The sequence below is a fragment of the Microbacterium sp. ER1 genome (assembly GCF_023383675.1).
In the GTDB taxonomy this organism is placed as follows: Bacteria; Actinomycetota; Actinomycetes; order Actinomycetales; family Microbacteriaceae; genus Microbacterium.
The window spans coordinates 1-52872 of sequence record NZ_QCXO01000120.1 but is presented as its reverse complement, the minus strand read 5'-3'; the positions used below and the strand labels follow the sequence as shown (position 1 = coordinate 52872).

Below are 52872 nucleotides of genomic sequence, written 5' to 3'. Positions count from 1 at the left end.
GGATCCATCAGGGCGCCCACGTCGGTCGCCCGAGACGACGAGGCCGCCGGAGGCCGGGATCGCGACGCGGAGTTCGCTCGGGCGACCGACGTGGGCGCCCTGATGGATCCGGACGGTGTCGCCCGGATAGCCCTGGGCGCGGAGATAGGCGCCGACCGAAGCGGCCGCGGACCCCGTCGCGGGATCTTCGGTGATGCGCCCCACGGGGAAGAGGTTGCGGGCCTGGATCTCGGCCGGATCCTCGGCGTGCAGCACCGTCACCGTGCCGTGCCAGCCCTGCGCGCGCATGAGAGTGGCGACCTCGGCGGGGGAGAAGCGGAACTGGTGGAAGAGCTCCCGGTCGGCGACGAAGACGATCGGATGCCAGTTGCCCGCGAACGCCTCACGGACCGGGAAGCGCGGGTCGACATCGGCCGGCTCCATCCCCAGCAGCGCGAGGAGGCGGTCACGCACGACGTGGTCGAGGTCGCGGACCTCCGGCTCGACACTCGTGAACGACACCGTGACCCGGCCGTCCGCGTCCGCGAAGGACTCCATCGACACGTCTCCGGCCGCGGTCGCGAACACGACCGTCCCCGGACCCTGCCGCTCGGCGAGGGCCACCGCGGTCGCGACGGTCGCATGCCCGCAGAACGGCACCTCCGCAGCCGGCGACCAGTAGCGCACGCGGAAACGGGAGCCGTCCGCCGCGGCGTCCTGCACGAACGCGGTCTCCGAGTAGCCGACCTCGGCCGCGATCCGCTGCATGTCCGCCTCGTCGAGCCCGTCCGCGTCGAAGACGACCCCGGCGGGGTTGCCGCCGTCCGGCGTCGCGGCGAAGGCGCTGTAGCGCAGGACCTCAGGAGCATCCGTCATTCCGGGAGCCTATCGGCCCGCACAGGTCAGGAGTTCACGCGGATGATCTCCTGCTGGTACGGCGCGATCACGTCGCCGGAGATCCGGAGGTCGAGGACGAGGAAGCGCCGGGTCGCCGGGTCCTCCTCGGACCACGCGGCGAGGCGATCCAGGTCGTCCAGCGTCCGCACCACGACGCCCTCCGCACCGACCGCCGCCCCGAACGCGGCGAAGTCGACCTCGGGGATGCGCATCGGACCCTCGGCCAGGCCCTTCAGCCCGTAGAGGTTGACCTCGGCGCCGTACGCGGCGTCATTCCAGACCACGGCCATGCCGCGTCCGCCCGCCGCCCGGACGGCCGATTCGAGGTCGGCGATCGCCATGAGCCCGCCGCCGTCGCCCGAGGTGAGCACGATGGTCGCGTCCCGACGGGCGAGGGCCGCACCCACCACGCTGGGCCAGCCCTGTCCGATCGACTGGAACGCGGTGCCGATCATCATCATCCGGTCGGGCGCGGCCACCGGCCAGTACATGTTCGCCCAGCCGATGAAGTGCCCGCCGTCCGACACCACGACGCGGTCTTCGGGGAGGAGCTCGGCGATCCGGCGCGCGGCGGAACGCGGGTCGAGGCGGCCGTCCGGCGCGAGCTCGTCTCCCGGCTCGTACGCGCGGGCCGCGGCGACATCGACCGTCTCCCGCCACGGGCGGGCGGGCACAACTGCGGAGTCCGCGCCCGACACGCCGCCGGAGTCGGGGGTGGCCCCGGCGAGTCCGACGGCATCTCCGAAGTTGTGCTCGGAGAAGTCGTGCCCGGAGGAGAGGCGGGTGACGAGGGCCTCGGCGGCGAGGCGGGCGTCGGCGCGGACGAAGCCACCGACGTGGGCGTGGGTCGCGGCCGGAGCGGTGTCGATCTGGTACACCCGGGTGCCCGGGGCGAACAGGTCGCCGAAGCGCATCGTGAACTGGTTCAGGCTCGCGCCGAAGACCACCGCGACGTCCGCGGTCCGCACGAGCTCCATCGCCCCCTCGGCGCCGAAGCCACCGGTGACCCCGAGGTCGTACCGGGCGTCCGGGAAGATGCCGCGGCCGAGGGCGGAGGAGGCGGTGAGGGCCCCGGTCTGCGCGGCGAGGGCGCCGAGAGCCTCGCCCGCGCCGGCCAGCCACGCCCCGCGCCCGGCGAGGAGGAACGGGCGCTCGGCGTCGCGTAGGGCGGCGGCGATCTCATCCAGCATGCTCTCGGCGAAGTCCCCGCGCGGGGCGAGCGGGGCGGGCAGCCGAGGAGCCGGGGCCGCCGGCACCGCCCCGGCCTCGAGGGCGGCGACGTCGTAGGGGATGGCGAGCACGACGGGCACGCGATAGGTGAGGGCGTGCTCGACGGCGATGACGGTGGTCGCGGCGGCATCCGTCCGCCCGACGGTGTAGGTGCGCGCGCCCACCGCCGAGGCCAGAGCGATCTGGTCCACGTCCCACGGCCGCGGCCCCGATGTGGGCTCGTCACCGACGACGAGGACGAGCGGCACGTGCGCCTGCACGGCCTCGGCCAGCGCCGTGATCGTGTTCGTGAAGCCGGCGCCGTAGGTGGAGGTGCCCGCGGCGATGCGGCCGGAGGCGCGGAAGTGCGCGTCGGCGGCGACGACCGCGCCCTGCTCGTGACGGACGGCGGTGAAGGTGGCGTCGGTCTGCGTCTCGAGGGCGTCGAGGAAGTAGGCGTTGCCGTTGCCCATGACGCCGAAGACGGCATCGACGTGCTGGGCGAGGGTGAGGGCGACGTGCGCGGAGACGGAGGGCATGGAGAAGCCTTTCGAGACAGGGACGGAGAAGGGGGATCCGTATGTGTCTCGCCCTCGCGGCGATGCGAGGTGCTTCGTGCCTCTTTTTCAGGCACCGGCGGGGCCGGACCTGCTCAGTCTAGCGGCGGCCCGGACGGAGCGGATGCGCGAGAATGGACCGATGACGGATGCATCGATCGAGCGCGAGACGCTCACGTGGGACGGCTTCGGCGCGGCGACGCGCGATCTGGCGCGGAACATCATCGCGACGGGCTTCGAGCCGGAGGTCGTGGTGGCGATCGCGCGCGGCGGCCTGCTCCCGGCCGGCGCCATCGCGTACGGGCTCGGCGTGAAGAACTGCGGCGCCATCAACGTCGAGTTCTACACCGGCATCGGCACCGTGCTGGACGCCCCCGAGGTGCTGCCGCCCGAACTCGACATGGCCTACCTCGACGGCCGCCGCGTGCTGCTCGTGGACGATGTCGCCGACTCCGGTCGCACACTGGCGCTCGCGGTGCAGCTGCTGCAGGAGAAGGGCGCCGACGTGCGCTCGGTCACGATCTACACGAAGCCCTCGACGATCATCCAGCCGGACTTCGCGTGGAAGGACACCGACCTCTGGATCGACTTCCCCTGGTCGTTCCGCGGCACCGTGCGTCAGGAGGACGAGGGACTGCCGCCCACGGCCTGATCAGGAGTCGTCCGCGGCACCGCGCCGCAGGGCCAGGAGGGTCTGGATCGTGTCGGCCTCCGCAGCGGTCTTGTCCGGACGGTAGCCCTTGACCCGGGCGAAGCGGAGGGCGAGGCCGCCGGGGTAGCGCGGGGACCGCTGCACGCCGTCGATCGCGATCTCGACCACGAGCTCCGGCCGGAGGAACACCGTCGACGCCGAGCGATGGGTCTCGTGCGCCCGGAACTCCTCTGTCTGCCACTGCAGCAGCGCATCCGTGAGGCCCTTGAACGTCTTGCCCACCATCACGAAGCCGCCGGGGTCGCCGAAGTCGCCATCCGGGTCCCGTGCTCCGAGGTGCAGGTTCGACAGCCATCCGCGCCGTCGCCCCGACCCCCACTCGGCGCCCAGCACGACGAGGTCGAACGTGAGGACCGGTTTCACCTTGACCCAGGACTTGCCGCGGCGACCGGCGGCATACGGCGCATCCACGGCCTTCACCAGCACGCCCTCATGACCGGCCGCCAGGGCTTCGCGGGACAGGCGCTCGGCCTCCTCCGCGCTGTCGGTCACGATGCCGGGCATGCGCCACTCGCCGGCGACCTCGGCCAGGACCCCCTGACGCACCGACAGCGGCTCGTCCAGCAGGTCGCGGCCGTCCACGTGCAGGACGTCGAAGAACCAGGGCCGCAGGGCGAGCTCGCGCGCGGCATCCGCACCGAACCGGGACATCGTCTCCTGGAACGGCCGGGGACCGCCGTCCTCGTCGAGCGCCAGGGTCTCGCCGTCGAGGATGACCTCCTGCGCGGGAAGGCCGCGGACGACCTCGACGATCTCGGGCAGGCGGTGGGTGACGTCGGCGAGGCTCCGCGTGTAGATGCCGACCTCGTCGCCGCGGCGGTGCACCTGGATGCGCGCGCCGTCGAGCTTGTACTCGACCGAGGCGCGTCCGGTGATCTCGAGGGCGGCCGTGGGCGTCGGCGCCGTGGCCGCGAGCATCGGGAGCACGGGGCGACCCACCCGGAGCCCGACCTCGTCGAGCGCTCCCTCGGCACCGGTGAGCGCGAGCAGCGCCGTCTCGCCGAGGTCGCCGGAGAGCATGGCGGCCCGTCGCACGGTCGCGGCCGGAGCCTCGGCGGCGCGGGCGATCGCGTCGAGCAGCACGCCGCCCAGCGCCCCGGTGCGGAGCTCCCCGAGCATGGCCCTGGTCAGGAAGTCCCATTCGGGAGCCGTCGCGCGGGCGGCAAGATCGTGCAGGAGCGCGCTGCGGACACCGGCTGATCCGGAGCCGGACGTGTGCGCGAGGGTGTCGAAGGCGTGGTCGACCTCCGCGATGGTCAGGGTCGAGGTCGCGCTGTGCTCGATCGCGAGAGCGGTCAGCCCCCGCCAGCCCACGCCGAGGCGACCCTGGCGGGGCGTGGCGAGGAGCAGCCCCACGAGAGGGGCGATGTCGTCGGCGTCGGCCCGGCGGAGCAGCGCGGCGATCGCCTCGATCTTGGCCAGGCGGGACGAGGTCGCGGCGACCTGGTCGGTGGTGGTGACGAGCTCCGAGAGCAGCATGCGGGCATCCTCCCACCGGGGTCGGACACCACACGAGACGGTTGACAGCGACGACCGGGCCGTGGCGTCAGCGCCCGCGGAACTCCGGTTTCCGCTTCTCCTGGAACGCGGCGAAGCCCTCGCGGTAGTCCTCGGTGTCGCACAGGGCGGCCTGCGCCGCGTTCTCGACGTCGATGGACTCCCACAGGGTGAGGCGTTCGTCGCGGATGCGGGCGACGAGCTCCTTGCTCGCCCGGAAGGCGGCCGTGGCGCCGTGGGCGGCCTTCCCCGCAGCGGCCGTCGCGGCGGCGAGCACCTCGTCGTCCGGGAAAACCTGGGAGAAGAGCCCCGAGCGCACGGCTTCCGTGCCGCTCATGAGCCGGCCCGTGTAGATGAGGTCGAGGGTCTTGTGCGGGCCGAGCCGGTCGAGGAACAGCGCGTGCCCGCCGGAGTCCAGGGTCGCGCCGAGCGCTGCGAACGGCGAGCCGATCTTCGCCGATTCCGCGACGTACACGACATCCGTCGCGATGAGCAGGCCGAGTCCCACGCCCAGACAGGCGCCGTGGGCGACGGCGAACGTCGGCGCGGGGAAGCGGGACATCCGCTGCAGCAGCGGTGTCACCCGCCCGCCGAGGTAGCCGAGCACGTCGTCGTCGCGCGGATCGACGGCGGAGATGTCCCGCCCGGCGCAGAACGCCCGCCCTTCACCGCGGAGCAGCAGTGCGCGCACCCCGGCGGCCTCGGCATCCCGGTACGCGGCGTCGAGCTCCGCGAGGGCGGCCTCGTCCAGGGCGTTGAGCTTCGCGGGGGCGTCGAGCACCACGGTGGCGACGTCGTCGGCGATGGCGAGATCGATCATCAGGACTCCTCAGACGTCGTAGTCCACGACCACGCGGTCGCTGGTGGGATGGGACTGGCAGGTGAGCACGTAGCCGCGCTCCAGCTCGTCGGGCTCCAGGGCGTAATTCTCGGTCATCGTGACGCTGCCCTCGATCACGCGCGCGCGGCAGGTGCCGCAGACGCCACCCGCGCACGCGAACGGCGCGTCCGGCCGCACCCGCAGTGCGGCGTTCAGCACCGACTCGCGCGCCGCGACCGGGCTCTCCACCGTCGAGGACACGCCGTCGAGGTTCACCTCGATCCGTACCGTCTTCTCGCCCGAGCGCACCGTGACCGGCCGGGCGGCCCGCACCGGCTCGTCGCCGGTCGTGAACAGCTCGAAGCGCACGTGCTCGCGGGGTACGCCCACGTCGGCCAGCACCTCCCGGCAGAGGTCGACGAGCGCGAGCGGTCCGCACAGGAACCACTCGTCCACGTCGGCCGGGTCGATCAGCGCGTCGAGGATCGTCCGCAGCTTGGGCTCGTCGATGCGGCCCGAGAGCACCGGCGCGGTTCGCTGCTCGCGGGACAGCACGTGGTGCAGCGTGAGCCTCGTCGGGTAGCGGTCCTTGAGGTCGGCGAGGTCTTCCAGGAACATCACGTCCAGCGTCGAGCGGTTCGTGTAGAGGAGCGTGAACCGCGAGGTCTGCGACCGGGAGAGCACGGTGTGCGCGAGAGCCATCAGCGGCGTGATCCCGGAGCCGGCCGCGATGCCGACGACGTGCTTCTCGTCCAGGTCGTCGAGGCCGGAGGTGAACGTGCCCTGGGGGCTCATGACGTCGATGCGGAAGCCCGGGTGCAGGCCGGTCTGGGCCCACGTGGAGAACGTCCCGCCCTCGTCGCGCTTCACGGCGACGCTCAGACGGGTCGGCATGCCGTCGGTGCGGTGCTCGGGCGCCCGGCACAGCGAGTAGGAACGCCGCACCTCCACGCCGTCCAGCATCGTCCGCAGCGCCACGTACTGCCCAGGGAGGTGGTCGTAGTCGTCGGCGAGCTCCGCGGGCACCGTGAAGGTCACCTCGACGGAGTCCTCGGTGAGCGGGCGGACGTCCTCGACCTCGAGCGTGTGGAACCGGGCACGGGTGCGCGCCCGGGCGGGGGAGGCGGGAGAGGGCGCCGGCGTCGTCGCCGGGGCCGGGGAGAACAGCGACATCAGTGCACCTTGAAGTGATCGAAGGGTTCCAGGCAGGCCCGGCACTCGTACAGCGCCTTGCACGAGGTCGAGCCGAAGCGGGAGACCTCCCGGGTGTCGAGCGAGCCGCAGCGGGGGCAGCGCACACTGAGGGCGAGCCGGATCGGACCGGCGGGTACGGCCGCGCGGCCGCTGGGCGGCGCGATCCCGTACTCGCGGAGCTTCTGCTTCCCGGCGTCGCTCATCCAGTCGGTGGTCCACGCGGGGGCGAGCACGAGCCGCACCTCGACGTCGGCGAACCCGGCGGCCGTGAGCGCGAGGACCACATCGTCGCGGATCGTGTCCATGGCCGGGCACCCGCTGTAGGTCGGCGTGATGTCGACGACCACGCGCTCGCCGCGGAGCTCGACCGCCCGCAGTACGCCGAGGTCCTCGATCGTGAGCACCGGCACCTCCGGGTCCGGCACGGCGGCGGCGATCCGCCAGGCCTGGGCCTCCGCGTCGGCAGTGGTCCGGGTCACCATGACGCCCCCGGGTGTCGTCGCGCCAGGACCTGCATCTCGGCGAGGAGGTGGCCGAAGGGGGTCGCGTGCGCGCCGTTCCGGCCGCCCGCCGATGACGCCGGAACCTCCGGCACCGTGAGCTCGGCCTCGGCGAACACGGTGGCGATGACCGCGTCGAACGGAGCGCGGAGGCTCGACGGGCGCACGGCGACGTCGCCGAGCCGGTCGATCAGCGGCTCGTCGCGGAACAGCTCGTCGAGGTACGGCCACACATCCGCGAAGGCGCGGATCATCCGCCGCCGGGACTCCTCCGTGCCGCCCGCCAGGCGCAGAACCCACTGCACGGCGTGGTCGCGGTGGTAGTCGACCTCCTTGAGCGCCTTCTCAGCGATCGCGGCGAAGGTGGGCTCAGAGCTCGCGCGGAGGGCGGCGTAGAGCTCCACCAGGTAGACCGAGGCGACGAGCTGGCGCGCGATGGTCTGCGCGAAGTCGCCGTTCGGCTGCTCCACGATCCAGGCGCTGCGGAACTCCGGCTCGTCGCGGAAGTACGCGAGGTCGTCCTCGGACCGGCCGTCCCACGTGCCCGCGAAGTGCAGGAAGGAGCGCGCGTGGCCGAGCAGGTCGAGGGCGATGTTGCCGAGCGCCACGTCCTCCTCGAGCTCGGGGGCGCGGGAGATCCAGGCGCCGAGCTGCTGCGACAGGATGAGGGCGTCGTCGCCGAGCCACAGGGCGTACTCGGCGATGTCGGCGCTCGCCGCGGTCGTGCCGGCGCCCGCGAGCTCTTCGCTGAGCCGCAGCTCGTCGACGGAGACGTCGCCATGCGCCTCCCCGTGGGCGTCGCCGAGTCCCTCAGCGGCGCCGAGTCCCTCAGCGGAGCTGGGCCCCTGAGCAGGGCTGGGGCCCTGAGCCTGTCGAAGGGTCACAGGTGCGGCACCCCCTCGGAGGCGGTGTAGTACACCGCGTGCCGGTAGTTCTTGCCGGCGGGGCTCTCGAAGTACGCCCCCTTGGCGTCGGGGTCGCTCGTGGTGATCGCCTCGGCGGGGACCGCCCAGATCGACACGCCCTCGCCCCGGCGGGTGTAGAGGTCGCGCGCGTTGCGGATGGCCATGTCGGCGTCGGGGGCGTGCAGCGAGCCGACGTGCACGTGGCTCAGCCCGCGGTTCGCCCGCACGAAGATCTCCCACAGGGGCCAGACCTCCCGGCCCTGGGTCCCCGAGCTCGTCGAAGGGTCGGCTCCGGGGGTCGCCATCACGCCACCGCCCCTTCGACACGCTCCCGGCTCAGACGGGAGTGCTGCTTGCGGGCGTACTCCGCGGCGGCCTCCCGCACCCACGCGCCCTCCTCGTGCGCCGTGCGGCGGCGCTCCAGACGCTCGGCGTTGCAGGGGCCGTTGCCGCGCAGCACCTGGAAGAACTCGTCCCAGTCGATCTCGCCCATCTCGTAGCGACCGGTCTCCTCGTCGAACCGCAGGTCGGGGTCGGGGAGGGTGACGCCGAGGATCTCGGCCTGCGGCACGAGCATGCCGACGAACCGCTGACGCAGCTCGTCGTTGGAGAAGCGCTTGATCTTCCACGCCATCGACTGGGCGGAGTTGGGGGACTGGTCGTCGGGCGGCCCGAACATCGCCAGGCTCGGCCAGTACCAGCGGTCCACCGCGTCCTGTGCCATCTGCCGCTGCTCGTCGGTGCCGCGCATGAGCGAGAGCAGGATCTCGAACCCCTGGCGCTGGTGGAACGACTCCTCCTTGCAGATGCGCACCATCGCGCGCCCGTAGGGACCGTAGGAGGCGCGGCACAGCGGCACCTGGTTGCAGATCGCGGCGCCGTCGACGAGCCAGCCGATCGCGCCCATGTCGGCCCAGGTCGGGGTGGGGTAGTTGAAGATCGACGAGTACTTCGCCTTGCCGGAGATGAGCTGCTCCATCATCTCGTCGCGGGTGATGCCGAGCGTCTGCGCGGCGGAGTAGAGGTAGAGCCCGTGTCCGGCCTCGTCCTGCACCTTCGCCATGAGGATCGCCTTGCGCTTGAGGCTCGGGGCGCGGGTGATCCAGTTGCCCTCGGGCTGCATGCCGATGATCTCGGAGTGCGCGTGCTGGGAGATCTGCCGGATGAGGGTCTTGCGATAGGCCTCGGGCATCCAGTCGCGCGGCTCGATGCGCTGCTCGTTCGCGATCAGCTCGTCGAACAGGCGTTCCTCGTCGGAGGTCTCGCCGTCCACGAGGGACAGGTCTGCGGGACTGGTCATCGTCGACTCCTCGGGCTCCGGTCCTTCTTTACTGACCGATCGTTAGGTAATTCTGACACACGCGACGGCGCGATTCAACAGGGCGTGTCAGCGGGAGCGCGAGATCAGCGCCAGCAGCGCGCGGCCGTAGGCCTCCGCCGGGTCCGGGTGCTCGAACAGCAGGGGAGCGCCGCCGAGCTCGATCTCGACGCGGAACGTGTCGGGGAGGCGGGTGAGGGCGCGGAACGTCCCGCGGAGCAGGTCGCGCAGCTGGTCCTCGCGCGGCAGCCACACCGCATCGGCGAGGGTCACGGCGTCGAGCGCCCACTCCGTCGTGCCGTTGAAGGCGAGGTCCGTGCCGGCCGGCGTCTGCCGCGCCTCGATGGTCATCGCGCTCACCGTGAAGACGTCGGCCTCGGCCTCCAGCTCCACCTCGTCGGGCAGATCGAGCTGGAACCGGTCACCCTCCGCGGGCTTCCAGTTCAGGCCGGCATCGCGGAGCGCGACGGCGAGTTCGCGGGTGATCATTCCTCCACGCTACGGCCTTCCCACCGGTCATCCACCGAGAGCGGGCGGCGGGCGGAGTCCTGTCCGAGGTCTGCGGCAGAGTGGAGGGCATGACCTCTCCGACCGCCGTTCCCCTCCGCGAGGCCGCCCGCGCCGCCCTCGGCGAACTCGTCGGCCGTCCCGACGTCGACTTCCACGACGGCCAGTTCGAGGCGATCGAGGCGCTGGTGGAGGGGCGTCGCCGCGCGCTCGTGGTGCAGCGCACCGGGTGGGGGAAGTCGGCGGTGTACTTCGTCGCGACCCTGCTCCGCCGCCGGCAGGGAGCCGGCCCGACCGTGCTCGTCTCCCCGCTCCTGGCGCTCATGCGCGACCAGATCGCCGCGGCCGAGCGCGCGGGCGTGCGCGCCGTGGCGATCAACTCGACGAACGCCCACGAGTGGGCCGAGGTGCAGGAGCGGCTCGCCGGAGACGACGTGGACGTGCTGCTCGTCTCGCCGGAGCGGCTCAACAACCCGGCCTTCCGCGAGGAGCAGCTGCCCGCGCTGGTGGCGCGGCTCGGCATGCTCGTCGTCGACGAGGCGCACTGCATCAGCGACTGGGGGCACGACTTCCGTCCGGACTACCGCCGACTGCGCGACCTCATCGCGCAGATGCCCGCCGACGTGCCGGTGCTGGCGACGACCGCGACGGCGAACTCCCGCGTGGTGGCCGACGTGGCCGAGCAGCTCGGGGCGCTGCCGGGCGGTGCGGGCGGAGCGGAGGCGGTGCCCGTGCTCACGATCCGGGGGCCGCTCGCCCGTACCTCGCTGCGGCTCGGGGTGCTCCGCCTCAAGGACTCGGCGAGCCGCCTGGCCTGGCTGCTCAGCCACCTCGACGATCTCCCCGGCAGCGGGATCATCTACACGCTGACCGTGGCGGCGGCGGTCGACACCGCGCGGTTCCTGCGCGACCACGGCCATGACGTGCGCGCCTACACGGGGCAGACCGACCCCGAGGAGCGTGCGGAGTCGGAGGGCTTGCTCAAGCGCAACGAGGTGAAGGCCCTCGTCGCGACCAGCGCCCTCGGCATGGGGTTCGACAAGCCGGACCTCGGGTTCGTCGTCCACCTCGGCGCGCCGTCCTCACCGGTGGCGTACTACCAGCAGGTGGGACGAGCGGGGCGTGCCAGCGAGAGCGCCGACGTTCTCCTGCTCCCCGGTGTCGAAGACCGCGAGATCTGGCACTACTTCGCGACCGCGTCGATGCCGGATCGGGAGCGTGCGGAACGGGTGATCGCGGCGCTCGGCGACAGCCCGATCTCGACGCCGGCGCTGGAGGCCCTCGTCGACATCCGCCGCACGCCGCTCGAGCTGCTGCTGAAGGTGCTCGACGTGGATGGTGCCGTGCGTCGTGTGCAGGGTGGGTGGGTCGCGACGGGACAGCCGTGGACGTACGACGCCGAACACTACGAGCGCATCGCCGCCGAGCGGGTGGCGGAGCAGGAGCACATGCTCGAGTACGAGCGCACGGACGGCTGCCGGATGGCCTTCCTGCAGCGCGCCCTCGACGACGACACCGCGGCTCCCTGCGGTCGGTGCGACAACTGCGCGGGCGTGTGGTTCCCGGCGGAGGTCGCGCAGACGGCGAGCGCACAGGCGGCCGCCTCCCTCGACCGGGTGGGCGTGCCGGTCGAGCCGCGTCGCGCGTGGCCGACAGGGGCCGACCGCCTCGATGCGCCGGTGCGCGGCCGCATCCCCGCGGGAGAGCAGGCCGATGAGGGGCGTGCCCTCGCCCGGCTCACCGACCTGGGCTGGGGCGGCACGCTGCGCGAGATCTTCGCGGCAGGTGCCCCGGACGCGCCGATCAGCCCGGCGCTGCTGCAGGCCTGCGTGCGCGTGCTCGCGGGGTGGGGCTGGGCGGAGCGGCCGGTGGCTGTTGTCGCGATACCGTCGCGGTCGCATCCGCAGCTCGTCGACTCCCTCGCCCGCGGGCTGTCCGAGATCGGGCGGCTGCCGTACCTCGGCGCGCTGGAGTGGCGAGGCGGAGGGCCTTCGGGGCAGGCGGGCGGGAACAGCGTGTTCCGGCTCGCGGGGGTGTGGGACCGCTTCGACGCGGCGCATCTCGAGGTACCCGCCGGCCCGGTGCTGCTCGTCGACGACCTCATCGACAGTCGCTGGACCATGACGGTCGCGGCCCGCGCGGTGCGGCAGGCCGGGGCCACGGCCGTGCTGCCGTTCGCACTCGCCCTGCGCGGCTGACCGCCGGGATCGAGGGTGGACGCGCCCGCCGTCAGTCCTCGGCGGGGGCCACGGGCGGTGGCCAGGACGTCGCGCCGAGTTCGCGGGAGATGTTCCGTGCCGTCTCGCGGAGCGCGTGCACGACGGCGTCGGATGCCGGTGCCTCCGCGGTCGGCAGTACGACGGCCACCGCGGCGACGATCGTGTTCGAGGCGTCGGCGATCGGTGCCGCGAGGGACGACTCGCCGAGGACGGCCTCATCGCTCTCCGCCGCCATCCCGCGCTCCGCGATCCCCGGCAGCTCGAGGGTCAGTCGGGCCACGTCGGTGATGGTGTCGCCGGTGAGACTGCGCAGGGGCTCGGCGAACACGCTCTGCTGGAAGCCCTGGTCGTACGCGAGGAGCACCTTCCCCATCGCGGAGGCGTGCGCGGGGACCGCCATCCCCGTCTCCAGCATCTGCGGGCTGTCGTCGGGGCGGAGGTTGTGGTGGATCACGAGGACGTCCGTGAGGTGCGGGGCGCCGAGGCGCACGGACATCCCGGTGCGTCGCGCCAGCTCCTGCGTCCAGCGCATCGCCCGCGCCCGCACGTCCAGGGTGTCGAGGTACACGTTGCTCAGTCGCAGCAGGGTGGGGCCGAGCATGTACCGCTGTCCGCCGCGCTCCTTCGCGACGAGGCCGTGCGCGCGCAGCGACTTCACGAGGCCGTGCACGGTCGACGGCGGCAGGCTCAGGGCCGCGGAGAGGTCCGTGATGCCGAGGTGGCGGGCGCCCTGGAGCAGGTCGAGGATCTTCGCCGCGCGATCGATCGCCTGGATCATGCGCGTCCTCCTTCCGGTCGTCGTCGAGCCGGGTCTCCGGTCGCCGGATCGATCTTGACAACCCGGCAGGCTCCGAGCATATTCGACATTGACGAATTCCTTTCGGATTTTCGCTCGAGACTCACGCCGCATCAAAGGAGATCGCAGGATGAAGAAGCTCATCAACGCCCCGGAGGACGTCCTCGTCGAGTCCCTGAAGGGCGTCGCCGCCGCACACCCCGAACTCTCGGTCGACCTGGAGAACCACGTCATCACCCGGGCGACACCGAAGGCTCAGGGCAAGGTGGCCGTCGTCTCCGGCGGCGGATCCGGCCATGAGCCCCTGCACGGCGGCTACGTCGGCACCGGCATGCTCGACGCGGCCGTCGCCGGCGAGGTCTTCACCTCGCCCACCCCCGACCGCGTGCAGGTCGCCACCCAGGCGGTCGACCGCGGCGCCGGCGTGCTGCACATCGTCAAGAACTACACCGGCGACGTGCTGAACTTCGAAATGGCCGCCGAGCTCGCCGCCATGGAAGGGATCGAGGTCGGCACGGTCGTCGTGGACGACGACGTGGCCGTGCAGGACTCGCTCTACACCGCGGGGCGCCGAGGCGTCGGCCTCACGGTCCTGCTGGAGAAGCTCGTGGGGGCCGCCGCGGAGGAGGGCCGCGACCTCGCGGCCGTAGTCGACCTCGCGAAGCGCATCAACGGTCAGGGGCGCTCCATGGGCATGGCCCTCACCAGCTGTACGGTCCCCGCCGCGGGCAAGCCCACCTTCGACCTCCCCGACGACCAGATGGAGATCGGCATCGGCATCCACGGCGAGCCGGGCCGCCACCGTGAGCCGCTCGCCCCTGCGTCGGAGATCGCGCGGCAGCTCGTCGAGCCGATCCTGGGCGACCTCGACGCCGCCGGCCCCGCGATCGTGATGCTCAACGGCATGGGGGCCACGCCCCTGATCGAGCTCTACCTCATGTACGGCGAGGTCGCGTCGATCCTGGAGAGGTCCGGAGTGCAGATCGCGCGCAACCTGGTCGGCAACTACATCACCTCTCTCGACATGGCCGGGTGCTCCGTCACGGTGCTGAAGGCCGACGACGAGCTGCTGCGGCTGTGGGACGCCCCGGTGATCACCCCCGGCCTGCGGTGGGGCGCGTGATGGCGGCCGTCGGCACCGACGCCCTCGTCGACTGGATCTCCCGGTACCGGGAAGCCGTCACGGCGCAACGGGACTGGCTCACGGAACTGGACTCCGCCATCGGGGACGCCGATCACGGCGCGAACATGGCGCGGGGCTTCTCGGCGGTCGGGGAGAAGCTCGCGGCGACGACGCCCGCGACGATCGACGAGCTGCTCAAGACCGTCGGCATGACCCTGGTGAGCTCGGTGGGCGGCGCGAGCGGCCCCCTCTACGGCACGTTCTTCCTGCGCATGGGGATGTCCGCCGGTGCGGTCACGTCGCTCGACGGACCGGCGCTCGCCGCCGCGCTCCGGGCGGGCCTCGAGGGCATCGTCGCGCGGGGCAAGCCCGAGGCGGGCGACAAGACGATGTTCGACGCCATGGCGCCCGCGGTGGACGCCTTCGACTCCGCCCTCGCCGGAGGAGCCGATGCCGCGGCCGCCGCCAGGGCGGCGGCGGATGCCGCGGCCGCCGGCCGCGACGCCACGGTGCCGCTCGTCGCCCGGAAGGGCAGGGCGAGCTACCTCGGTGAACGCAGCGCGGGCCACCTCGACCCCGGAGCCGCCTCGACCGCGCTCCTGTTCGAGGCGCTCGCGGCGGCCCTCGCGGACGCCGGATGATCGGTATCGTCGCCGTCTCCCACAGCGCCCGGCTCGGGGAGGCGGCGCTCGAACTCGCCCTGCAGATGGTGCCGGGCGGCGGCGCGCGGGTCCGCGTGGCGGCCGGGGCCGGCGTGGACGCGGACGGCGCGCCCATCCTCGGGACGGACGCCGTCGCGGTGTCGGCGGCGATCGACGAGCTCGCCGCCGAGGTCGACGGCGTGCTCGTGCTCATGGACCTCGGGTCGGCCGTGCTGAGCGCCGAGCTCGCGCTGGAGCTGCGCAGCAGCGACGTGCCGGTGCGGCTCGCGCCCGCGCCGTTCGTCGAAGGGCTCCTCGCCGCGGTGGTGGCCGCGGCGGCCGGGGGCGACCTCGATGCGGTCGCCGCTGAAGCCGCGTCGGCCCTCGCCGCGAAGACCGGTCAGCTCGGCCCGACGGACGATGCGACGGCGGAGGACATCGTGACGTCGCCCGCGGAGCGCGCTCCTGACGGGTCGGAGCCGGCCGAGGAGACGGTGTCCCGTCGGGTGCGGGTGCGCAATCCTCTCGGCATCCATGCCCGCCCCGCCGCGCTGATCGCGGAAGCGGCGGCGGGCGCGGACGTGCGTCTGCGGCGGTTGCCGGACGGCCCGGAGGCCGCGGCCGGGAGCCTGACCCGGTTGCTCGCACTCGGCGCGCGGCAGGGGACCGAGTTCGAGCTCACGGGTCGGGGAGCGGATGCCGAGGCGGCGATCGACCGCCTGGTCTCGCTCTTCCAGGGAGGATTCGGCGAGGGCGTCGAGACGGACGAGGGCGCCACCGGCGGCCCCGGAACCGCACCCGCGCTCGGCACAGCAGGGGACGACCAGACGGGAGCCCGGGCCGACCACGAACCGGCGCCGACGCCGGAGATCGTCTCCGGATCCGTGCTGCAGGGCCGCGGCGTCAGCCCGGGACGGGTGGCCGCGAGGGCGGTGTCCCTCGCACCGGCACTCCCGGAACCGGATGCCGAGACCGTCGTCCCGCCGGAGGGTCGGGAGGCCGAGGTCTCCACGATCGAGTGGGCGGCGGTCGCCGTCGCCGATCAGCTGCGTTCGCGCGCCGAACGGGCCCGCGGAGAGGCGCGGGCGATCCTGGACGCGTCCCGGCTCCTCGCCTCGGACCCGGAGCTCGTCGCGGAAGCCACCGCCCTCGTGCGCGCTCAGGGCCGCACGGCGGCGCGGGCAGTCTGGGAGACGTCCGCGGCACACGAGGCGGCGCTCGCAGCGCTCGGCGGGAGGATGGCGGAGCGCGCCGCCGACATCCGTGACGTCCGGGACCGCATGATCGCCGAGATCCTCCGGGTGGACATGCCCGGGGTCCCCGAGCGCGATGAGCCGTTCGTGCTCGTCGCGACCGACCTCGCACCCGCCGACACGGCAGCGCTGGACGGCGGGAGCTGCGTCGCTCTCGTGACCGCGGACGGCGGGCCCACGTCGCACACGGCGATCATCGCGCGGGCACTGGGACTTCCCGCCGTGGTCGGGGTGCCAGGGGCGACCGGCATCCCCGAGGGGGCCATGCTCCTCATCGACGGGGATCGCGGCACGGTCCACGTCGACCCGGACGAGGCGGAGATCGCCGAGGCCCGGGCCGCGGCCGTCGTGGTGACCTTCGACGGGCGGGGTCGTCTCGCCGACGGGACCCGCGTGCCGCTCCTGGCCAACGTCGGGGGCGCCGCGGATGCCGGGAGCGCGGCCGCGGCGCACGCCGAGGGGGTCGGACTCTTCCGCACCGAGTTCTGCTTCCTCGACCGGACAGCGGCGCCGAGCATCGAGGAGCAGGTCGAGGCGTACCGCGGGGTGCTGCGCGCATTCCCCGGGCGGAAGGTCGTCGTGCGCACGCTGGATGCGGGGAGCGACAAGCCGTTGCCGTTCGCGAACGACGACGACGAGGAGAACCCCGCGCTCGGTGTGCGGGGCCTGCGCCTCTCCCGTCGCCGGCCCGCACTCCTCGACGATCAGCTCCGCGCGCTGGCCAGGGCCGCCGATGCGGAATCCGCCGAGGTGGAGGTCATGGCCCCGATGGTCGCCACGGTCGACGAGGCCGCGGACTTCGCGGCGCGGTGCCGTGCCGCGGGGCTGGACAGAGCGGGGATCATGATTGAGACCCCGGCGGCGGCGCTGCTGGCCGCCGAGCTGTTCGAGGTCGTGGACTTCGTGAGTCTCGGGACCAACGATCTCGCGCAGTACTCCCTCGCCGCGGACCGGCTGTCCAGTGCGCTCGCCGATCTCAACGATCCCTGGCAGCCGGCGGTCCTGCGGCTCATCGGGACGGTCGGGGCGGCGGGACGCGCGGCGGGCAAGGCCGTCGGCATCTGCGGGGAGGCGGCCGGTGACCCGGCACTCGCCCCCGTGCTGGTCGGGCTCGGAGCGACCTCGCTGTCGATGACGCCGCGCGCCCTCGGGCGGGTGGCGGCCGCGCTCGATGCCGTGGACGCCGATGCCTGCCGGCGGGCGGCCGAGGGCGCGAGCGGCGCGAGAACCGCGGCGGACGCGCGGCGGGCGGCCGCCGGCGTCCTGAGTCCCGGATCCTGACCGCTATCCTTCCCTCAGGGGCGCGCATCGGTGCGCACGAGACCACTCGGAGGGGTTCATGACGGCTGCGGTGCCCGGGAGGCGGAAGAGGCGCGGCGCGGCGTTCCTCGCGGCGGCGACGGCAGCGGCGCTGATCGCCGTGCCCGGATGCGCGGCGACCCCGGAGGCGACGCCCACGACCGCCTCTCCGGTGACGGAGACGCCGACGCCGGAGCCGTACGACGGCCCGCTCCTGTTCGTGGGGGACGACCTCGACGCCTTCGCGCTCACGCCGGCCGAGGTCGCCGACCTGCTTCCGTCCGCGCCGCCGGCGGGTGAGGTCGACGACATTCTGCTGCAGTACGCGGACGGGGGCGGCCCGGACTTCACCCCGTCCGTGTGCGGGATGCTGATCATGGAGACCTCGATGTTCAGCATCGGGGCGCGCACGGTGCCCTGGGCGGACGCCGAGGACACGCAGAACAGCGGCAAGCAGGAGATCCTCCAGTTCGCGTCGGAGGACGTGGCGGCCGAGCGCATGGATCTGCTCGCCTCGACCGTCGACCGCTGCGCGCAGTTCGACGCTCGGGGTGAAGGCACCTTCAACGCGGTCGCCGTGCCCGATGAGGAGGGCGTGCGGGCTTTCGCCGGCACGATGACCATGAACTCCGGCGGAAACCCCTGGCGCGTGCACCACGCCTTCGCCGCCGTCGGCAACGTCGTCGTGCACCTGCGGCAGCCGGCGCTCGACGGCTCCGCGTTCGACGCCGAGCGCGCGGCTCTGCTCCTCCGGGATCGGGCGGTCGAGGCGGAAGCCGCTCTCGTCGAGGAGCTCACGGACGACCCGCCGGTCGCCGAGACCCCGGCGCCCGCCGACCCCGCCGCTCCGTGGAGCGACTGGGAGATGGCGACGACGGGTGTGGGCCCCCTCGTGCTGGGCACCTCGCGCGAGGAGGCGGTGGCGGCGATCCCGGGGGCCACCGTGGAGGAGTTCGACTGGTCCGACCGGCAGGTGCGCGTCGTGAGCGCCGACGGGACGTCCCGCCTCGTGCTGCACTTCGCCGAGCAGGGGGATGCGCTGGCGGCGGTCACCGCCGGCATCGCGAACATCCAGGGCGACGTCGAGCCGGACGGCGCCGCGCTGCCCGCCGCCGAGGGAGTCCGGATCGGCGCTCCGCTGACGGAGGCGGTCGCGGCCTTCCCGGAGGGCGCGTTCCTCCGCGTGGTCTCGTCCGGCGAGTACTTCTACGAATGGTCCACGCGGGAGGGAGGCACGATCCGCTTCCGCGCGGATCGCGACTTCTCCGACCCGGCGGCGGTGATCACCGGCGTCACCGTGGAGGACGCGACGCTGCGGACGCCGTTCCGGATCGAGTGACCCCACCCGCGTCCCCGACACCCTTGCGTTACTGACCGATCGTTCAGTTAGTATGGGCGGACGGGACGCGGTCGTCCCGTCCCAGCGCGACGAGGAGGTCGGCGATGACGGAGGCGACGGATACGGCGGAGGCCGTGCGGCCGAACCGGGCCATGATGGAACGCGACCGGGCCTCGGCGATGCTCGGGCTCGTGGTCGAACGCGACGACCCGGGGCACGCGGTCGTGTCGATGCGCGTCCGTGAGGACATGACCAACGGCTTCCAGATCACCCACGGCGGGCTCGTGTTCGCGCTCGCCGACACCGCCTTCGCGATCGCCTGCAACGAAGACGACCGGGTGACGGTGGCCGCCGGTGCCGACATCTCGTTCCTCAAGCCCACCGTCGCGGGGCAGACGCTCACCGCGACGGCCGTCCGCCGCACCCGCACCGGTCGCTCCGGCCTCTACGACGTGACGGTCGTGGACGAGCAGGGCGACGCGGTCGCCGAGTTCCGCGGCCGCTCCCGCACCACCTCCCAGACCTTCTGATCCGCCGTTCCGAGGAGTCCCCGTGTCGACGATGACCGCCCCCGCCTCCGCCCTCCGCCCGCCGACGACCGACGAGCTCGACCCCGAGGAGCGGATGAGCCGCGCCGAGATCGAGCGCCTGCAGCTCGAGCGCCTCCGGTGGACCGTGCAGCACGCCTATCGCAACGTTCCGCTCTACACGCGGAAGTTCGACGAGGCGGGCGTGCATCCCGACGACATCCGCACGCTCGACGACGTGCACCGGCTGCCCTTCACCACTAAGGACGACCTGCGCGAGACGTACCCGTTCGGGATGTTCGCGGTGCCGATGGCCGACGTCGCCCGCATCCACGCGTCCAGCGGCACCACGGGCCGCCCGACCGTCGTCGGCTACACGCGCGGCGACCTCGACCGCTGGGGGACGCTGGTGGCCCGGTCGCTCCGCGCCAGCGGCATCCGGCGCGGCATGAAGGTGCACAACGCCTACGGGTACGGCCTGTTCACGGGTGGGCTCGGGGCGCATGCCGGCATCGAAGCCCTGGGCGCCACCGTGATCCCGATGTCGGGCGGACAGACCGCCCGGCAGGTGCAGCTCATCCGCGACTTCGAGCCGGACGCGATCCTGTGCACCCCGAGCTACCTCCTCACGATCGCCGACGCGATGGCCGCGCAGGGCATCGACCCGCGGTCCACCTCGCTCCAGGTCGCGGTGCTCGGCGCGGAGCCCTGGACCAACGAGATGCGGCACGAGCTGGAGCAGCGGCTCGGCATCGACGCCCTCGACATCTTCGGGCTCAGCGAGGTGATGGGGCCGGGCGTCGGCAACGAGTGCCTCGAGACCAAGGACGGCCCGCATCTGTGGGAGGACCACTTCCTGCCCGAGGTGATCGACGGCGACTCCCTGCAGGCGCTGCCGGACGGCGAACGGGGCGAGCTCGTCTTCACCTCGCTCACCAAGGAGGCGTTCCCCGTCATCCGCTACCGCACGCGCGACATCACCCGCCTGCTCCCCGGCACGGCGCGTCCGGGTATGCGGCGGATGGAGAAGGTCACCGGGCGCAACGACGACATGATCATCCTGCGCGGCGTCAACCTCTTCCCGACGCAGATCGAGGAGCTGGTGCTCGGGATCGAGCAGCTCACGCCGCACTTCATCCTGGAGCTGACGAAGGAAGGGCGGATGGACGCCCTCACCGTCCGTATCGAGCGGCACCCCGACCTGTCCGTGGAGACGTGCGAGGCGGCGGCGCAGGTGCTGGTGCAGCGCATCAAGGTGTTCATCGGCTCGTCGGTCGCCGTGCGGCTGGAGGAGCCGGGTGCACTGCCGCGCAGCGAGGGCAAGTACAAGCGCGTCTACGACCTGCGCTGACACGCGGGGGTCTCGGCGTCGACCTCCGCGATGCGCGCGGCGGGCGGTGCGAGACTGAGGGGGATGTCCGAGATGCAGACCACGCGGCGCGGCCGCCCCGGGTACGACCAGCAGGGGATCCTCGCCGTCGCGGTGGCCGCCTTCAACGAGCACGGCTACGACGCGACCTCGATCGGGATGCTCGCCGAGCGCCTCGGGCTGTCGAAGTCGGCGATCTACCATCACTTCGGGTCGAAGGACGAGATGCTCGACCGCGCCCTCGACAGCGCCCTCGGCGGGCTCGAAGCCGTGGTCGACGCACCCCTCCCGGACAGCGGGGGAGCCGCCGATGCGGTCGCCCGCCTGGAACACGTGCTCCGCGGGGCCGTCCATGTGCTCGTGGAGCAGCTCCCCGCCGTGACGCTGCTGCTGCGCGTGCGCGGGAACACCGACGTCGAGCGCCGCGCCCTCACCCGGCGCCGGGCGTTCGACCGTCGCATCACGGCCCTCGTCGCGGAGGCGCAGGCCGAGGGTGCCCTGCGCTCCGACATCGACGCGGCCGTCGTCGCGCGCCTGACGTTCGGCATGATCAACTCGATCGTGGAGTGGTACCGCCCCGGCGGTCGCGAGGGCGCCGATCGTCTCGCCGACGACGTCGTCGCGATCGCCCTCGACGGCCTCCGCCACCCCTGACCCCGAAACCCCGTCTTCGCGCCGAGGCCCCGCCGTATCCGCGTGGGAAGGGCGGGGCCTCGACGAGAACCCGGGGGCTCGGGATCAGGCGGGGGTGAGCTCCTTCGCGACGAGAGTCAGGACGTCGTAGGTCGCGACGAGCTCGTCGTCCTGGTTCTTCAGGACCGCGTCCCAGCGCACCTCGCCGTACTCGTCGGTCTCCCGCGGCGTGATCTGCTTGGCGGTGAGCTCGACGCGGATCTCGTCGCCGGGGGACACCGGGGTCACGAAGCGCAGGTTCTCCAGCCCGGAGTTCGCGAGCACGGGCCCGGGAGCCGGATCGACGAAGAGCCCGGCCGCCCATGACACCAGCAGGTAGCCGTGGGCCACGCGTCCGGGGAAGAACGGGTTCGCCGCCGCCGACGCCTCGTCCATGTGCGCGTAGAACGTGTCGCCCGTGAACGCCGCGAACGTCTCGATGTCGTCGAGGGTGACGGTGCGCGAGGGGCTGACGACCTGATCGCCGATGCGCAGCTCCGCCAGCGACTTCCGGAAGGGGTGCACGCCGTCGTCGGTGTCGAACGGACGGGCCGAGGCCCCCTGGTGCCAGACGCCGGTGAGCGCGGTCATCATCTCCGGGGAGCCCTGCACCGCCGTGCGCTGCATGTGGTGCAGCACCGCCCGGATGCCGCCGAGCTCCTCGCCGCCGCCGGCGCGACCGGGGCCGCCGTGCACGAGGTTCGGGAGCGGGGAGCCGTGGCCGGTCGAGCTGCGGGCGTCGTCGCGGTCGAGGAAGAGCACGCGGCCGTTGTACGCGGCGATCCCCGCGGCCAGCGTGGTCGCGACCTCGGGGTCGTGCGTCGCGACACTCGTCACGAGCGAGCCGCCGCCGCGGGCCACGAGCGCCGCCGCCTCGTCCAGCGTGCGGTAGCCGAGGATGCTGGAGACGGGGCCGAACGCCTCGATCTCGTTCACGGCGGGGCTGGTCGCATCGGTGAAGCGCAGGAGCATCGGCGCCACGAACGCGCCGTCCTCCGCGGGGCCCTCGCTGCCGTCCGCGCGGCGGACCGTCGGCGTCTCGGGGGAGCCGATCACGAGCTCGCCGCCGCCCTCGCGGAGCCGCGCCACCTGCCGGAGCACCTCGTCGCGCTGGGCCGTCGAGGCGAGCGGTCCCATCGTCACGCCCTCCGCGCGCGGGTCGCCCACGACGATCCGCGCGGCGAGCCGGTCGCGCACGGCGGCGATTACGTCGTCCACCGCGTCCTCCGGCACGATCGCCCGCCGGATCGCGGTGCACTTCTGCCCGGCCTTCGACGTCATCTCCGCGACGAGCTGCTTCACGTAGGCGTCGAACTCCGGCGTGCCGGAGGCCGCATCCGTGCCGAGGACCGAGGCGTTGATCGAGTCGGTCTCGCTGGTGAAGCGGACCCCGCCGGTCTGCACCGCGTCGTGCGCCCGCAGCCGCTCCGCCGTCGACGCCGAGCCGGTGAACGCGACGAGGTCGCCGAGGCGCAGGTGCTCGAAGAGGTCGGGCACGCTGCCGGACACGAGCTGCAGCGACCCCTCGGGCAGCAGACCCGATTCCACCATCACGCGCACCATGGCCTCGGTGAGGTAGCCGGTGGGGGTGGCGGGCTTCACGACCGTGGGGACACCGGCGAGGAAGGCCGGCGCGAACTTCTCCAGCGAGCCCCACACGGGGAAGTTGAAGGCGTTGATCTGCACCGCCACCCCGGGCAGCCGGGTGTAGATGTGCCGACCGAGGAAGGAGCCGTCCCGGGACAGGTTCTCCACGGCGCCGTCGACGTAGACCTTCGCATTCGGCAGCTCGCGGCGGCCCTTGCTGGAGTACGCGAAGAGCACGCCGATGCCGCCGTCGATGTCGACCCAGGAGTCCTGCGCGGTGGCGCCGGTGCGGCTGGAGAGCGCGTACAGCTCCTCCTTGCGGGCGGTCAGCGCGAGCGCGAGCTGCTTGAGCAGGACGGCGCGCTGGTGGAACGTGAGCTCCCCGAGCGCGGCCTGGCCGGTGGTGCGGGCGTAGTCGAGCGCCGCGCCGAGGTCGAGGCCGGCGGTGGAGACGCGGGCCACCGTCTCCCCGGTCGAGGCGTCGCGCACCGCGGTGGCGTCCGCGTCGGAGGCGGGCGTCCACCAGGAGCCCTGCACGTAGCTGGGGAGGATCTCGGTCATGGGGGTTCCCTTCATCAGTCGTCCCATTCGTAGAAGCCGCGTCCGCTCTTGCGTCCGAGGTGCCCCTCCGCCACGAGGCGGCGCAGCAGGGCCGGGGGTTCGAAGCGCGAGCCGAGCTGCGCCGCGAGGTACTCGGCGATGCCGAGCCGGACGTCCAGCCCGACGATGTCGGTGAGCCGGAGCGGCCCCACCGGGTGCTTGTAGCCGAGGGTCATGGCCGCGTCGATGTCGGCGGCGGAGGCGACGCCGTCCTCGAGCATCCGGATCGCCTCGAGGCCGAGCGCGACGCCCAGCCGTGACGACGCGAAACCCGGGGCGTCGGCGACGACGATGGGCGTCTTCCCCAGCGCGCGGACCCAGGAGGCGGCGTCCGCGACGAGAGTCTCCGCGGTCGCGCCGCCACGGACCACCTCCACGAGGGTCGAGGCGGGCACCGGGTTGAAGAAGTGCATCCCGAGGAAGCGCTCGGGGCGGTCGAGCACCGCCGCGAGCTCGTCGATCGAGATGGACGACGTGTTGGACGCGAGGGCCGCGTCGTCGGCGAGGTGGCGCTCGACGCGGGTGAGGGCGTCGATCTTGAGCGCCAGCTCCTCCGGGACGGCCTCGACGACGAGGGTGCAGTCCGCGAACAGGGCGGCGTCGGTCCCGGTCGCGAACCGGGCCCGGTAGGCCTCGCCCGTCTCGATCGCCGTGCCGCGGGCGAGCGAGGCGTCGATCGACCCGTGCACGCGGGCGGCGGCGGCCGCGGCGGCGTCGTCGTCCCGCTCCACCACGGTCACGGGGGCTCCGGCGAGGAGGAAGGCGTGGGCGATGCCGGCGCCCATGCGTCCGCCGCCGAGCACGCCGACACGGGCCGGGGCTGCGGCTTCGGGGGAGGAGGGCGTGCTCATCGGTCTCTCCGTTCCAGGAAGGCGGTCATGCGACGGTGCTTCTCCGGGCTCTCGAACAGCGCGGCCTGCTCCTCGAGGTCGACCGCGGGGTGCTGGTCGCGCGGCGCCCGGAACACCCGCTTGGTCGCGATGGTCGCCGCGGGGTCGTTGCGGGCGATGCGGTCGGCGACCGCGTGGGCGGCGGCGAGGAGGTCGGCGACCTCGTGCAGCGAGGAGATGAGACCGATGCGGAGCGCTTCCTCGGCGTGCACCGTGCGGCCGGTCAGCAGCAGCTCGATGGCGCGGGCGTCGCCCACGATCTCCTTGAGGCGCCAGCTCGCTCCGGCGGCGGCGAGGATGCCCAGGCCGGTCTCCGGGTTGCCGATCTTCAGGGTCGGCGTCGCGAGGCGGATGTCGGCGGCATACGCGAGTTCCGCGCCACCGCCGAGCGCGTAGCCGTCGATCGCGGCGATCACGGGCATCGGCAGCTCCGCGACGCGGACGAACGCGTGGGCGTTGATGCCGCGGCGGGCGTCGTCGGCGCGACGGTCCCGGAGCTCGGCGATGTCGGCGCCCGCCGCGAACACCCCGTCGGCGCCCGTGAGGATGAGCGTGCGCGGCGTCTCCTCCAGCTCGGCGCACAGCGCGTGCAGCGCGTCGATCGTGGCCTGGTCGATCGCGTTGCGCTTGTGCGGACGGTTCAGGGTCGCGACGACGCGGTCCGCGGTGCGGGTGACGAGCAGCGGCTCGTCCGCGCCGCTCACGCCTTCTCCAGGATCACGGCCGCGCCCTGGCCGACGCCGACGCACATCGTGGCGAGGCCGTAGCGGGAGTCCTCGCGCTCCATGCGTCCCATCAGCGTCACGAGCAGGCGCGAGCCGGACGAGCCGAGTGGGTGCCCGAGAGCGATGGCGCCGCCGTCGGCGTTCACGCGGTCCTCATCGAGGCCCAGCCGCCGGATGCAGGCGAGCGACTGCGAGGCGAACGCCTCGTTGAGCTCCACGGCGCCGATGTCGTCGAGGGAGAGCCCCGAACGGCGCAGCGCCTTCTCCGTCGCGGGGACCGGTCCGAGTCCCATGATCTCCGGAGCCAGGGCGGCGGAGGTGCCGACGACGATCCGGGCGCGGGGCGTCAGCCCGTGGCGCTCGACGGCTTCGGCGCTCGCCACGAGCACGGCCGAGGCGCCGTCGTTGAGGGCGCTCGAGTTGCCGGCCGTGACGACCTCTCCGCCGGCCACGACGGGACGGAGGCGCGCGAGTACCTCGAGCGTGGTATCCGGGCGCGGCCCCTCGTCGACGAGCACCTCGCCGTCGCGGACCGGCACGCCGACGATCTCCGGGGCGAAGCGGCCGGCGGCGATCGCGGCGGCGGCGCGCTGCTGCGAGCGGACGGCGAAGGCGTCGGCCTCGGCGCGGGTGATGCCGTCGACCCGGGCGACCTCCTCCGCGGTCTCCGGCATCGTGAAGGTGGCCTTGTCGCGTGCGGCGAGGCGCGGGTTCGGGAAGCGCCAGCCGATCGAGGTGTCGAAGGCGGCGCCGGGCTTCGCCCACGCCTTCTCCGGCTTGGCCTGCACCCAGGGGGCGCGGGTCATGGACTCGACGCCCCCGGCGACGAGGAGATCGGCGTCGCCCGCGCGGATCGCCTGCGCGGCCATGGTGACGGCGGACATCCCGGAGGCGCACAGGCGGTTGACCGTGATGCCCGGCACGGTGTCGGGGAGGCCGGCGAGGAGCACGGCCATCCGGGCGACGTTCCGGTTGTCCTCTCCGGCCTGGTTGGCGGCGCCGAGGATGACCTCGTCCAGCTCCGTACGCGCCGGGTCGAGCCCGGCGCGGCGCACGGCCTCGCCGACGACGAGCGCCGCGAGGTCGTCGGGACGGACGGCGGAGAGGGTGCCGCCGTAGCGGCCGACCGGGGTGCGGACCCCTCCGACGAGGTAGGCCTCTGGCATGCGGATCTCCTGACTTCGTCGTCCTGGTGTGGTCCGGGAGCGGCCGGTCGTGAATTACTGACCGATCGTAAGGTAATTATGGCACAGGCGCACGGCCGGCCGCGATCCCGGACCAGGAGTCAGACGCTGAGATCCACGCCCTTCGTCTCCTTCACCAGCGAGACGCCGATGAGCGAGATGATCGACGCGACCGCGATGTAGACGCCGATCGTCCACGCGGCGTGGAACTGGTTCAGCAGCGCCTCCGCGATCATCGGTGCGAACGCGCCGCCGAGGATGGCCCCGAGGGCGTAGCCGATCGAGACGCCCGAGTAGCGCACGTTCGCGGGGAACATCTCGGCGTACAGCGCCGCCTGCGGGCCGTACGAGAGTCCAAGCGCGAACGTCATGACGAACAGGGCGACGAAGTACCAGACGATGTTCGCGGTGTCGATGAGGAACCACATCGGGATGGCCCACACGGCGAGGGCGACGTACCCGATCTGGAACGTGCGGATGCGGCCGAGGCGGTCGGACAGCGCGCCGCCCCACAGTGTGAAGATCAGCCAGCCGAACGAGGCGAGCGTGGTCGCCAGCAGCACCGGCGGGCGCTCCATGCCGAGAGCCGTGACGGCGTACGTCGCGAAGAACGCGATCAGCAGGTATCCGGCGGCGTTGTTGGCGATGAAGATGACGGCCGTGAGCACGACCTGCTTCGTGTGCGCGCGGAAGAGCTGCCCGAGCGGCGCCGAGGCCTCCTTGCGGCGGCGACGGAGGTCTTCGAACACGGGGCTCTCGTCGACCGCGCGACGGATGACGTAGCCGACCGCGATGAGCACGATCGAGAGCAGGAACGGGATGCGCCAGCCCCATTCGAGGAAGGCCTCGGGGGACATCGAGCTCGTGAGGGCCCAGAGGGTGAACGTGGCGAGGATCATGCCGACCGGCACGCCGATCTGCGGGAACGCGCCGAAGAGGCCGCGTCGCGCCGTCGGGGCGTGCTCGACGGCCATGAGCGCCGCGCCGCCCCATTCGCCGCCCGCCGAGAAGCCCTGCAGGATGCGCAGGAGGATGAGCAGGATGGGAGCGGCCACGCCGATGGCGGCGTACGTGGGCAGCACGCCGATGAGGGAGGTGGACAGCCCCATCATCACGAGGGTGAAGACGAGCATCTTCTTCCGGCCGAGCTTGTCGCCGAGGTGTCCGGCGATGATCGCGCCGAGCGGGCGGAAGAGGAACGAGATGCCGATGGTCGCGAAGGAGAGCACCTGGGCGAGCCCGGGGCTCGACTCCGCGATGGGAGCGAGGAAGAGCGGGGCGAGCACGAGGCCCGCCGCCTGGGCGTAGATGAAGAAGTCGTACCATTCGATCGACGTCCCCACGAGGGTGCCGGCGAGGACGCGCCGCTCCTCGGCGGGCATCCTTCCGGTCGACGAGGCGGCTGCGGTGGCTGAGGTCATGCGAACTCCGTTGTTCTGCGAGGGGGAGCGCCGACGCGGGTACGTCGGCGATGACTTACCGAATGATCGGTCAGTAATCGCCGAGCGTAGCGTATCGGCGCTCCGCCCACGAGGGTTCGCCGGCCGGGTCGACCTCACACCCTCCCGAAGGCGCGGAGCGGATGCTCGATGAGCTCCACCACGCGGCGGAGGAATCCGGCCGCATACCCGCCGTCGCAGACCCGGTGGTCGAACACGAGCGAGAGCTCGACGATGCGACGCGGCACGATCGCCCCGTCCACGACCCAGGGGCGCTCGATGATCCGGCCGATGCCGAGGATCGCGACGTCGGGGTGGTTGATGATCGCCGCGGAGCCGTCGACGCCGAGCCCGCCGTAGTTGTTGAGGGTGAAGGTCGATCCGCGGAGCCGCTCGGGCGGGAGCGTGCCGGCGCGCGCGGTGGCCGCGAGCTCGCGCAGGGCGGCGTCGAGGTCGCCGACCGTGAGCCGCTGCGCGTGCGGGACGACCGGGACGAGGAGGCCGCGTTCGGTGTCGGCCGCGACGCCGAGGTTCACGCCGTCGAACGAGATCAACTCGGAGCCGTCGTCGCTGAGCCGCGAGGCGAGGACCGGGTAGTCCTCCAGTGCGAGCAGCACGAACCGCGCGAGGAGCGCCGTGATCGACGGGGCCTTCCCGCCCTCGGGAGCCATCTGCCCGCGGAGGTTCCAGAGTTCGGTGGCGTCGACGTCGACCCACACGGTGGCCTCGGGGATCTCCGAGCGGCTGCGGGCGAGCCGGGCGCTCACGGTACGGCGCAGCGGGGACAGGCGCTCGCGGCTGCGGACCGGGAGGCCGTCGATCTCGCCGGTGGGAGCGGTCGCGGAGGTCGGCGCCGGGGCCGCGGCGACGCCGTCCACCGCATGGTCCACGGCGGCGCGCAGCACGTCGGCGCGGGTGATCGCCCCGTCCGCTCCGGTGGGGGAGATCGCGTGCACGTCGAGGCCCAGATCGCGGGCGAGGCGCCGCACGAGTGGTGAGCGCACGGCGACCGGAGCGGGTCGCGCGGCGTCGCGGGCGGCCGGTGCGGGCGACTCCGGAGCGGTCGCGGCGGGTGCGGCGGGTGCGGGTGCCGTCGAGGCCGGTGCTGTCGAGGCGGGTGCCGGTGCGGGGCGTGGCGCCGCGGGGCGCCGTCGCCGACCCGTCGAGGCGGACGCGGAGGTGCCGTACCCGATGAGGACGTTGCCCGACCCCGCACGCTCCTCCTGCCGGTACGCCTCGTGCTCGGTCTGCGCGGCGGGAGCCTGCGGCGCAGACGCGGTCTCCTCACTGCCGGGGTCGGCGACCTCCAGCACCGGAGCCCCGACGTCGATGGTGTCGCCGGGCGTGCCGTGCAGCGCCGTCACGACGCCCGCGAACGGCGAGGGCAGTTCGACGACGCTCTTCGCGGTCTCGACCTCGGCGATGGCCTGGTCGGTCGCGATCGTGTCGCCGACAGCCACGAGCCACTGCACGAGGCCGGCCTCGGTGAGTCCCTCGCCGAGGTCGGGGAGGCGGAACACGCGGGTCGCGGTCTTCACCGGGGTGCTCATGCTTCGTCCTCCCAGTGCAGCGTGTCGATCGCGTCGAGCACCCGATCGACATCCGGCAGGTACCAGTGCTCGAACTTCGGCGGCGCGTAGGGGGTGTCGAAACCGGTCACCCGCCGCACGGGGGCCTCCAGGTACTCGAAGCAGCGCTCGAACACCCGGGCCTGGATCTCGGAGGCGACGCTGACGAATCCCGGGGCTTCGGCGATCACGACCGCGCGTCCCGTGGACCGCACCGCCGCGGTGACCGTCTCGTCGTCGAAGGGGGAGAGGGAGCGCACGTCGACCACCTGCACGCTACGCCCTTCGCCCGCGGCGACCTCTGCCGCCTCCAGCGCGAGCGGCACGGAGGCTCCGTACGCGAGGAGGGTCACGTCGGTGCCCTCCCTGGCGATGCGCGCCGCGCCGATCTCCGCCGTCACCGCGGTGTCGACCTCGCCCTTCGACCAGTAGAGCTTCTTGGGCTCGAGGAAGACCACCGGGTCCGGCGAGGCGATGGCCGCCCGGAGCAGCGAGTAGGCGTCCTGCGGGGTGGACGGGCTCACGACGGTGAGGCCGGGCGTGTGCGCGTAGTACGCCTCGGACGAGTCGCAGTGGTGCTCGACGCCCCCGATGCCGCCGCCGAACGGGATGCGGATCACGAGCGGCATGCGCATCCCGCCGCGGGTGCGGTTGCCGAGCTTCGCGACATGGCTGACGATCTGCTCGAACGCGGGCAGGGCGAAGGCGTCGAACTGCATCTCGACCACGGGGCGCATCCCGTTCATCGCCATGCCGACGGCGGTGCCGATGATGCCGGACTCCGCGAGCGGGGTGTCGAAGCAGCGGTCCTCGCCGAAGCGGGCGGTGAGTCCGTCCGTGATGCGGAAGACGCCGCCGAGGGCTCCCACATCCTCTCCGAACACGACCACGTCGGGGTCGGCGGCGAGGGCGTCGGCGAGGGCGCGGTTGAGGGCGGCGGCCATGGTCATGGTCGTGGTGGTGCCGGCGTCCGTCGCGACCGGCGTCTCGTGCTCGGTGATGGTCATCGGGGGCCTCCGGTCGTCATCGTCTCGGCGGGGAGGGAGCGGGCGATCTCGTCCCGGAGGAGCTGCCACTGCTCCTCACGCTGCGGCGAGCGGGTCGCGGTCACGAAGCGGAAGAGGTCTTCCGGGTCGAGCTCCGCATCGGTGTTCAGGGCGGTGCGCATGGCGGCGGCGATCTCCTCCGCGCCCGCGGCGAAGCGCGACTCGGCCTCGTCGTCCAGCGTCCCCGTCGCGGTGAGGTGCGCGCGCAGGCGGAGCAGCGGATCGCGGGCGAGCCAGGCCTGCACGTCGTCGCGCTCGCGGTAGCGGGTGTCGTCGTCGGCGTTGGTGTGCGCCTGCATGCGGTAGGTGTGGGCCTCGACGAGGGAAGGGCCGCCGCCGGCGCGGGCGCGGTCGACGGCCTCCGTGAGCACCGCGAGGACCGCGGCCACGTCGTTGCCGTCGACGCGCTGTCCCGGCATGCCGTAGCCGACCGCCTTGTGGGCGAGGGAGGGGGCGGCGGTCTGCCGGGAGAGGGGCACCGAGATCGCGAACTCGTTGTTCTGCACGAAGAACACGACGGGGACGTGGAACACCGCCGCGAAGTTCATCGCCTCGTGGAAGTCGCCCTCGCTCGTCGCGCCGTCGCCGCAGAGCGCGAGCACCACGGTGTCCTCGCCGCGGTGCTTCGCCGCCTGCGCGAAGCCGACCGCGTGCAGCAGTTGGGTCGCGAGCGGGGTGGCCTGCGGGGCGACGCGGTGCGCACGCACGTCGTAGCCGGAGTGCCAGTCGCCCTTGAGGAGCACCATCGCCTCCGCGGGCGCGACGCCGCGGGCGATCACGGCGACCGAGTCGCGGTACGTGGGGAAGAGCCAGTCGGTGTCGCCGAGTACCATCGCCGCGGCCACCTGGCAGGCCTCCTGCCCGTGCGACGAGGGGTAGACCGCGAGGCGTCCCTGGCGCACGAGCGCGCCGGCCTGATCGTTGATGCGGCGGCCTTCGACGAGGCCGCGGTAGGCCGCCAGCAGGACGTCCGCGGCGGGGAGCGCGTAGGTCTCGTCGGGGAGGGTGGTCCCGTCCTCGGCGATCAGTCGTACCGCGGTGTCCCGCGGGAGCATGTCGTGGGGGTGCATCCGTCCGCCTTCCTTGCCGAACTCGATGAGGACAGCATGCCGCGCGTGCGACAGTCATCCAAGATCCGTCGGGGGATCGTGGACGATTGCTCGCCACGTGCCACAATGACTTCCGAAATGTCAGGATTTCCCGGACGCGAGAGGGGTGCCATGGCGGCGCTGGACGAGACGGATCGCGCGATCCTCGCGGAGCTGCGGCGGGATGCGCGGGCGTCCATGACCGCGATCGCCGAGGCGGTGCACATCTCCCGCGCGGGGGCGCATGCGCGCATCAAGCGGCTCACCGACGCCGGGGTGATCACGGGGTACACCGTGCGCACCGACCCCGTGCTGCTGGGGCATCACGCGAGCGCGTACGTGACCCTCGCAATCGAGCAGGCCACGTGGCAGGAGGTGAGCGCGCGGCTCCGGGCGATCCCGGAGATCGAGCACATGGCGCTCGTCGGCGGCGACTTCGACGTGCTGCTGCTCGTGCGCGCCAACGACGCCCGCGACCTGCGCCGCATCGTGCTGGAGGACATCCAGGCGATCCCGTCGATCCGCTCGACCCGGACGATCCTGATCTTCGAGGACTTCGACCGGGCGTGACGGTTGTTTCCTGCGACGGGGATCGTTGGGTGCGGTGCTGTGGAGGGGTGATCGCGGGTCTCTTCGCGTGCAGGAGGAGTCTCGCGCGCGTACTGGAATATCGCTCTGAACAGGGGTAATCAGGCCTCGCAATGTCGGTGGCCCTCTGTTGAATCGTCGTATGGAAAGCACCCCGGCAGCGGTTCTCGACGACACGGTCGTCGCTCTCGACGCCGTGCTGCAGTCCGGCACCGTGGGCGCTCTCGATGCCGGGGCGATGATGCACCTGCTGCGGGTCGCGGGCGAGATCCAGCGACGCGTGGAGGCCGTGATCGTGGAGGCGGTCGCGAGCGTCGATCCGCGTCCGGCGGGATCGGGGGAGCCGGCCTTCTGCGGCCGGTTCGGCTGTCGCTCGATGAACGAGCTGCTGCAGCGGGTGCTCCGCACCGACGGCGCGTCCGCCGCGCGGGTGGTGAAGGCCGCGCGGTTGGTGCGACGCGAGGTCGACCTGTCCTCCGGGGAGCGGCTGCCGGCGCGGTGGCCGGCGCTGCGCGAGGCCCTCCTCGACGGGGCGCTCGGCGTGACCGGGCTGTTGGCCGCGACCGGGCCGATCGAGCAGGCCGGCCCTCGCGTGCGCCTCGCCGACCGCTGGGAGGCGGACGCGTATCTCGCGGAGGTCGCGCGTGGCGAGGAGAGCGACGACGACGAGAACAGTTATGACGTCCAGAACACTGATGATGACGAGAACAAGTCCGGTCCGGCGCCGACGCCCGAAGATCTGCGGGTGCGGGCGCAGCTGATCGTGCAGTACCTCGACCCCGACGGCGCGGAGCCTGCGGAAGACATCGCGCTTCGAGCGCGGGGTGTGGTGCTGGGGCGCGCCAAGGACGGCGTGATCCCGGTCCGGGGCGCACTGCTGCCCGAGGTCGCGGGGCAGCTGCAGCGGATCTGGGACGCGTATCTGAACCCGAAGGTCGACGGTCCGCCGCTTCCCGGCGTCCACTTCGTGCCGTCCGCGGAACTCGCGGATGCCGAGCGGCGGGACGCGGCGGTGTCCCCGGACGACGATGGGCTCCCGGCCGGCGACCCCGGCGGGATGGTCGACGGGCGCACGCGGGCACAGAAGCAGCACGACGCGCTCGCGGCGGCCCTGGGGATCGCAGCCCGGCACGACGACATGCCACGGCTGGGCGGTGCCGCCCCGACACTCGTGGTGACGGTCGGCGCCGAGGACTATGCCACGGGGCGCGGCTGGGCTCGGGTCGAGGGCGCCGAGACGCCGGTGTCGACGCGGGTGGCCGCACATACGGCGTGCGGAGGGACGGTCCAGCGGGTCGTGCTCGGGGCCGGCGGGAGGATCGTCGGGCTCGGGTCGAGCGACCGGATCTTCACCCCCGCGCAGCGCCGGGCGATCGGCGTGCGGGACGGTGAGTGCCTGATCCCCGGGTGTCACGTCCCCGCCGCTTGGTGCGAGATCCACCACGTCACGGAGCACGCGCACGGGGGTCCGACGCACACCGACAACGGGGTCGCGCTGTGCTGGCACCACCACCGCACCCTGGACACCTCGGGGTGGCAGATCCGCATGCGAGAGGGAGTGTCGCAGGTGCGAGGGCCGGCGTGGTGGGATCCGAGGCGACGATGGCGCACGCCGCGCCCGGCGCTTCCCGGCTTCACGGACCGGACGGGGGCCGATTCGCTCACGCGGACCGGCTCGGGAGCGCATCCTTCGCGCGGGGACATCTCCGGCGCGCTCCGCGACAAGTGCGGCGGGAAGGGCCGACCGAGAATGAGAAGAAGACCGGCGTCCGCGCCGTGACCCGCTCGAAGGAGAGACACCGATGTCCGATTCCGCCGTTCCCGTAGCCGTCGACCACGGACCAGCCGATTCCGCGGCCTCCGCCGCTGCGGCGCTGCTCGACCGCATCCAGCCCCCGCAGGGCGAGGGGCGCGAGATCCCCGATGCCGCGACGCGGGAGGTCATCGGACGCGCGCCCGTGGCCACGGTCTCCGACCTCGACGACGCCATCGCCCGCGCGAAGGCCGCGCAGCCCGCGTGGGAGGCGCTCGGACACGAGAAGCGGAGCGCACTCCTCCTGGCCGCGGCCGACGCCATCGACGCGAACGCCGAGGGGCTCGCCTACCTCCTGTCGCGGGAGCAGGGCAAGCCGCTGAACGGCCCCAACGCGCGGTTCGAGCTCGGCGCCTGCTCGGCCTGGCTGCGCACCAACGCCACCACCGTCCTGGAGCCGCAGGTGCTCGTCGACGACGAGACGCTGCACGCCGAGCTCGTCTACAAGGCTGCCGGTGTGGTCGGCGCCATCGGGCCGTGGAACTGGCCGCTCATGATCACGATCTGGCAGATCGGTCCGTCGCTGCGCATGGGCAACACGGTCGTCGCGAAGCCCAGCGAGTACACGCCGCTGAGCGTGCTGGCGATGCTCGCGGTGATGAACGACGTGCTGCCCGCCGACGTCCTCATCGGCGTCTCCGGCGACCGCGAGGTGGGCGGCCGCCTCGCCTCGCACCCCGACATCGCCAAGATCATGTTCACGGGCTCCACCGCGACAGGGCGCCGCATCATCGAGAGCTCCGCGGGCAACCTCGCCCGCCTCACGCTGGAGCTGGGCGGCAACGACGCGGGCATCGTGCTCCCCGGCACCGATCCCTCCGCGATCGCGGAAGACCTCTTCTGGGGTGCGTTCATCAACACCGGACAGACCTGCGCCGCCATGAAGCGCCTCTACGTGCACGACTCCGTGTACGACGAGGTCGTGGACGCGCTCGCCGCGATCGCCGCGCAGGTGCCGATGGGCAACGGGCTCGACGAGGGCAACGTGCTCGGACCGCTGCAGAACCGCCCGCAGTTCGACATCGTCAGTCGCCTCGTCGACGATGCGCGCAGTCGCGGCGCCCGGATCGTCACCGGTGGCGAGCCGGCCGCCGAGCTCGGCGAGCTGTTCTACCGGCCCACCATCGTCGCCGACATCGACAACGACGCAGCGCTCGTGCAGGAGGAGCAGTTCGGTCCCGCGCTTCCCGTCATCCGCTACAGCGACGTCGACGAGGCCTTCGCGCTCGCGAACGCGCTCGACGTGGGTCTCGGCGCCTCGGTGTGGGCGAGCGACCCGGAGGAGGCCCGAGCCGTCGCCGCGCGCATGCAGACCGGCACGGTGTGGATCAACTCGCACGGCGGGCTGCACCCGATGGTGCCGTTCGGCGGCGTGAAGAGTTCGGGCTACGGGCTGGAGTTCGGCGTCGAGGGGCTCAAGTCCGTCGCCGTCACCCAGGTCGTCTCCGGACCCGGCCGGAAGGCGTGAGCGTGGCCGCGGCGAACTGTGGTGCGGTGCGCTCCGCCATCGTCGTCGGTGCCGGCACGTCGGGAGCCATCGTCGCGCGGCGTCTCACCGACGCCGGTGTCGCGGTGACGCTCGTCGAGGCGGGCGGCTACGACACGAACCCGGCCATCCACGACCCCGCGCGGGCGGGTGAACTCTGGCACTCCGCCGAGGACTGGGACTTCTTCACCGTGCCGCAGCCGCACGCGGCCGGTCGTCGGCTGCATCTTCCTCGCGGCAAGGTCACCGGTGGGTCGCACGCGCTGAACGCCATGATCTGGGTGCGCGGCGCGGCCTCCGACTACGACGCGTGGGAGGCGGCCGGCGCGACCGGATGGGGCTGGGCCGAGGTCGAGCCGATCTACGATGCGATCGAGAACGACCTGCTGCCCGTGACCGACGACTACGCGCTCGCACCCATCCAGGCCTCGATCATCGACGCCGCCGTCGAGGAGGGGCTGCCGCGCAACCCGAACTACAACGGGGGCACGCTCGACGGGGTCTCGCAGGAGCAGGTCACGATCACGGACGGCCGCCGCGTCAACACCTGGACCGCCTATGCGCAGCCCGTCGCCGACCGGATGACGATCCTCACCGGTCGCGCCGTCCACTCCGTGATCGTGCGCGACGGTCGTGCGGTCGGCATCCGGCTGGGGGAGGGCGACGACGCCGAGGAGGTGCTCGCGGACCAGGTCATCCTCTCGGCGGGAGCACTCGGCACTCCTGTCATCCTGCTGCGCTCGGGCATCGGTCCCGCCGACGAGCTGAGTGCCCTCGGCATCCCCGTCGTGCTCGACGCCCCCGCGGTGGGGAAGAACCTGCACGACCACCTCCTCTCCCCGGTGATCTTCGCGACCGAGAAGAAGCCCGTCGGCCCGCCGCAGCCGGGGGTCTCCGTCACGCAGAGCCACCTGTTCTGGCGCAGCCGGGACGGCCTCGCGCAGCCGGACACGCAGCCCATCCACTTCTCCGTCCCGATGTGGGGAGAGCTGGAGCCGCGGGGCACCGACGGGTTCACGCTCATGGCGGGCCTGGTCACGCCGTACAGCCGCGGCGAGCTCCGCCTCACCGGTCCTGGCCTCGACGACCTGCCGCACATCGACCTGGCGGCGCTGGAGGATCAGCGTGATGCCGATGCCCTGGCCGCCTCGGTGCGCCAGTGCCGCCGCATCGGCGCACAGCCCGCGCTCGCCGAGGAGTGGGGTGCGGTCGAGGTCTACCCCGGGCCGGATGTCGCGGACGACGACGTGGAGGAGTGGGTGCGCCGCACGGCCATCACCTACCACCACCAGGTCGGCACCTGCCGCATGGGCTCCGACCCCGAGTCCGTTGTCGACCCGCAGCTCCGGGTACGCGGGATCGAGGGCCTCCGGGTGGTCGACGCCTCAGTCATGCCGACCGTGCCCACCGGCAACACCAACGCGCCCGCGGCCATGATCGGCGAACGCGGCGCGCGCTTCCTCCTCGCGGACTGAGGGAGGGCGGCGAGGGGACGCGGGGCGGTCACGGCAGACGCCGACGATCGCCCCGCGCTCCGGCGTGTCAGCGCGTGAGCAGCGTCACCGCCACGAGCGCGAGGGCGACGAGACCGAACCCGGTCGCGAACACCGTCAGCGCGAGCGGGAGTGCGCCGCCCGGCAGCGGCCCGCGCGCCCGGGCGGTGAGCACCGCGGTCGTCCGGCGCTGCCGACGGCGAGCGGCGATCCAGAGCAGCGCCGCCGTGCCGACGCCCAGCACGCCCGGGACGAGGCCCCACCCCTCGGCGCCGCTCGGAAGCACGAGGGGGAACACCCGCAGCGACAGCAGCGAGCCGACCGCGATCGCGAGGGCCGTGCGCCGCCAGGCCAGCTCCGTGCGCTCCGGCTGCAGCCCGGGGTCGTACAGATCGGGCGCCGAGGTGTCGCGCGCGGGAGTATCGGGGGCGGTCATCGGCAGGCCTCGCTCAGCGCCACAGCACCCCGGCGAGGACGAGCAGCCCCGTCGTCACGACGACCACGGCGAGCACCACCGCCGACAGCGCGCCGGGCAGCGGTCGTCCCTGCCGGAGGGCGCGTTCGGCCCGCATCCACTCGAACCAGGCGAGCGGCGCCACGGCCGTGCCGGCGACCATCAGCAGCAGCGAGGCGGCCAGCCGGAACCCGGGATGCAGGTCGAGGCCGAGGACCTCGAGCGCGACGCCACCCGCGATCAGCGCCAGTCCGGTCCGGGTCCAGGCCAGGAACGTGCGCTCGTTGGCGAGGGAGAACCGGGGATCGGGCTCGTCCCCGACCCGATAGACGGAGGCGGGGAAGCGACGCATGCGCCCATCGTACGGCGCGTCGTGCTCAGCGCTCGTGCACCGTGCGCCCGGCGAACCATGTCGAGACGACCTCGGTGTGCACGATCTCCTCCGCCGGTCCGCCGATCGCATCCCGTTCCAGGATCACGAAGTCGGCGGACTTGCCGGGGGTCAGGGAACCGGTCTCCGCGCCGAGTCCCATCGCCGTCGCGGCGTTGATCGTGAAGACCTCCAGCGCCTCCTCGGCGGAGATCGCCTGCTCCGGCCACAGCGTGCCCGCGGCCCGACCGAGCGGATCGGCGCGTGTCACCAGCCCCTGCAGACCCTCGAGCGTGTTCGGCGACTCACTCACGGGCCAGTCCGAGCCGCCGGCCACGAGGGCTCCGGCGTCGAGGAGGGCACGGTTGGGCTGGGAGTGCTCGGCACGCTCTCCCAGCACGTCCGCCAGCGCCTGAGGGATGACGCCCGGGTACCAGATGAACGGGGAGATGTCGGCGGAGACGTCGAGCGCCGCGAGCCGGGGGATGTCGCTCTCCGCGAGGAACTGCCCGTGCGCGATCTGCACCGGCGTCGTGAAGCCCTCCGCGCGCACGCGCGCGGTCGCGTCGAGCACGAGGCGCGCCGACCCGTCGCCGGTGCAGTGCACCTTGGCCCCGAGACCGCGGGCGGCGACGGCCCGCAGCCAGTCGGTGAGCTCGTCGAGGGTCATGGTCGTCTCGCCATGGAAGTGCGCCCCGTGCACCGGATCCGCCGGATACGGGTCGAGGAAGGAGGCGGTGCGTGCGGGCGGCACGCCGTCGAGGAAGATCTTCACGAAGTCCGGGCGATGGTGCGGCGTGCGGAACTCCTCGCCCCGGTCGAGGAGGGGAGCGCCGATGGGGTCGAATCCGAAGATCTCGTCGTTGATGAGGAGCGAGGAGACGACCCAGGCGTGCAGCTCGTCGGCGCGGTCGAGCCCGGCGAGTGCGGCGAGGATGTCGACGGAGACCCCCGCGTCCTGGAACGCCGTGATCCCGAACGAGTTCAGCAGCTCGATGCCGCGGCGGGACGCGGCGGCGTGCTGCTCCGGGGTGAGTCCGCCGCTGCGGTCGTACGCCTCCTGCACCGGGATGCCGGCGGCCTCCAGGAGCACGCCGGTGGGCGTGCCGTCGTCGGGGTCGAGCAGCGTGACCCCGGAGGTCGGGATGCTGTCCGCCGTGATGCCGGCGAGCTCCAGGGCCCGGGCGCTGGCCCAGCGGTTGTGGCGGGAGTCCTCCATGAGCGCCACCGGTCGTCCGCCCGCCGCCTCGTCCAGCCGGCGCCGCGTGGCGGTGTTCGCCAGCGTCGGGAGCAGGGTCGTGGCCACGGCGCCGCCGACGATCCAGGCGTCCTCGGGCATGGTCTGCGCCTTCTCCCGCACCCGGTCGAGGATCTCGTCGAGCGTGAGGGAGGGGGCGAGCGACAGTTCGAAGAGCTCGGTCCGTCCGGCGAGCGCGTGGTGGTTGTGCACGTCCACGAAGCCGGGGTAGACGGCCGCGTCGCCGACCTCGACGACCCGCGTGCGGCGGCCCCGGAACGCCTCCACGTCGGCGCGGTCGCCGACGGCGAGGATCCGTCCGTCGCGCACCGCGAAGGCCTCGGCGCGCGGACGGGCGCGGTCGGACGTGCGGATCACGGAGCCGGTGACGAGGAGGTCGGCGACGTCGGTCATGTCAGGCGTCTCCGAAGGTCGCGGGCTCGAGCGCGGGCGTGTGGTGGGTGGTCGACAGCAGGCGGCCGTGCGCGCCGAACGTGAAGTGCGTCGGCACCTCACCGGTCTCGTCCAGACCGAACAGCACGCCGTGGGAGCGGATCGCGTTCACGTCGCGGTGGTCGGCGATCGTGACCGAGGCGCACGGGATCACCTTCTCGCGCCACGCGAAGACGTAGATCCCGGGGCGCACCTCCCACACGCTGTTCTCGTCGGTGTCGGCGAGCCCGCGCTCCGGACCGGCCAGGCACTGCCACGAGTACCAGCGCGGGGAGAGGTACACGTGCTCGTAGGCGTGCTCCTCGCTGTAGACCCATTCCACGCGGCGCCCGATGAGCGTGGTCGTGGGGGCGGCCTCGGTGCCGGTGACGTCGGCGCCCTCGATGGTGCCGGGGGCGAAGTGGTGCTGCACCCGGGTGCGGCCCTGCTCGGGCGCGGGAAGGATCTCGGAGATCACCGCGAGGGAGCGTCCGTGCCGCAGGTCGACCACGAGCGAGACGGCCTCGTTCGGGAGGTAGCGGTGGTGGAACTGCACGAAGTAGAGCTCGTCGTCGACCTCGAACGCCTCGTAGTCGTCGGTGTCGGATGCCGCCTCGGTCGGGTCCTCGGCGCCGGGCTGGTACTCCCAGGCCACCGTCGAGTCGTCGAAGCGGTGGACGATGCGGGTGCCTCGGGCGTCGACGACGGCGATCTCGCGGCCGCTCAGGGCGGTGGTGTGCGGAGCCTTGTTGGCGTCGAAGCCGGGGGCGAGCCCTTCGAGCGGCAGCCAGGTGGAGGTGTCGGCGGGGTTGAGGGTCGTCATGGGGATTCCTTCCTTCGGAGAACGGGGTCGGCGCGGGCGTCAGCGGTCGCTGAACCGCTCCAGGTCGGTGGCGAGGCCGTCGTAGACGGCGGGCTTGGCACGGCGGAGGTAGGCGGCGTAGACGATGCCGCCGATCAGCGCGAGCACGAGCAGCAGCGGCATCAGGCGGATCGCGAGCTCCTCGGAGCCGGCCACGATGTTGAAGTTCACGATCGCCAGGATCGAGATGGCCGCGATGCCGAGGAAGCCGATGCCCGGAGCGATGAACATGCTCCACCACCGCGGGTCGCTCCGGCGCCGGAAGTACACGACGATCGAGATCGCCGCGAGCCCCTGCAGGATCAGCACGCTGAGGGTGCCGAAGCCGAGCATCGCGGGCACGAGCGTGACGATGGGATCGGCGCCGGCGAGGGCGAACAGGATCGCCACGACCGCCGCGAAGCCGGCCTGCACGATGCCCGCGAGCTGCGGGGCGCCGTTCGGGCGGGTGCGGGCGAGGGCCTGCGGGAGGATCTTCGCGCGGCCCAGCGAGTACAGGTAGCGGGTGGCGGAGTTGTGGAAGGCGAGCATCGCCGCGAACAGGCTCACCAGGAGCAGCACCATCATCACGGTCGTGAGCGGTCCGCCCAGGTACTGCTGCGAGAGCGAGAAGATGAGGTCGCCCGTGGGCAGGTGCTCCAGCGCCGTGGCCTGCGCCTGCGCGACGCCGGTCGCGCTCACCACGGCCCAGGTCGTGACGCCGAGGATCACACCGATCGCGATGATCGAGGTGTAGGTCGCCCGCGGGATCGTGCGCAGCGGCTGCTTGGCCTCCTCGCTGAAGAGCGCGGTGGCCTCGAACCCGAGGAATCCGGTCGCCGCGAGCAGCAGGCCGATGGGCAGCGAGCCGGAGAACACCGCCTCCGGGCTGAACGCCGCCACGTCGTAGCCGGTCTGCACGAGCACCGAGATGTCGAACACGACGAGCATGAGCACCTCGAGCACGAGGCACACCCCGAGCACCTTCGAGCTGAAGTCGACGCCGATCCGGGCGAGCACGAAGCAGACGACGATCGACAGCAGGCCCCAGACGAGCCAGTGCACGTCGAGCCCGGTGAGGTCGCGGATGATCGTCTGCATGAAGAAGCCGCTGGTGCCGATCGTGCCGACCACGAAGAAGTTGTAGCCGAGCGTCGCGATGAGGCCCGCGACGAGTCCGCCGGTGCGGCCGAGGCCCTTCACGACGAAGGCGTAGAAGCCTCCGGCGTTCACGAGCTGCTTCGACATCTGGGCGTAGCCGATCGCGAACAGCAGCAGGATGGCCGCGACGAGGAAGAACGACATCGGGGTGCCGCCGCCGTTGCCCAGTGCGATGGCGAGGGAGGCCACGACGACGATCCCGGTCAGCGGCGCGACCGCTGCGAGGACGAGGAACACGATGCCCGCGACGCCGAGGGCGCCGGGGCGGAGGGAGGTGTGGTGCGGCGTCGTGGGTGCGGAGGTCTGCTCTGCCACGTCGGCTCCTTTGCTCGGGTGACGGCCGTGTGGACACGGCATCGACGACGAGGGGAATCGTCGATAGAGCGAGTCTGCTCGCCGCCCCGTTCCGACGCTTGACCGTGAGCGAAGGACGATGGTGCCACCGCGCACACCCCGGCGTCGAGCGTGCGGGCCCTCCGCACCGCGGAGCAGGATGACCGGGACGACACCGCTGTCTCGTCGGCGCCGCGCGGCGCCGGGCCGCGGTCGGAGGATGCGATGGACCTGCAGCTCGACGGCACGACGGCCCTCGTCACGGGGGCTGCCTCCGGCATCGGTCGTGCCGTCGCCCGGGCGCTCGCGGCCGAGGGGGTGCGGGTCGCGCTGCTCGACCGGGATGCTGCCGCGCTCCGGGACGCGGCGGGGGAGGCCCGCATCGATCCGGTGCTGCTCGCCGCCGACGTCACGGACGAACAGCAGGTGGCCGCCGCCGTCGGCGCGGGTGTCCGGGCGCTGGGCGGTCTCGACGCGGTGGTCTGCTGCGCCGGGATCTCCGGCCCGGTCGGGACGCCGATCGAGGAGACTCCCCTGGAGGCGTGGAACCGCGTCCTCGCCGTCAATGTCACCGGCGCGTTCCTCGTGCTCAAGCACGCGATCGCGGCGCTCCGGGAGTCCGCCGCCGGATCCGTCGTGCTGCTCGCGAGCGACTCGGCTGTCGTGGCCTCCCCGGGCATGGCCCCCTACGCCGCGTCGAAGGCGGCGCTCGTCCAGTTCGGAAGGGCGCTCTCGGTCGACCTCGCCGGCACCGGGGTGCGGGTGAACGCGGTGTCACCGTCCATCGTCGACACCCCGATGAGCCGGGGCGACCTCGGCGCCGCGGCGTTCGACGAGCCCGCCTTCCCCGTGCAGAGCGCCGACGAGGTCGCCGTGCACGTCGCCTACCTCCTCTCCCCGCGGAGCCGGGCGGTCAACGGCACCACCCTCCTCAGCGACTTCGGGTACACCGCCCGGTCGGGATTCCCCGCCTGACGCACCCGCGTCCGGCCCCACCGCGCACGCGCGCAGAACACACAGGAGCACACATGGCAACCGTGGTCGGATCGAGCGTCTCCGGACGCGTCGTCGTCATCACCGGAGGCGGCACGGGCATCGGCGCGGCGGTCGCGGAGCGGTTCGCGGCCGAAGGGGCGCACGTCGTCGTGGTGGGCCGCCGCCCCGAGCCGCTGCACGAGGTCGAGCGGGCCGTCGGGGCGTTCCCCGTCGTCGCGGACGCGGCGGATACCGCGTCGGCGCAGGCCGCGATCGCCGAGATCCTCGCGCGGTTCGGCCGCATCGACGTCCTCGTCGCGAACGCCGGGGGACACGGGTTCTCCCCGGTCGCCGAGACCGACGACGCGAGCTGGGACGCTGCGATCCGCGCCAACCTCACCACCGCGTTCGTGATGGCGCGGGAGGCGCTGCCGGCGCTGATCGAGGCCAAGGGCCAGATCGTGGTCGTCTCCTCGCTGGCCGGTCTCTTCGCGGGGCCGTCGGTGGCCGGATACACGGTCGGCAAGCACGCCCTCATCGGCCTCACCCGGACGCTCGCCCGCGACTACGGGCGCCACGGCGTGCGCGTCAACGCGATCTGCCCCGGGTGGGTGCAGACGCCGATGGCCGACGAGGAGATGGACGAGTTCGCCGCGCACGCCGGTCTCGGCTCCCGCGAGGAGGGGTACGCGACGGTCACCGCCGACGTGCCGCTGCGCCGCCCGGCGCGGCCCGCCGAGATCGCCTCCGTCGTGCGGTTCCTCGGGTCGGGGGAGTCGTCGTACATCACCGGCGCCGTGATCGTGGCGGACGGCGGGTCGCACGTGGTCGACGTGCCGACCATCGCCTTCGACCACGCCGGGATGTAGCGCCGGGTTAAGGGTGGGCGGTGGCCGTCGCGCGGTAGCGGAGGCCGTCCACGAGCAGTCCGACCAGGGTCAGGCTCTGCTCCTCCGACCCTGCGGACTGGCACAGGTTCGCCGCGGCGTAGAGCAGCTGCGTGGCGTCGACGTCGGCGCGGATGGTCCCGGCCGCTTCGGCGGCGCGCAGCAGGCCGTCGAGGGCGCCCCCGAGATGAGCCGTGAAGTACGCCGGCAGTGCCTCGAAGGCGGGGTCGCCGGAGTGCAGGGCGGCGGCGAGCCCCCGCTTCGTCGCGATGAACTGCGTGAACCGCTGCAGCCAGAGGGCGAGCGCCTTGTCGGGCGCGTGCGCGGCGGCGAGCTCGGAGGCCGCCTGCTCCGTGGCATCCACCGCGGTGCGGAAGACGGCCACCACCAGATCCGAGCGCTGGGGGAATCGTCGGTACAACGTGCCCACTCCGACGCCGGCCCGATCCGCGATCGCCCTGGCGGGTGCGTCGACCCCGTCGGTCGCGAAGACCTCGCGCGCGGCGTCGATGAGGGCGTCGGTGTTGCGGCGGGCATCGGCGCGCATGGATCCTCCCAGGGGTTGCTTAAACGGAACAGTGTTCCGTATGCTTCCGGAAGAGCGTTCCGCTTCGGTCAACGATAGGACACCGGACGACGGGATGCCAGCCACGAAAGGAACCGCTCATGCACTACCGCACCCTCGGCCGCACCGGCATCCGGGTCAGCCCCTTCGCGCTCGGCGCGATGATGCTCGGCACCGACGGCCGCATCGGCAACGGCGACGAACAGGACTCGATCCGGATCGTCCACCGGGCCCTCGACGCGGGCATCAACATCATCGACACCGCCGATCGGTACTCGCAGGGCGGGTCCGAGGAGCTCCTCGGCAAAGCGCTCGTCGGGCGCCGTGACGACGTCGTGCTCGCCACGAAGTTCAACGGGCCGATGGGAGACGACCCCAACCGCCGGGGCAACTCCCGCCGCTGGATCATGCGCGCCGTCGAGGACTCGCTCCGTCGGCTCCGCACCGACCACATCGATCTCTACCAGGCGCACCGTCCCGACGACAGCGTCGACCTCGAGGAGACGCTCTCCGCCCTGACCGACCTCGTCCGCAGCGGCAAGGTCCGCGCGATCGGCAGCTCCGACTTCCCGGCCTCGATGCAGGTCGAGGCGCAGTGGACGTCCGAGCGCCGCGGGCTCGAGCGCTTCCGGACGGAGCAGCCGACGTACTCGATCCTCAACCGCGGCATCGAACGCGAGGTCCTCCCGGTCGCGCAGCGGTACGGCCTGGGAACGCTGGTCTGGAGCCCGCTCGCCGGCGGCATGCTGACCGGGCGGTTCCGGAAGGGACAGCAGACCGATCTCGCGCGGGCGACCATGTTCCGACACAACCAGGACGAGCGTCGGATCGACGCGGTGGAGCAGATCGTCGCCCTGTCCGAGGAGAGCGGCATCCGGATGACGCACCTCGCGATGGCCTTCGCGATCGCGCATCCCGGCGTGACCAGCGCGCTGATAGGGCCGCGGTCGATGGAGCAGCTCGACGACCTGCTGGAGGGCGTCGACGTGGCGCTGAGCGACGAGCTGCTCGACCGCATCGACGAGATCGTCCCGCCGGGCTCCGATGTCGGTCGTCTCGACCAGCAGTACAACCCGCCGGCGGTGCTCGAGCCGGTGCTCCGCCGGCGTCCGGCCGCCGACCGCTCCGCCGCCTAGTCGGCGGGGTGGTTCCGGCCCCGCGCGTCAGTCGATGCGGAGCTCGAAGCCCTCGTCGGTCGGGACCACGGCGACGTGCGTGAGGTCGTCGACGTGCACGGTCGGGGCGTGGGCGCCGGCGTACGGACCGATGCCGATCACGCGCATGCCCGCCGCGTGGGCGGCCTGGATGCCGGCGCCGGAGTCCTCGAACACGACGCAGTCCCCGGGGTCGATGCCGAGGGTGCGGGCGGCGAGGAGGAAGCCCTCCGGATCGGGCTTCGAGGCCGAGACGTTCTCCGCCGTCACGGCGAGTTCGGGGACCGTGAGCCCGGCCTGGCCCATCCGCGCGGTCATGAGGGCGACGTTGGCGGAGGTGACCACCGCGTGCGGGAACGGCTGCAGCGCGGCGAGCAGCTCATCGGCGCCCGGGATGCCGATCACACCGTCCACGTCGGAGGCCTCGGTGGCGAGCATGACCTCGTTCTCGCGGAGGTTGATCGCGTGGTCGCGCTCGGGGAGCAGGATCGCCATGCTCTGGTGCCCCTGGCGCCCGTGGACGGTGCGGAGCACGGTCTCCGGGTCGATCCCGTGCGGCTCCGCCCAGGCGAGCCAGAGGCGCTCCACGACGGCGGTCGAGTCGACGAGGGTCCCGTCCATGTCGAGGAGGGCGGCGCGGGCGTGGAGGATCTCGGTCACTCCCTCAGGCTAACCCCCACGCCGTCGACCCACCCCCTTTCGCACGCCCCGGCCCCCTGCGAACGCGCGCAAGGGGCCGGGAGGAACGCAACGGGGTGGGTCGACGGGGAGTCAGCCCCCGAGGTAGGCGCGGTGGAGGAGGGCGGGATCGTCTTGGAGGGCCTGCGGCGCACCCTGGAACGACACACGGCCGCCGGCGACGACCACCGCCTCCTGCGCGAGACCGAGTGCGAGTTGCGTGAACTGCTCCACCAGCAGCACCGCCACCCCGGACTCCGCGATCGACGACACGATCGGCATCAGGCGCAGGAACACCACCGGCGCGAGGCCCAGGGACATCTCGTCGATGAGCAGTACCCGGGGCTTCGCCGCGAACGCGCGTGCCAGCACCACCATCTGCTGCTCCCCACCCGACAGCAGCGCCGTGGGGGAGTCGATGCGCTTCTCCAGCTCCGGGAACTGCGCGAGCACGGCCTCGATCTCCCCGGCGGTGCGCGCCGTGAGGGAGAGGTTCTCGCGCACGGTCAACGACGGGAACACGGCCCGCCCCTGCTCGATGTGCACGATCCCGCGCCGGGCCCGCGCCACGCGGGAGAGCCGGTCGATCGGCTCCCCGTCCAGCAGGATCGACCCCGCCGAGTGCGGCGTCACGCCGGACACGGCCTCGATCAGGCTCGTCTTGCCCGCCCCGTTGGGGCCGACCAGGGCCAGGACCTCGCCCCCGGCGACCCGCAGCGAGACGTCCGAGATGACAGGCCCGGCGCCGCGGCTCACCGTGACGCCGTCGAGCACCAGTGCGCTCATTTTAGCAGCTCCGTCTCTCCCATGTACGCCTTGACGACGTCGGGGTTCGCGAGGACCTCCGCCTGCGGGCCGCTCGCCAGGACGCGGCCGAAGTCGAGGACCGTGAGGGTCGGGCACACCGAGCGGACCAGATCCAGGTCGTGCTCGATGATGATGAGGGCCACGCCGTAGCGCCCGGGAAGTTCGCGGAGGCGAGCAGCGAGCGCCAGATGCTCCTCGTGCGAGAGGCCGGCGGCGGGCTCGTCGAGGATGAGCAGGCGCGGGCGGGCGGCGACGTTCGCCGCGACCTCCACGAGCCGCCGGGTGCCGACGTCGACGCTCGAGAGGCGCGCCCGGGCCGGCGGGCACCCGAAGAACGCGAGGACCTCGTCGATGTCCGCCGCGGCGAGCCGCCGTCTGGCCACGAAGCGCACGTAGCCACCCACGGTCAGCGCCGGAGGCACGCGGTCCTGCTGGAAGGTCCGTCGCAGTCCGAGTCGCGCGCGCCGGGTGGGGGAGAGCCCGGCGAGGTCGCGGTCGCCGAGGAGCACGCGGCCCTCGTGCTGGGGGAGGAAGCCGCTGATGGCGTCGACGAAGGTCGACTTCCCGGCGCCGTTCGGCCCGATGAGCCCCATGATCGAGGCGGCGGGCACCGTGAACGAGACGTCGTCGAGGGCCTTGAGCGCCCCGAACTGCACGGTCAGGCCGTCGACCGTGAGCACCGGGGCGCCGTCGAGGGCGGCCTCGTCGACGGTGGCCGTCGTGGTCGTGGTGATCGCCGTCGCATCGGTTCCCGCGTCCGGCGGGAGCGCCGTGAGCTCCGCGGTGGCCGTGCGCCGGTCGGCCCGCCGGTACAGGAGGTTGCGGATGCCCTGGCCGAGGTTCGTGCCGCTCGTGAGCGCCTGCACCCCCAGCACGCCGAACACGACGAAGCCCCAGTCCTGCGGCACGCCCCAGCGCTTGAGCAGCTCCGGCACGAGCACCCAGAGCAGTCCGCCGAAGATGGCCATGTCGATGAGGTGCGCGCCGGACATGATGGCCAGCACGTACAGGGCGAGGGACTGCAGCGGTGTGAAGCTCGAGGCGAAGGGGAGCTGCACCTGACCGGCGAGCAGCCCGCCGGAGATGCCGCCGAGGGCCGCCGACACCGCGAACGCCGTGAGCTTCGCGGTGCGCACGCTCTGCCCGGCCGCGGCCGTGCCCCGCTCGGAGAACGCGACGGCCTTCCAGCTCGCGCCCCACCGTCCGCGCTGCAGGAAGAACACCGCCAGACCGCAGACGGCGAGCACGACGATGGAGAGGAAGAAGAACTCCCGGTCGCTCCCGAACAGCGCCGGGCGCTCGATCGCGATGCCGTCCGCGGAGCCGGGGAACTGGATCTGCACGAGCGTGACGTCGGCCGCCGCGGCGAAGCCGAGCGTCACCACCGCGAGGTTCACCCCGCGCAGCCGCAGGGCGGGGAGCCCGACGAGGATGCCGACGAGACCGGCCGCGACACCGCCGAGCACGAGCCAGACGAGGAAGCCGCCCGGCGCCTGCATCACGTTCAGCAGCGAGACGATCCACGCCCCGACCGCGGCGAACGTGAGCTGGCAGAGGGCGATCATGCCGGCCGAGCCGGTGACGATGCCGAGGCCGAGGATCGCGATCGCGGCCGTGACGGCGCTGATCGCGAGGAAGACGAAGTAGCCGGGAAGGGCGGCGCTGAGGAGCGCGCCCACGCCGATGCCGACGACGGCGACGGCGAACGGCCAGGTGATCCGGAACCAGGGGCGGTCAGCGAGCGGCATCCCACACCTCCTTGCGTTGCGTCCACAGCAGCAGGACGACGATGAACAGGAACGGCAGGAAGTTGCGCACGAGCGCCACTTCGTCGATCTGCGCGACGAGTCCGCCGAGGACGCCGAGGAGCAGCCCGCCGACGACGGCGAGGTCGAGCCGGCGGAAGCCGCCGAGGAGCGCGGCCGCCGCAGCCGGGACGATGAGCATGGACAGGCTCGTGGCGTCGTTCGACTGCGAGGGCGCGACGATGATGATCGCGATGGCGCTGATGATCCCGGTGACGAACCAGACGGCGATCGACAGCGGCCGGGAGCGGATGCCGAGCAGCTCCGCCGTGGTCGGCCGCTCCGAGAGCGCGCGCAGCTGGGTGCCGACCCGGGTGCGGCGCAGCACGATGCGGACGGCGACGGCGGTGACGACCGCCATCGCCACCGTCGCGACGGTGACCTGGCTGATCACCACGCCGCCGAAGGAGAACGCGGGGCCGGCGATGATCGGGGTGAAGGGCTGCGGCTTGTTGCCGAACAGGATGAACGACAGGGAGATGAGCAGCAGGAGCGGTCCGACCGTCATGGCCGAGCGGGTCGTCGTCGAGGCCTCCGACAGCCAGGTCGCGGCGATGAACCCGATCGCTGCGGCGAGCACGCCCGCGACGAGGACGCCGAGGATCGAGCCCAGCCAGATGGGCAGCCCGATCTCGCGGACGAACCACACGGCGGTGAAGGCCCCGAACATGCCGGTCGCGGCCTGGGCGAAGTTCACCACGCGCACGAGGCGCGACATGAGGGTGAGGCAGACGCCGAGGACGGCGTAGAGGCCGCCGGCGGCGAGACCGGCGATGGCGCCTTGGAGCATGAGGCGTCCTTTCTGGTGAGGGGCCCTTCGACAGGCTCAGGGACCCAGATGTGGGTCGCTGAGCCTGTCGAAGCGCGGGACCCCGGGTGGGTCGCTGAGCCTGTCGAAGCGCGGGACTATTCGCCGATCCGGAGCCAGTCGTCGGCGACCTTCTCCCAGGCGTTCGTGCCCGACTTCAGGATGATCGGCCAGCCCGCGGTGTTCTGCGTGCCGAAGGCGTAGGGCGTGCCCACCATCGGGTTCTCGATCGGGTCCATGCCCTTCAGCGCCTCGGAGACGCTCTCCCGGGTGATGTCACCGTCGATGCTCTTCAGCACCTCGATGAAGTACGTCGCCGCGAGGTAGCCGCCCTGGCTGAACGAGGTGAGTGGGATGTCGTTCTCCTCCATCAGCGCCCGCCAGTCCGCGTTGATGTCGCTGTCGTCCGTGAACGGGTAGAACTCGGCGGGGACGTAGATGCCGGCACCCGCGTCGTCGATCGCGTCGGCGAAGTTCTCGCTGTAGACGCTCGTGAGGTAGAGCCAGGTCACGTCGTCCCAGCCCTGCGCGTTCGCGGCCTTGACCTGTCCGATCGCGTCGGGCTCGACCGGGTTGATCGCGAGGGCCTTGCAGCCCTGATCGCGCGCCTTGACGATGTAGGGCGTGTAGTCGGAGGCGCCGTACGGCACGGTGTCGTCGACGTACTTCGGCTCCTTGCCCGTGATCTCGGTCCAGGTGTCGATCGCCGCCTGGTAGGTCGGACGGGTGGAGCCGGCGATCTCCAGCAGGATGCAGATGTCGTCGAGTCCGAGCACCTCGGAGCCGTACTGCAGCGTGAGGGTCATGTCGTTGAACGGGCCGACGTTGGCCGGCGAGATGTTCTCGCTGTCGAAGCAGCCCGTGTCGACGCCGATGCCGGGCACCGAGAGGATGCCCTCCTGCTCGTAGTACTTCGCGTTGATCTCGCACTCGATGAGGCTCGCGGAGCCCACGAGTGCGACGGCTTCGTCGCTGCCCACGATCTCCCGCGCCGAGGCGGTGGCCGTGGCGGGGTCGCCCTTGTCGTCGAGCATCTTGTACTCGATCTTTCGGCCGTCCAGGCCGCCTTCCTTGTTGAACGCGTCGAAGACGGCGGCGGCCGCCTGCGAGGCCTCCGGGAACGTCGCCGGACCGCTGATCGTGTTCACGGAGCCGACGACGATGGGGGCGCCCTCGCCCCCGGCTCCGTCGCCACCGGCGCAGCCGGCGAGAGCGAGGGCGGCCACGGCGATGACCGCCGCGGTGCCGGATGCTCGTCTGTTCATGTGCTTCCTGCCTCTCCTGTTCGGGTCGTGCTGTCAGCTCGAAGGCTGGGTGTCGGTGCTCGTCGACGGTGCGCGCAGGGCGCGGTTCACGAGCTCCGTGTCGGTGAACTGCTCGAAGGCGACGATCTCGCCGCCCGCCACGCGCCAGACGTGGGCCACCCGGGCGGCGAAGAACCGCCCGGTGCGCTTGTAGGTGCCGGAGTATGTGCCGATGCCGACCACGACATCGCCGCCGTCGACGACCTCGTCGATCGCGACGGTGTAGTCGTCCCACTCCTCCTGGATGCGGCCGAAGACGTTCTCGGCGACCGCGTCCGGGCCGATGTAGGTCCCGGCGTAGGGGAACCCGGCGGCCTCCGTCCACTCGATGTCGGCCGCGAAGGGCGCGAGCATGCCGTCCAGGTCGCCCCGGTCGTTCGCGGCGTAGTGGTCGCGGATGAGGTCTGCGTTGCTCATGTGCTCTCTTTCGTTCCGGGGCCCTGTGCCCGTCGAGGGTGGGTCCCTGCGCCTGTCGAAGGGTGGGTCCCTGCGCCTGTCGAAGGGTGGGTCCCTGAGCCCGTCGAAGGTTGGGTCCCTGAGCCTGTCGAAGGGTCGAAGGGTCGAAGGGTCGAAGGGTCAGACGGGCTGCGCGTCGGGGTAGGCGACGGCGCCCAGGGGGTAGATGTGCCCGCCGGCGCGGGAGTGCTCGGACTCGCCGTCGCCGTTGAGTCCGAGGAAGATCCCCGTCGTCATGAGCTGGTAGCCGAGGTCGTGGAGCCAGACGCTCGCCACCGCGATCCGGAACTCGCGGAAGCAGAACAGGTAGAGACCGTCCGCGAACTTCCACACCGTGGAGAGGTCCATGTCGCCGTGACCGCGCTGGACGCCCTCGAGGCACTGCCACGCGTAGCGCTGGCTGGAGACGTAGACGTGCTCGTACAGGTGGTGGGGGCTGTAGCGGTAGACGTTCCGCTTGCCGATGAGGTCGCGGCTCGGACCGGGGACCTCTCCGGTCGCGGGGCCGGCGTCGGTGGTCGCGGCCCAGAAGTCCTGCCCGACCTGCGGCGTGCCCTCGACGGCCTCCGCCGCGATGCGGGAGCGGATGACGGTGGCGCGGTGGGTCGTGGTGGAGAAGACGACGGTGAGGGCTTCGCGCTCGCGGGTCTCGAAGGGGATGTTCACGAAGACGACGTCGTCGCGCACGCGGACCGCGTCGTACGTGTCGCGTCCCGAGGAGCCCAGTCCCTCCCAGGTCACGGAGTCCTCGTCGAAGCGGAGCGCGAGCGTGGTGTCGTCATCGAGGGTGAGCGAGAGCGCGGTTCCGGCGAGCGTCGTGCTCGGCAGGCGGAAGGTGTCGATGCCCGCGGCGAACTCGTCGTACGTGCGCCATTCGTCCAGAGCGGGGTCGGTGGAGATGTCGGTCATGAGGGTCCTGACGTCGCACACGGCGGGGCCTCGTCGCCCCGGGCACCGCGTCGTCGCGATGCGCTTGCCTCATGCTCCGGCCGGCCCGGGGGAGCCCTCAAGCGCGCGGAGTCCATCCCGCACCGACAGTCAACCGGCGTGCCCTCCCGGGCAAGTCCCGCCCCCGCGGAGCTTCGCCCTCCCGGTTCCGTCCCCGGCCCCCGTGCGGGATCAAAACCGCCCCTGCCGCGCCCAACGGCGGCCCGTTCCTGATCCCGCACCGGTGCGTCCCACCGGCCGCCGCCCCGGTGCGGGACGGAAACCGCCCCTGCCGGACGCGTTTGGGGTGCGTTCCTGATCCCGCACGGGCGTCCCGCGTGCGGCCGCCCCGGTGCGGGACGGAAAACGCCCCTCCCGGACGCGGATGGGGTGCCTTTCTGATCCCGCACGCGGGAGTCAGTCGTGTCCTCTGGCGCGCGGGAGTCGCGCTCTTCCGCGCACGGCGTGCCTTTCATCGGAGCGGGATCGAAAACGTCCCTGCCGGACGCGGGTGAAGTGCGTTCCTGATCCCGCACCGGCGTCCCGCGTGCGGCCGCCCCGGTGCGGGACGGGAAACGCCCCTGCCGGACGCGTATGAGGCCCGTTCCTGATCCCGCACCCGAACGCGGTGTACCTCCGGTGCACGGGAGTCGTGCCCTTCCGTGCAGGGCGTGCCGCTCGTCGGTGCGGGGTCGAAACTGCACCTGCCAAGGGCGTCAGGGGTGCGTTCTTGATCCCGCGCGCGGGGCGGGGGACGGTGCGGGATCAGGAACGTGCGCGGGGCGAGCGCTGGCGGGGCGGTTTTGATCCCGCGGGCGACGGGGACGACGGGAAGAAC

At 72.5% G+C, this 52872-nt stretch carries 48 protein-coding genes; 16 read left to right on the top strand and 32 right to left on the bottom strand.

The window, feature by feature from the left end; genetic code table 11:
- Positions 1 to 855: PhzF family phenazine biosynthesis protein (locus BV453_RS02700; RefSeq protein ID WP_249520816.1), on the bottom strand; the 855-nt coding region annotated here is incomplete at its 3' end.
- Between the two features lie 26 nt (positions 856 to 881).
- A complete protein-coding gene (locus BV453_RS02695; RefSeq protein WP_249520815.1) occupies positions 882 to 2624 on the bottom strand; it encodes a thiamine pyrophosphate-binding protein in 1743 nt (580 codons plus the stop codon).
- A gap of 160 nt (positions 2625 to 2784) precedes the next feature.
- Between BV453_RS02695 and BV453_RS02690 the strand changes: the two genes are divergently transcribed.
- Positions 2785 to 3294 (top strand): phosphoribosyltransferase, encoded by a 510-nt coding sequence (locus BV453_RS02690; RefSeq protein ID WP_060923485.1) that lies wholly within the window; start codon positions 2785 to 2787, stop codon positions 3292 to 3294.
- Here the strand turns inward: BV453_RS02690 and BV453_RS02685 are convergent, their stop codons facing one another.
- From BV453_RS02685 to BV453_RS02650, 8 genes are all read right to left on the bottom strand, one after another.
- Entirely contained in the window at positions 3295 to 4833 is a 1539-nt protein-coding gene (locus tag BV453_RS02685; protein ID WP_249520814.1) for an ATP-dependent DNA ligase, read from the bottom strand. It lies immediately after the preceding gene.
- Positions 4834 to 4900: 67 nt separating this feature from the next.
- Positions 4901 to 5671, bottom strand: a complete 771-nt coding sequence (locus tag BV453_RS02680; protein ID WP_102208162.1) for an enoyl-CoA hydratase/isomerase family protein — start codon at positions 5669 to 5671, stop codon at positions 4901 to 4903.
- Positions 5672 to 5680: 9 nt separating this feature from the next.
- A complete protein-coding gene (paaE, locus tag BV453_RS02675; protein WP_249520813.1) occupies positions 5681 to 6844 on the bottom strand; it encodes a 1,2-phenylacetyl-CoA epoxidase subunit PaaE in 1164 nt (387 codons plus the stop codon).
- Complete coding sequence (gene paaD / locus BV453_RS02670) at positions 6844 to 7347, bottom strand: 1,2-phenylacetyl-CoA epoxidase subunit PaaD (RefSeq protein WP_249520812.1); 504 nt, start codon at positions 7345 to 7347, stop codon at positions 6844 to 6846. Before paaD ends, paaE begins: the two co-directional genes overlap by 1 nt.
- Positions 7341 to 8123, bottom strand: coding sequence for a 1,2-phenylacetyl-CoA epoxidase subunit PaaC (gene paaC / locus BV453_RS02665; RefSeq protein WP_249520818.1), 783 nt, complete (start codon positions 8121 to 8123; stop codon positions 7341 to 7343). The genes paaD and paaC overlap by 7 nt, the downstream gene beginning before the upstream one ends.
- A gap of 122 nt (positions 8124 to 8245) precedes the next feature.
- On the bottom strand, positions 8246 to 8575 hold the full coding sequence (gene paaB, locus BV453_RS02660; protein WP_025103829.1) for a 1,2-phenylacetyl-CoA epoxidase subunit PaaB: 330 nt from the start codon (positions 8573 to 8575) through the stop codon (positions 8246 to 8248).
- Positions 8575 to 9570, bottom strand: coding sequence for a 1,2-phenylacetyl-CoA epoxidase subunit PaaA (paaA, locus tag BV453_RS02655; protein ID WP_249520811.1), 996 nt, complete (start codon positions 9568 to 9570; stop codon positions 8575 to 8577). The genes paaB and paaA overlap by 1 nt, the downstream gene beginning before the upstream one ends.
- Positions 9571 to 9657: 87 nt before the next feature.
- Entirely contained in the window at positions 9658 to 10077 is a 420-nt protein-coding gene (locus tag BV453_RS02650; RefSeq protein WP_025103831.1) for a pilus assembly protein CpaE, read from the bottom strand.
- An 89-nt stretch (positions 10078 to 10166) separates the two neighbouring features.
- Between BV453_RS02650 and BV453_RS02645 the strand changes: the two genes are divergently transcribed.
- Complete coding sequence (locus tag BV453_RS02645; protein WP_249520810.1) at positions 10167 to 12293, top strand: RecQ family ATP-dependent DNA helicase; 2127 nt, start codon at positions 10167 to 10169, stop codon at positions 12291 to 12293.
- Positions 12294 to 12324: 31 nt separating this feature from the next.
- Here the strand turns inward: BV453_RS02645 and BV453_RS02640 are convergent, their stop codons facing one another.
- Positions 12325 to 13092, bottom strand: coding sequence for an IclR family transcriptional regulator (locus BV453_RS02640; RefSeq protein ID WP_249520809.1), 768 nt, complete (start codon positions 13090 to 13092; stop codon positions 12325 to 12327).
- 148 nt (positions 13093 to 13240) lie between these two features.
- Here BV453_RS02640 and dhaK point away from each other — a divergent pair, with 148 nt between their 5' ends.
- The 7 genes from dhaK to BV453_RS02605 all read left to right on the top strand — a co-directional run bounded on the left by dhaK (position 13241) and on the right by BV453_RS02605 (position 21315).
- Positions 13241 to 14233 carry a dihydroxyacetone kinase subunit DhaK gene (dhaK, locus tag BV453_RS02635; RefSeq protein ID WP_249520808.1) on the top strand — a complete coding sequence of 331 codons (993 nt, stop codon included), beginning with the start codon at positions 13241 to 13243 and terminating at the stop codon, positions 14231 to 14233.
- Positions 14233 to 14874, top strand: coding sequence for a dihydroxyacetone kinase subunit DhaL (dhaL, locus tag BV453_RS02630; RefSeq protein WP_249520817.1), 642 nt, complete (start codon positions 14233 to 14235; stop codon positions 14872 to 14874). The genes dhaK and dhaL overlap by 1 nt, the downstream gene beginning before the upstream one ends.
- Positions 14871 to 17408 (top strand): phosphoenolpyruvate--protein phosphotransferase, encoded by a 2538-nt coding sequence (gene ptsP, locus BV453_RS02625; RefSeq protein ID WP_249520807.1) that lies wholly within the window; start codon positions 14871 to 14873, stop codon positions 17406 to 17408. The genes dhaL and ptsP overlap by 4 nt, the downstream gene beginning before the upstream one ends.
- Positions 17409 to 17466: 58 nt before the next feature.
- Positions 17467 to 18765 carry a sensor domain-containing protein gene (locus BV453_RS02620; RefSeq protein ID WP_249520806.1) on the top strand — a complete coding sequence of 433 codons (1299 nt, stop codon included), beginning with the start codon at positions 17467 to 17469 and terminating at the stop codon, positions 18763 to 18765.
- Between the two features lie 104 nt (positions 18766 to 18869).
- Complete coding sequence (gene paaI, locus BV453_RS02615; protein ID WP_025103838.1) at positions 18870 to 19295, top strand: hydroxyphenylacetyl-CoA thioesterase PaaI; 426 nt, start codon at positions 18870 to 18872, stop codon at positions 19293 to 19295.
- 31 nt (positions 19296 to 19326) lie between these two features.
- Positions 19327 to 20643, top strand: a complete 1317-nt coding sequence (paaK, locus tag BV453_RS02610) for a phenylacetate--CoA ligase PaaK (protein ID WP_029989374.1) — start codon at positions 19327 to 19329, stop codon at positions 20641 to 20643.
- Positions 20644 to 20706: 63 nt separating this feature from the next.
- Entirely contained in the window at positions 20707 to 21315 is a 609-nt protein-coding gene (locus tag BV453_RS02605; protein ID WP_126894598.1) for a TetR/AcrR family transcriptional regulator, read from the top strand.
- Positions 21316 to 21399: 84 nt separating this feature from the next.
- On the opposite strand, the gene paaZ is transcribed toward BV453_RS02605, so the two are convergent.
- From paaZ to BV453_RS02565, 8 genes are all read right to left on the bottom strand, one after another.
- Entirely contained in the window at positions 21400 to 23481 is a 2082-nt protein-coding gene (gene paaZ, locus BV453_RS02600) for a phenylacetic acid degradation bifunctional protein PaaZ (protein ID WP_249520805.1), read from the bottom strand.
- 14 nt (positions 23482 to 23495) lie between these two features.
- Complete coding sequence (locus BV453_RS02595; protein ID WP_249520804.1) at positions 23496 to 24371, bottom strand: 3-hydroxyacyl-CoA dehydrogenase family protein; 876 nt, start codon at positions 24369 to 24371, stop codon at positions 23496 to 23498.
- Positions 24368 to 25114, bottom strand: a complete 747-nt coding sequence (locus BV453_RS02590; RefSeq protein ID WP_249520803.1) for an enoyl-CoA hydratase/isomerase family protein — start codon at positions 25112 to 25114, stop codon at positions 24368 to 24370. Before BV453_RS02590 ends, BV453_RS02595 begins: the two co-directional genes overlap by 4 nt.
- A complete protein-coding gene (locus BV453_RS02585; RefSeq protein WP_249520802.1) occupies positions 25111 to 26301 on the bottom strand; it encodes an acetyl-CoA C-acyltransferase in 1191 nt (396 codons plus the stop codon). Before BV453_RS02585 ends, BV453_RS02590 begins: the two co-directional genes overlap by 4 nt.
- A gap of 119 nt (positions 26302 to 26420) precedes the next feature.
- Positions 26421 to 27740, bottom strand: a complete 1320-nt coding sequence (locus BV453_RS02580) for an MFS transporter (RefSeq protein WP_249520801.1) — start codon at positions 27738 to 27740, stop codon at positions 26421 to 26423.
- Positions 27741 to 27874: 134 nt separating this feature from the next.
- On the bottom strand, positions 27875 to 29308 hold the full coding sequence (locus BV453_RS02575; RefSeq protein ID WP_249520800.1) for a dihydrolipoamide acetyltransferase family protein: 1434 nt from the start codon (positions 29306 to 29308) through the stop codon (positions 27875 to 27877).
- Positions 29305 to 30333, bottom strand: coding sequence for an alpha-ketoacid dehydrogenase subunit beta (locus tag BV453_RS02570; protein WP_249520799.1), 1029 nt, complete (start codon positions 30331 to 30333; stop codon positions 29305 to 29307). Before BV453_RS02570 ends, BV453_RS02575 begins: the two co-directional genes overlap by 4 nt.
- Positions 30330 to 31442 carry a thiamine pyrophosphate-dependent enzyme gene (locus BV453_RS02565; protein WP_249520798.1) on the bottom strand — a complete coding sequence of 371 codons (1113 nt, stop codon included), beginning with the start codon at positions 31440 to 31442 and terminating at the stop codon, positions 30330 to 30332. Before BV453_RS02565 ends, BV453_RS02570 begins: the two co-directional genes overlap by 4 nt.
- Before the next feature lie 150 nt (positions 31443 to 31592).
- Between BV453_RS02565 and BV453_RS02560 the strand changes: the two genes are divergently transcribed.
- The 4 genes from BV453_RS02560 to BV453_RS02545 all read left to right on the top strand — a co-directional run bounded on the left by BV453_RS02560 (position 31593) and on the right by BV453_RS02545 (position 36822).
- Positions 31593 to 32030, top strand: coding sequence for an Lrp/AsnC family transcriptional regulator (locus BV453_RS02560; protein WP_071327392.1), 438 nt, complete (start codon positions 31593 to 31595; stop codon positions 32028 to 32030).
- Between the two features lie 160 nt (positions 32031 to 32190).
- Positions 32191 to 33828: an HNH endonuclease signature motif containing protein gene (locus tag BV453_RS02555; RefSeq protein ID WP_249520797.1), complete on the top strand. Its 1638-nt coding sequence runs from the start codon at positions 32191 to 32193 to the stop codon at positions 33826 to 33828.
- Positions 33829 to 33850: 22 nt separating this feature from the next.
- A complete protein-coding gene (locus BV453_RS02550; protein ID WP_249520796.1) occupies positions 33851 to 35329 on the top strand; it encodes an aldehyde dehydrogenase family protein in 1479 nt (492 codons plus the stop codon).
- A gap of 2 nt (positions 35330 to 35331) precedes the next feature.
- Positions 35332 to 36822, top strand: a complete 1491-nt coding sequence (locus BV453_RS02545) for an FAD-dependent oxidoreductase (protein ID WP_249520795.1) — start codon at positions 35332 to 35334, stop codon at positions 36820 to 36822.
- A 67-nt stretch (positions 36823 to 36889) separates the two neighbouring features.
- Here the strand turns inward: BV453_RS02545 and BV453_RS02540 are convergent, their stop codons facing one another.
- From BV453_RS02540 to BV453_RS02520, 5 genes are read right to left on the bottom strand one after another with little or no spacing between them, the layout of a single operon-like run.
- Entirely contained in the window at positions 36890 to 37276 is a 387-nt protein-coding gene (locus BV453_RS02540) for a DUF202 domain-containing protein (RefSeq protein WP_249520794.1), read from the bottom strand.
- Positions 37277 to 37289: 13 nt separating this feature from the next.
- The gene (locus tag BV453_RS02535) at positions 37290 to 37646 is read right to left on the bottom strand and encodes a YidH family protein (RefSeq protein ID WP_062636014.1); all 357 of its coding nucleotides are present in this window, start codon (positions 37644 to 37646) and stop codon (positions 37290 to 37292) included.
- Positions 37647 to 37671: 25 nt separating this feature from the next.
- A complete protein-coding gene (locus BV453_RS02530; RefSeq protein ID WP_249520793.1) occupies positions 37672 to 39315 on the bottom strand; it encodes an amidohydrolase in 1644 nt (547 codons plus the stop codon).
- Between the two features lies 1 nt (position 39316).
- On the bottom strand, positions 39317 to 40156 hold the full coding sequence (locus BV453_RS02525) for a molybdenum cofactor biosynthesis F family protein (RefSeq protein ID WP_249520792.1): 840 nt from the start codon (positions 40154 to 40156) through the stop codon (positions 39317 to 39319).
- 39 nt (positions 40157 to 40195) lie between these two features.
- Positions 40196 to 41650 (bottom strand): APC family permease, encoded by a 1455-nt coding sequence (locus BV453_RS02520; protein WP_249520791.1) that lies wholly within the window; start codon positions 41648 to 41650, stop codon positions 40196 to 40198.
- A 243-nt stretch (positions 41651 to 41893) separates the two neighbouring features.
- Between BV453_RS02520 and BV453_RS02515 the strand changes: the two genes are divergently transcribed.
- Positions 41894 to 42643: an SDR family NAD(P)-dependent oxidoreductase gene (locus tag BV453_RS02515; protein WP_249520790.1), complete on the top strand. Its 750-nt coding sequence runs from the start codon at positions 41894 to 41896 to the stop codon at positions 42641 to 42643.
- A gap of 53 nt (positions 42644 to 42696) precedes the next feature.
- Positions 42697 to 43512: an SDR family NAD(P)-dependent oxidoreductase gene (locus BV453_RS02510; RefSeq protein WP_071327385.1), complete on the top strand. Its 816-nt coding sequence runs from the start codon at positions 42697 to 42699 to the stop codon at positions 43510 to 43512.
- A gap of 7 nt (positions 43513 to 43519) precedes the next feature.
- On the opposite strand, the gene BV453_RS02505 is transcribed toward BV453_RS02510, so the two are convergent.
- Positions 43520 to 44077 (bottom strand): TetR/AcrR family transcriptional regulator, encoded by a 558-nt coding sequence (locus BV453_RS02505; protein ID WP_249520789.1) that lies wholly within the window; start codon positions 44075 to 44077, stop codon positions 43520 to 43522.
- A 119-nt stretch (positions 44078 to 44196) separates the two neighbouring features.
- Here BV453_RS02505 and BV453_RS02500 point away from each other — a divergent pair, with 119 nt between their 5' ends.
- Positions 44197 to 45231, top strand: coding sequence for an aldo/keto reductase (locus BV453_RS02500; protein ID WP_025103861.1), 1035 nt, complete (start codon positions 44197 to 44199; stop codon positions 45229 to 45231).
- 27 nt (positions 45232 to 45258) lie between these two features.
- Here the strand turns inward: BV453_RS02500 and BV453_RS02495 are convergent, their stop codons facing one another.
- The 7 genes from BV453_RS02495 to BV453_RS02465 all read right to left on the bottom strand — a co-directional run bounded on the left by BV453_RS02495 (position 45259) and on the right by BV453_RS02465 (position 52016).
- Complete coding sequence (locus BV453_RS02495) at positions 45259 to 45909, bottom strand: HAD-IA family hydrolase (protein ID WP_249520788.1); 651 nt, start codon at positions 45907 to 45909, stop codon at positions 45259 to 45261.
- 111 nt (positions 45910 to 46020) lie between these two features.
- The gene (locus BV453_RS02490) at positions 46021 to 46713 is read right to left on the bottom strand and encodes an ABC transporter ATP-binding protein (protein ID WP_025103863.1); all 693 of its coding nucleotides are present in this window, start codon (positions 46711 to 46713) and stop codon (positions 46021 to 46023) included.
- Positions 46710 to 48482, bottom strand: a complete 1773-nt coding sequence (locus BV453_RS02485; RefSeq protein ID WP_249520787.1) for an ATP-binding cassette domain-containing protein — start codon at positions 48480 to 48482, stop codon at positions 46710 to 46712. The genes BV453_RS02490 and BV453_RS02485 overlap by 4 nt, the downstream gene beginning before the upstream one ends.
- Positions 48469 to 49329 (bottom strand): inner-membrane translocator, encoded by an 861-nt coding sequence (locus tag BV453_RS02480; protein WP_025103865.1) that lies wholly within the window; start codon positions 49327 to 49329, stop codon positions 48469 to 48471. Before BV453_RS02480 ends, BV453_RS02485 begins: the two co-directional genes overlap by 14 nt.
- Before the next feature lie 116 nt (positions 49330 to 49445).
- Entirely contained in the window at positions 49446 to 50612 is a 1167-nt protein-coding gene (locus BV453_RS02475; protein WP_085606743.1) for an ABC transporter substrate-binding protein, read from the bottom strand.
- A gap of 33 nt (positions 50613 to 50645) precedes the next feature.
- Positions 50646 to 51068, bottom strand: coding sequence for a nuclear transport factor 2 family protein (locus tag BV453_RS02470; RefSeq protein ID WP_085606741.1), 423 nt, complete (start codon positions 51066 to 51068; stop codon positions 50646 to 50648).
- Positions 51069 to 51227: 159 nt separating this feature from the next.
- Positions 51228 to 52016, bottom strand: coding sequence for a MoaF C-terminal domain-containing protein (locus tag BV453_RS02465; RefSeq protein ID WP_249520786.1), 789 nt, complete (start codon positions 52014 to 52016; stop codon positions 51228 to 51230).
- Between the last annotated feature and the right edge of the window lie 856 nt (positions 52017 to 52872).

Excerpts from the sequence above, each read along its gene's own strand:
- BV453_RS02540 (WP_249520794.1), bottom strand. The coding sequence starts at position 37,276 with ATGACCGCCCCCGATACTCCCGCGCGCGACACCTCGGCGCCCGATCTG.
- BV453_RS02490 (WP_025103863.1), bottom strand. The coding sequence starts at position 46,713 with ATGAGCGCACTGGTGCTCGACGGCGTCACGGTGAGCCGCGGCGCCGGG.
- BV453_RS02645 (WP_249520810.1), top strand. The coding sequence starts at position 10,167 with ATGACCTCTCCGACCGCCGTTCCCCTCCGCGAGGCCGCCCGCGCCGCC.
- BV453_RS02690 (WP_060923485.1), top strand. The coding sequence starts at position 2,785 with ATGACGGATGCATCGATCGAGCGCGAGACGCTCACGTGGGACGGCTTC.
- BV453_RS02550 (WP_249520796.1), top strand. The coding sequence starts at position 33,851 with ATGTCCGATTCCGCCGTTCCCGTAGCCGTCGACCACGGACCAGCCGAT.
- BV453_RS02560 (WP_071327392.1), top strand. The coding sequence starts at position 31,593 with ATGGCGGCGCTGGACGAGACGGATCGCGCGATCCTCGCGGAGCTGCGG.
- BV453_RS02620 (WP_249520806.1), top strand. The coding sequence starts at position 17,467 with ATGACGGCTGCGGTGCCCGGGAGGCGGAAGAGGCGCGGCGCGGCGTTC.
- BV453_RS02570 (WP_249520799.1), bottom strand. The coding sequence starts at position 30,333 with ATGACCATCACCGAGCACGAGACGCCGGTCGCGACGGACGCCGGCACC.
- BV453_RS02505 (WP_249520789.1), bottom strand. The coding sequence starts at position 44,077 with ATGCGCGCCGATGCCCGCCGCAACACCGACGCCCTCATCGACGCCGCG.
- BV453_RS02530 (WP_249520793.1), bottom strand. The coding sequence starts at position 39,315 with ATGACCGACGTCGCCGACCTCCTCGTCACCGGCTCCGTGATCCGCACG.
- BV453_RS02515 (WP_249520790.1), top strand. The coding sequence starts at position 41,894 with ATGGACCTGCAGCTCGACGGCACGACGGCCCTCGTCACGGGGGCTGCC.
- BV453_RS02485 (WP_249520787.1), bottom strand. The coding sequence starts at position 48,482 with ATGCCGCTCGCTGACCGCCCCTGGTTCCGGATCACCTGGCCGTTCGCC.
- paaI (WP_025103838.1), top strand. The coding sequence starts at position 18,870 with ATGACGGAGGCGACGGATACGGCGGAGGCCGTGCGGCCGAACCGGGCC.
- BV453_RS02580 (WP_249520801.1), bottom strand. The coding sequence starts at position 27,740 with ATGACCTCAGCCACCGCAGCCGCCTCGTCGACCGGAAGGATGCCCGCC.
- BV453_RS02585 (WP_249520802.1), bottom strand. The coding sequence starts at position 26,301 with ATGCCAGAGGCCTACCTCGTCGGAGGGGTCCGCACCCCGGTCGGCCGC.
- BV453_RS02680 (WP_102208162.1), bottom strand. The coding sequence starts at position 5,671 with ATGATCGATCTCGCCATCGCCGACGACGTCGCCACCGTGGTGCTCGAC.
- BV453_RS02500 (WP_025103861.1), top strand. The coding sequence starts at position 44,197 with ATGCACTACCGCACCCTCGGCCGCACCGGCATCCGGGTCAGCCCCTTC.
- paaK (WP_029989374.1), top strand. The coding sequence starts at position 19,327 with ATGACCGCCCCCGCCTCCGCCCTCCGCCCGCCGACGACCGACGAGCTC.
- paaB (WP_025103829.1), bottom strand. The coding sequence starts at position 8,575 with ATGGCGACCCCCGGAGCCGACCCTTCGACGAGCTCGGGGACCCAGGGC.
- BV453_RS02575 (WP_249520800.1), bottom strand. The coding sequence starts at position 29,308 with ATGAGCACCCCGGTGAAGACCGCGACCCGCGTGTTCCGCCTCCCCGAC.
- BV453_RS02470 (WP_085606741.1), bottom strand. The coding sequence starts at position 51,068 with ATGAGCAACGCAGACCTCATCCGCGACCACTACGCCGCGAACGACCGG.
- BV453_RS02480 (WP_025103865.1), bottom strand. The coding sequence starts at position 49,329 with ATGCTCCAAGGCGCCATCGCCGGTCTCGCCGCCGGCGGCCTCTACGCC.
- BV453_RS02475 (WP_085606743.1), bottom strand. The coding sequence starts at position 50,612 with ATGAACAGACGAGCATCCGGCACCGCGGCGGTCATCGCCGTGGCCGCC.
- BV453_RS02465 (WP_249520786.1), bottom strand. The coding sequence starts at position 52,016 with ATGACCGACATCTCCACCGACCCCGCTCTGGACGAATGGCGCACGTAC.
- BV453_RS02695 (WP_249520815.1), bottom strand. The coding sequence starts at position 2,624 with ATGCCCTCCGTCTCCGCGCACGTCGCCCTCACCCTCGCCCAGCACGTC.
- BV453_RS02565 (WP_249520798.1), bottom strand. The coding sequence starts at position 31,442 with ATGCACCCCCACGACATGCTCCCGCGGGACACCGCGGTACGACTGATC.
- BV453_RS02595 (WP_249520804.1), bottom strand. The coding sequence starts at position 24,371 with ATGAGCACGCCCTCCTCCCCCGAAGCCGCAGCCCCGGCCCGTGTCGGC.
- paaZ (WP_249520805.1), bottom strand. The coding sequence starts at position 23,481 with ATGACCGAGATCCTCCCCAGCTACGTGCAGGGCTCCTGGTGGACGCCC.
- dhaK (WP_249520808.1), top strand. The coding sequence starts at position 13,241 with ATGAAGAAGCTCATCAACGCCCCGGAGGACGTCCTCGTCGAGTCCCTG.
- BV453_RS02685 (WP_249520814.1), bottom strand. The coding sequence starts at position 4,833 with ATGCTGCTCTCGGAGCTCGTCACCACCACCGACCAGGTCGCCGCGACC.
- paaE (WP_249520813.1), bottom strand. The coding sequence starts at position 6,844 with ATGTCGCTGTTCTCCCCGGCCCCGGCGACGACGCCGGCGCCCTCTCCC.
- BV453_RS02640 (WP_249520809.1), bottom strand. The coding sequence starts at position 13,092 with ATGATCCAGGCGATCGATCGCGCGGCGAAGATCCTCGACCTGCTCCAG.
- BV453_RS02525 (WP_249520792.1), bottom strand. The coding sequence starts at position 40,156 with ATGACGACCCTCAACCCCGCCGACACCTCCACCTGGCTGCCGCTCGAA.
- BV453_RS02535 (WP_062636014.1), bottom strand. The coding sequence starts at position 37,646 with ATGCGTCGCTTCCCCGCCTCCGTCTATCGGGTCGGGGACGAGCCCGAT.
- paaD (WP_249520812.1), bottom strand. The coding sequence starts at position 7,347 with ATGGTGACCCGGACCACTGCCGACGCGGAGGCCCAGGCCTGGCGGATC.
- BV453_RS02605 (WP_126894598.1), top strand. The coding sequence starts at position 20,707 with ATGTCCGAGATGCAGACCACGCGGCGCGGCCGCCCCGGGTACGACCAG.
- BV453_RS02555 (WP_249520797.1), top strand. The coding sequence starts at position 32,191 with ATGGAAAGCACCCCGGCAGCGGTTCTCGACGACACGGTCGTCGCTCTC.
- paaA (WP_249520811.1), bottom strand. The coding sequence starts at position 9,570 with ATGACCAGTCCCGCAGACCTGTCCCTCGTGGACGGCGAGACCTCCGAC.
- dhaL (WP_249520817.1), top strand. The coding sequence starts at position 14,233 with ATGGCGGCCGTCGGCACCGACGCCCTCGTCGACTGGATCTCCCGGTAC.
- BV453_RS02650 (WP_025103831.1), bottom strand. The coding sequence starts at position 10,077 with ATGATCACCCGCGAACTCGCCGTCGCGCTCCGCGATGCCGGCCTGAAC.
- BV453_RS02510 (WP_071327385.1), top strand. The coding sequence starts at position 42,697 with ATGGCAACCGTGGTCGGATCGAGCGTCTCCGGACGCGTCGTCGTCATC.
- ptsP (WP_249520807.1), top strand. The coding sequence starts at position 14,871 with ATGATCGGTATCGTCGCCGTCTCCCACAGCGCCCGGCTCGGGGAGGCG.